Annotated in this window: 44 protein-coding genes (1 of these 44 running past the window's edge); 34 read left to right on the top strand and 10 right to left on the bottom strand. The window is 48.6% G+C overall.

Annotated features, from left to right (window positions below; genetic code table 11):
- The 5 genes from G493_RS0116290 to G493_RS0116270 form a co-directional block, all read left to right on the top strand.
- On the top strand, positions 1–655 hold the 3' portion of the coding sequence (locus G493_RS0116290) for a transposase (protein WP_028581251.1). Its footprint begins 47 nt before the window's first position; 655 of the gene's 702 nt are visible here — the last part of the coding sequence; its start codon lies off the left edge, out of view; it ends in the stop codon at positions 653–655.
- The gene (locus G493_RS0116285; RefSeq protein ID WP_028581250.1) at positions 637–1,035 is read left to right on the top strand and encodes a hypothetical protein; all 399 of its coding nucleotides are present in this window, start codon (positions 637–639) and stop codon (positions 1,033–1,035) included. The genes G493_RS0116290 and G493_RS0116285 overlap by 19 nt, the downstream gene beginning before the upstream one ends.
- 702 nt (positions 1,036–1,737) lie before the next feature.
- Positions 1,738–3,096 (top strand): TolC family protein, encoded by a 1,359-nt coding sequence (locus G493_RS0116280; RefSeq protein WP_161629839.1) that lies wholly within the window; start codon positions 1,738–1,740, stop codon positions 3,094–3,096.
- Positions 3,097–3,106: 10 nt separating this feature from the next.
- The gene (locus G493_RS0116275) at positions 3,107–4,312 is read left to right on the top strand and encodes an efflux RND transporter periplasmic adaptor subunit (protein WP_028581248.1); all 1,206 of its coding nucleotides are present in this window, start codon (positions 3,107–3,109) and stop codon (positions 4,310–4,312) included.
- 11 nt (positions 4,313–4,323) lie between these two features.
- On the top strand, positions 4,324–7,467 hold the full coding sequence (locus tag G493_RS0116270; protein ID WP_028581247.1) for an efflux RND transporter permease subunit: 3,144 nt from the start codon (positions 4,324–4,326) through the stop codon (positions 7,465–7,467).
- 254 nt (positions 7,468–7,721) lie between these two features.
- On the opposite strand, the gene G493_RS0116265 is transcribed toward G493_RS0116270, so the two are convergent.
- Positions 7,722–8,525, bottom strand: coding sequence for a hypothetical protein (locus G493_RS0116265; protein WP_028581246.1), 804 nt, complete (start codon positions 8,523–8,525; stop codon positions 7,722–7,724).
- 155 nt (positions 8,526–8,680) lie between these two features.
- On the opposite strand from G493_RS0116265, the gene G493_RS0116260 reads away from it, so the two are divergent.
- The 5 genes from G493_RS0116260 (at position 8,681) to G493_RS0116240 (ending at position 15,766) form a co-directional block, all read left to right on the top strand.
- Positions 8,681–9,178 carry a MarR family winged helix-turn-helix transcriptional regulator gene (locus G493_RS0116260; protein ID WP_232363779.1) on the top strand — a complete coding sequence of 166 codons (498 nt, stop codon included), beginning with the start codon at positions 8,681–8,683 and terminating at the stop codon, positions 9,176–9,178.
- Between the two features lie 283 nt (positions 9,179–9,461).
- Positions 9,462–10,586 carry an efflux RND transporter periplasmic adaptor subunit gene (locus G493_RS0116255; RefSeq protein WP_028581244.1) on the top strand — a complete coding sequence of 375 codons (1,125 nt, stop codon included), beginning with the start codon at positions 9,462–9,464 and terminating at the stop codon, positions 10,584–10,586.
- Positions 10,583–13,633, top strand: a complete 3,051-nt coding sequence (locus tag G493_RS0116250) for an efflux RND transporter permease subunit (protein ID WP_028581243.1) — start codon at positions 10,583–10,585, stop codon at positions 13,631–13,633. The genes G493_RS0116255 and G493_RS0116250 overlap by 4 nt, the downstream gene beginning before the upstream one ends.
- Positions 13,630–14,247, top strand: coding sequence for a class I SAM-dependent methyltransferase (locus tag G493_RS29680; protein WP_051309385.1), 618 nt, complete (start codon positions 13,630–13,632; stop codon positions 14,245–14,247). Before G493_RS0116250 ends, G493_RS29680 begins: the two co-directional genes overlap by 4 nt.
- A gap of 139 nt (positions 14,248–14,386) precedes the next feature.
- A complete protein-coding gene (locus tag G493_RS0116240; protein WP_028581242.1) occupies positions 14,387–15,766 on the top strand; it encodes a TolC family protein in 1,380 nt (459 codons plus the stop codon).
- A 482-nt stretch (positions 15,767–16,248) separates the two neighbouring features.
- On the opposite strand, the gene G493_RS0116225 is transcribed toward G493_RS0116240, so the two are convergent.
- Both G493_RS0116225 and G493_RS0116220 read right to left on the bottom strand, forming a co-directional pair.
- Positions 16,249–16,893, bottom strand: a complete 645-nt coding sequence (locus tag G493_RS0116225; RefSeq protein WP_028581241.1) for a LysE family translocator — start codon at positions 16,891–16,893, stop codon at positions 16,249–16,251.
- A 449-nt stretch (positions 16,894–17,342) separates the two neighbouring features.
- Positions 17,343–18,233, bottom strand: coding sequence for a LysR family transcriptional regulator ArgP (locus G493_RS0116220; protein WP_028581240.1), 891 nt, complete (start codon positions 18,231–18,233; stop codon positions 17,343–17,345).
- Between the two features lie 105 nt (positions 18,234–18,338).
- Between G493_RS0116220 and G493_RS0116215 the strand changes: the two genes are divergently transcribed.
- Positions 18,339–18,953, top strand: a complete 615-nt coding sequence (locus G493_RS0116215; protein ID WP_028581239.1) for a LysE/ArgO family amino acid transporter — start codon at positions 18,339–18,341, stop codon at positions 18,951–18,953.
- A 45-nt stretch (positions 18,954–18,998) separates the two neighbouring features.
- Here G493_RS0116215 and G493_RS32365 read toward each other — a convergent pair whose 3' ends face one another.
- The 4 genes from G493_RS32365 to G493_RS0116190 all read right to left on the bottom strand — a co-directional run bounded on the left by G493_RS32365 (position 18,999) and on the right by G493_RS0116190 (position 25,406).
- A complete protein-coding gene (locus G493_RS32365) occupies positions 18,999–19,853 on the bottom strand; it encodes a class I SAM-dependent methyltransferase (protein ID WP_051309384.1) in 855 nt (284 codons plus the stop codon).
- A 315-nt stretch (positions 19,854–20,168) separates the two neighbouring features.
- Positions 20,169–22,289: a phosphate acetyltransferase gene (gene pta, locus G493_RS0116200; RefSeq protein ID WP_028581238.1), complete on the bottom strand. Its 2,121-nt coding sequence runs from the start codon at positions 22,287–22,289 to the stop codon at positions 20,169–20,171.
- 427 nt (positions 22,290–22,716) lie between these two features.
- Positions 22,717–24,858, bottom strand: a complete 2,142-nt coding sequence (ldhH, locus tag G493_RS0116195) for an L-lactate dehydrogenase (quinone) large subunit LdhH (RefSeq protein ID WP_028581237.1) — start codon at positions 24,856–24,858, stop codon at positions 22,717–22,719.
- Positions 24,858–25,406 (bottom strand): LutC/YkgG family protein, encoded by a 549-nt coding sequence (locus G493_RS0116190; protein ID WP_028581236.1) that lies wholly within the window; start codon positions 25,404–25,406, stop codon positions 24,858–24,860. Before G493_RS0116190 ends, ldhH begins: the two co-directional genes overlap by 1 nt.
- A gap of 519 nt (positions 25,407–25,925) precedes the next feature.
- On the opposite strand from G493_RS0116190, the gene G493_RS0116185 reads away from it, so the two are divergent.
- From G493_RS0116185 to G493_RS29655, 17 genes are all read left to right on the top strand, one after another.
- Complete coding sequence (locus tag G493_RS0116185) at positions 25,926–27,620, top strand: L-lactate permease (protein WP_028581235.1); 1,695 nt, start codon at positions 25,926–25,928, stop codon at positions 27,618–27,620.
- Between the two features lie 283 nt (positions 27,621–27,903).
- A complete protein-coding gene (locus G493_RS0116175) occupies positions 27,904–28,623 on the top strand; it encodes a FadR/GntR family transcriptional regulator (RefSeq protein WP_028581234.1) in 720 nt (239 codons plus the stop codon).
- Between the two features lie 361 nt (positions 28,624–28,984).
- Positions 28,985–30,379 (top strand): FAD-binding oxidoreductase, encoded by a 1,395-nt coding sequence (locus G493_RS0116170; RefSeq protein WP_028581233.1) that lies wholly within the window; start codon positions 28,985–28,987, stop codon positions 30,377–30,379.
- 2 nt (positions 30,380–30,381) lie between these two features.
- A complete protein-coding gene (locus tag G493_RS0116165) occupies positions 30,382–31,719 on the top strand; it encodes a (Fe-S)-binding protein (RefSeq protein WP_051309382.1) in 1,338 nt (445 codons plus the stop codon).
- A 402-nt stretch (positions 31,720–32,121) separates the two neighbouring features.
- Positions 32,122–32,586, top strand: a complete 465-nt coding sequence (locus G493_RS0116160; protein WP_028581231.1) for an NfeD family protein — start codon at positions 32,122–32,124, stop codon at positions 32,584–32,586.
- The gene (locus G493_RS0116155; protein WP_028581230.1) at positions 32,586–33,533 is read left to right on the top strand and encodes an SPFH domain-containing protein; all 948 of its coding nucleotides are present in this window, start codon (positions 32,586–32,588) and stop codon (positions 33,531–33,533) included. Before G493_RS0116160 ends, G493_RS0116155 begins: the two co-directional genes overlap by 1 nt.
- Before the next feature lie 575 nt (positions 33,534–34,108).
- Positions 34,109–34,996, top strand: coding sequence for a Tll0287-like domain-containing protein (locus G493_RS0116145; protein ID WP_028581229.1), 888 nt, complete (start codon positions 34,109–34,111; stop codon positions 34,994–34,996).
- A gap of 152 nt (positions 34,997–35,148) precedes the next feature.
- Positions 35,149–36,297, top strand: coding sequence for an efflux RND transporter periplasmic adaptor subunit (locus G493_RS0116140; protein WP_028581228.1), 1,149 nt, complete (start codon positions 35,149–35,151; stop codon positions 36,295–36,297).
- A gap of 11 nt (positions 36,298–36,308) precedes the next feature.
- Positions 36,309–36,986, top strand: coding sequence for an ABC transporter ATP-binding protein (locus G493_RS0116135; protein WP_028581227.1), 678 nt, complete (start codon positions 36,309–36,311; stop codon positions 36,984–36,986).
- Positions 36,983–38,191, top strand: coding sequence for an ABC transporter permease (locus G493_RS0116130; protein ID WP_028581226.1), 1,209 nt, complete (start codon positions 36,983–36,985; stop codon positions 38,189–38,191). Before G493_RS0116135 ends, G493_RS0116130 begins: the two co-directional genes overlap by 4 nt.
- 9 nt (positions 38,192–38,200) lie before the next feature.
- Positions 38,201–39,400: an ABC transporter permease gene (locus G493_RS0116125; RefSeq protein ID WP_028581225.1), complete on the top strand. Its 1,200-nt coding sequence runs from the start codon at positions 38,201–38,203 to the stop codon at positions 39,398–39,400.
- 412 nt (positions 39,401–39,812) lie between these two features.
- Complete coding sequence (locus G493_RS29670; protein ID WP_035274818.1) at positions 39,813–42,197, top strand: tetratricopeptide repeat protein; 2,385 nt, start codon at positions 39,813–39,815, stop codon at positions 42,195–42,197.
- Entirely contained in the window at positions 42,194–42,517 is a 324-nt protein-coding gene (locus G493_RS0116105) for a DnaJ domain-containing protein (RefSeq protein ID WP_028581222.1), read from the top strand. Before G493_RS29670 ends, G493_RS0116105 begins: the two co-directional genes overlap by 4 nt.
- 15 nt (positions 42,518–42,532) lie before the next feature.
- Entirely contained in the window at positions 42,533–43,189 is a 657-nt protein-coding gene (gene grpE, locus G493_RS32360; protein WP_028581221.1) for a nucleotide exchange factor GrpE, read from the top strand.
- Positions 43,186–44,952: an Hsp70 family protein gene (locus tag G493_RS0116095; RefSeq protein WP_028581220.1), complete on the top strand. Its 1,767-nt coding sequence runs from the start codon at positions 43,186–43,188 to the stop codon at positions 44,950–44,952. Before grpE ends, G493_RS0116095 begins: the two co-directional genes overlap by 4 nt.
- 4 nt (positions 44,953–44,956) lie before the next feature.
- Positions 44,957–45,220 (top strand): hypothetical protein, encoded by a 264-nt coding sequence (locus G493_RS29660; RefSeq protein ID WP_028581219.1) that lies wholly within the window; start codon positions 44,957–44,959, stop codon positions 45,218–45,220.
- A gap of 116 nt (positions 45,221–45,336) precedes the next feature.
- Positions 45,337–46,290: a ketopantoate reductase family protein gene (locus G493_RS29655; protein ID WP_051309380.1), complete on the top strand. Its 954-nt coding sequence runs from the start codon at positions 45,337–45,339 to the stop codon at positions 46,288–46,290.
- Positions 46,291–46,292: 2 nt separating this feature from the next.
- On the opposite strand, the gene ilvY is transcribed toward G493_RS29655, so the two are convergent.
- Entirely contained in the window at positions 46,293–47,174 is an 882-nt protein-coding gene (gene ilvY / locus G493_RS0116080; protein WP_028581218.1) for an HTH-type transcriptional activator IlvY, read from the bottom strand.
- A gap of 182 nt (positions 47,175–47,356) precedes the next feature.
- Between ilvY and ilvC the strand changes: the two genes are divergently transcribed.
- From ilvC to G493_RS0116055, 4 genes are all read left to right on the top strand, one after another.
- Positions 47,357–48,829: a ketol-acid reductoisomerase gene (gene ilvC / locus G493_RS0116070; protein ID WP_028581217.1), complete on the top strand. Its 1,473-nt coding sequence runs from the start codon at positions 47,357–47,359 to the stop codon at positions 48,827–48,829.
- A 591-nt stretch (positions 48,830–49,420) separates the two neighbouring features.
- Positions 49,421–49,885, top strand: coding sequence for a ribonuclease HI (gene rnhA, locus G493_RS0116065; RefSeq protein WP_028581216.1), 465 nt, complete (start codon positions 49,421–49,423; stop codon positions 49,883–49,885).
- Positions 49,886–50,323: 438 nt separating this feature from the next.
- A complete protein-coding gene (locus G493_RS0116060) occupies positions 50,324–51,730 on the top strand; it encodes a mechanosensitive ion channel family protein (RefSeq protein WP_232363778.1) in 1,407 nt (468 codons plus the stop codon).
- Between the two features lie 214 nt (positions 51,731–51,944).
- Positions 51,945–52,388, top strand: coding sequence for a VOC family protein (locus G493_RS0116055; protein WP_028581214.1), 444 nt, complete (start codon positions 51,945–51,947; stop codon positions 52,386–52,388).
- Positions 52,389–52,665: 277 nt separating this feature from the next.
- Here the strand turns inward: G493_RS0116055 and G493_RS0116050 are convergent, their stop codons facing one another.
- Positions 52,666–53,016, bottom strand: a complete 351-nt coding sequence (locus tag G493_RS0116050; protein WP_028581213.1) for a zinc ribbon domain-containing protein YjdM — start codon at positions 53,014–53,016, stop codon at positions 52,666–52,668.
- A 194-nt stretch (positions 53,017–53,210) separates the two neighbouring features.
- The gene (locus tag G493_RS0116045; protein ID WP_205623701.1) at positions 53,211–53,624 is read right to left on the bottom strand and encodes a MarR family winged helix-turn-helix transcriptional regulator; all 414 of its coding nucleotides are present in this window, start codon (positions 53,622–53,624) and stop codon (positions 53,211–53,213) included.
- A 191-nt stretch (positions 53,625–53,815) separates the two neighbouring features.
- On the opposite strand from G493_RS0116045, the gene G493_RS0116040 reads away from it, so the two are divergent.
- A complete protein-coding gene (locus G493_RS0116040; RefSeq protein WP_028581211.1) occupies positions 53,816–55,663 on the top strand; it encodes a heavy metal translocating P-type ATPase in 1,848 nt (615 codons plus the stop codon).
- 591 nt (positions 55,664–56,254) lie between these two features.
- A partial coding sequence (locus G493_RS29650) for an RHS repeat protein (RefSeq protein ID WP_035274811.1) occupies positions 56,255–57,671 on the top strand: 1,417 nt, incomplete at its 3' end.

Here is a 57,671-nt window from a genome sequence, read left to right as displayed (position 1 = left end):
TATTCAGCGAGGCAACAATCGTCAGGTATGTTTTGCGTCAGAGGAAGATTATGTTGCCTATATCGGTTGGTTGGCTGAATATGCCAAGAAATATCATGTGGAAATCCACGCCTGGGTATTGATGACGAATCATGTTCATCTTCTTTGCACACCCCTCAAGGAGGGCGCGTTAAGTTTCATGATGCAATCCTTAGGCAGGAGTTATGTGCGTTATTTCAACAAGGAATATGAACGAACGGGTACCCTGTGGGAAGGACGATATAAGTCTTGTCTTGTGCAGTCGGAGCTCTATCTCTTGGAAGTATACAGGTATATAGAACTTAATCCTGTACGTGCGGAGATGGTGACTGATCCTGGTGAATATGTCTGGTCAAGTTATAGGACGAATGCACTGGGTGTTTCCTCAAATCTATGTACGCCACATGCTGAATATCTTTCTCTTGGTAAAACTGCCAATAAGAGAAAGAAAGCTTATCTTGATTTATTTAGAAACCACCTTGGAGAGGATTTGATTGGGGACATCCGTTTAATGACGAACAAGGGGTTAGCTCTTGGAAATAGTCGATTTAAAGGTGAGATAGAGGTGTTGACAGGCAGGCGCGTGGTTGCGAAAAAGAGAGGGAGGCCGGCAAAATCATGCAAAGAGAATATCTAATTTTACTCGGACCCCAATTTTCCCCTGTAATGAGTAGTGAACCACCTGTTTGGCTACCAATGCTTTTAGGAATTGTATCAGGAACCATGGTTTCATATCTTCTTTATAAACTCATTCCAGGATTCTTGAAAAGAGATGATAAGTCAGAAATATCTCTATTAAGATATTATCTTACAGGTATAGTAATCGCGTATTTCTTATTGGTTCCAGTTTGTGGAGCTGCTGCTTATTTAGCCGTGAAATATTTGGGTAATATCAATCATCATGAAGCTTCAGTATTTATTTTTTTAATGGCTATTTGGTTTCCTTTGTGGTGGTTTTGTCCTGTCGGCCTGAGTATTGGCTGGATATTCTACAAGCAAAAGATAATGAAAGTATAAAGATAGAAAGATACAATAAGAAGTAGATCACTGATCGTCTTTCTTGCACCCCTTTCTTGGTAACTGAATACAGGTACCCCTCGAAGTCTCCCGCTGGCCGTTTATCTTTTTGCACGATAGCGGTTTCCCACATAGATAGCCTACCGGAGTCTTCGCTTGCCTGCGAAAAACCGAGCTTGCCCAAATCTGAAGCACCTGTTACCAGTTACACTTTTTCTAGTTGATTCCAGATCGGGTGCAGCCGATCTCCCATGAAGTATACAATTCACGCAGCTTTTGGTAGTTCCAACGTATCACAGTTCGTGTTGCTCTATCCGTCTACATTTGCTTACACTTCGGTACAAAACCTCAATAGGATTTATCCCTGTCCTTCATTATTCTTCCAGGCATTACTTGATTTTTATTGAAAAAAAGGAAAGAAACATGAAGTCAATGACATTGCTGCCAATCTCTCATGGAATTTTTTTAATCTGTTAAAGCTGTACGACACAGACTGAGGAAAAGAATGAGGAGCAAAAACAAAGCGGTTTTTTGGGTGAGTTCATTCTTTAACAGCGATACTCCTCCTCAGAGGTGCTGGAGTGGGATACAGTTTCTAACACTTTTTTTATAGCGATAACGCAAATGGTTTTTCAACGCATATCATTCACATACCTTGGCTTATGCCTATTTCTCACTTTTTGTCTGTCAGGTTGCGGCCTGGTGGGCAAGCAGCCTTCCGCCACCCTGCCGGAAAATCTTCCCTCCTTCTGGCAGGAAAAGGCAGAGGTTGCAGATCTGCCCATTACCACCGGTCTCCTTGATCTGATAGGCAGGGACGAATCTCTTTGTCAGCTTGTACGTGAAGCACTGGAAAACAATCCTGATCTCAAGGCAACTGCCCTGCGCCTGCAGGCCGAAGGGTACCTGCTCAGTGAACCACGCTCCCAAATGCTTCCCAAGATTGATGCGGGCTTCGCTGTGCGGCGGAACAATCAGGAAAGCAACTACGAGACGTATGAAACAGAGACTGCAACCACGTACAAGCCAAGTGCAAGTATCAGCTGGGAACTTGATCTCTGGGGACGTCTGGCTGATCAATACCAGGGCGCGAAAAGTGCATATGCAGCAAAAGAACAGGATTATCTGCAGGCCCGCGATGCATTGGCCGCACGGGTTATTCAGGGCTGGGTCAAGCAGCTTGCTGCCAGGCGTGCAGTAGCCATTGAAGAGGAGCGCTTGCAGGTTCTGACGAGGATTGAAGAGATACTCATTCAGCGCTACCGGGATGGAATCGGCACCCTTGATGACTACTCAACCGCTGCCAGCCGGACACAGATTGCCAAGGCAGATTTGAGCCTGCAGCGAACGGAATTGATACAGTCGGTCCGTGCCCTGGAAATAGTACTGGGAAGATATCCCGAAGGGAAGCTGAGCTCTGATCTTGACTGGCCCGAGCTTTCGCTGCCGCAAGTGAACGCGCCAACCTCTGTCCTTGCCCAGCGACCGGATATCCGGGCTGGACTGGCAAGGGTTGATGCGGCTCGAAACCAGGCAAGGGGTGCGGACAAGGCCAGGCTGCCATCGACAACCCTGTCCGGAGAGGTGTTCCGCTCAGGTTCGACACTATCTGATATCGGTAGCGCCACGACGTACTGGGGACTATTGGGATCATTGTTTCAGCCCATATTTGAGGGTGGAAAACTGCGCGATGAGGCGCGTGCCCAACACAGCGAGGCCGATGCCACGGTGCAGGATTTGCGGGTTATTGTTCTCCGTGCACTTTCGGAAGTCGAAAACACCTTGACCCTTGAGCGTGAACTGGCTGTCCAGGCCGCAGCACTTAAAATTGCCGAAGAGGAATCGAAAAAAAGCAGCCTCTATTTTACCGATCGCTACCGTCAGGGATTGGACAACATTCAGAGCCTGCTCATAGCCAGAGAACAGGAGATATCCACCAGAATCCGCCTCAACCAGGCCCAGGCAGATCGCCTGAGTAACCGTATTGATCTGGCGATTGCCCTGGGAGTGCCGGTGACAGCGCCAGAGAAAGAACAGCAGCCAACAGCATTACACAACTAATCAGAAAGCAATGAAAAAAACACTCTTTCAAAAAACAGCAGGCAAGTGGATTATTTTTATCCTGACCGTGCTTGTCTGCGTATCGCTTGCCGCTCTCTTTTTGCAGTCAAAACCAAAGGAACAGGCTGAACATACCGATAATAATACAAAAGATTCAGCTTTGTCCGGCATGCCGGTATCCATTGTTTCGATCCACCCATCATCCTACCCGGCTTTGATCACCGCCCTTGGGGAGGTAAAGCCTCTGTGGCAGTCCGCCATCAAGGCAAAGGTGGACGGCGCTGTGCTCAATGTTTCAGACCGTCTGCAACCCGGCAATCTGGTGAAAAAGGACGAACTGCTCCTGGAAATCGACAGCACCTCCTTTGATGCGAGACTCAGTGAAACAGAGAGCCAGGAAGCTGAAGCAAAGCTTGCCCTGCTCAAAGAGGAACGTGAATCCCGTGAAGCCCAGGCAAACTGGCATCGATCCGGTATCAAGGGCGCGCCGGCTGATCTTGCCCTGCGAAAACCTCAGCTCGATGCTGCCCGTGCGGCAGTACAAGCTGCTCAGGACGCGGTGACCAATGCGAGAAAGCAGCGCTCATATACCAAAATTCGTGCCCCCTTTGACGGCATTATTATGGAGCGTCATGTCAATCCCGGAGAAACGCTTTTTGCAGGTGATGCGGTATTTACGCTGTTTTCAGTGCAGACAGCGGAAATTTGGGTTCATGTGGCCAATGAGCAATGGCAGCTTCTCGGTGCAAACAAAGCTCAGGTGCAGGTCCGTGTCGTTTCTCCTGAGACCGGTGCCTCCTGGCAGGCGCGCCTGGTGCGGGATGCCCAGCGGCTCAATCCGCAGTCCCGACTGCGAACCCTGTATCTGCAGGTGGATAATCCACTTGAACAAACACCGCCACTTTTAACCGGAACCTTTGTCCGGGCCGAAATCACCGGCCTGGACATCCCGAACCTGCTTTGCATACCGGAAACAGCGCTCACCAGGCAGGGGTTTGTCTGGTTTGTGCAGGCTGATAACCGCCTGCATTCCATACAGGCGCAGCCGGTTTTTTATGGCGAAGGAGTGGTCTATATACGAAATCCCGGCGAGAGCGAAACATACTCGGTGGCGGTCTCGCCCAATGCCAGTTTCACCAATGGGTTATCAGTGCAGCCGCAACCCCATGAAAAGAAAAATGCTGAGCAAGCCTCCACAACCTCAGCAGCCAATTAACATACAATATAATGGATACCTTATCTGCCTGGTTTACCAGAAATCCGGTTGCCGCCAATTTGCTTATGCTGCTTATCGTGGTTGCCGGAGTGTTTACACTGTATACCATCCGTATTGAAGGCTTTCCTTCGGTTCCGACCAATACGATTTCCATACAAACCATGTACCCCAATGCCAGTGCCCAACAGGTGGACGAAGGCATTACCCGCAAAATTGAAAAGGCCCTGGAAGGAATGCCAGGGATCAAAAAAATATCTTCGGTCTCTGAGCGGGGCCACTCACAGGTCAGGGTCAAGAAAAACAGCAAGACGAATATTGACCGTTTTCAAAATGATATCCAATCACGGGTGGACAGCATTTTTAATCTGCCTGGACGCTCGGAGCGCCCGATTATAACACGGGAAGAATTTAATCTTATGGCCCTGATTGTCCAGGTCTATGGCGATGTGGATGATATCACCCTGCAAAAGGTCTCAAGGGAAATCAAGGAAGATTTGCTCGCTGATCCCAAGATAAGCAAGCTGGTTATGTTCGGGCAAAATTCCTATGAAATCCGTATTGAAGTAGACACTGACAAACTCCGCGCCTATGGCATGACTTTGACTGAGGTCGCCGAGGCCATCAACAAGGCATCCTTTGATTATGTCACCGGCAGCATTGAGAGTAAAAGCGGTAAGATTGTTATCCGGGCGGATCACAAGGCGGATTCCTATGAAGAATTCGCAAGTATTGGCCTGCGAACCTTGAGCGATGGTTCAAGGCTTCTGGTGAAAGATGTCGCCAAAGTCATCGACGGCTTTGATACTGAACCATTTTTTGCCCGTTTTCAGGGGAAACCCTCGGTGGGGATTCTCGTTTACAGCGGTGAAAAGGCAGACCTGATCGCAATAAACAAGGCTGCACTGAAAGCCATTGAGCGCATTCGCCCCCGTTTGCCCAAAGGTATCTCCATTGATACCTGGGCAGAACAGGCACCCTATATGAAGGCGCGTCTGTCATTGCTCGCTTCCAACGCCTGGCAGGGACTTATGATCGTGTTTCTGCTTCTGGCCCTTTTTCTCAACGTCAAGCTGGCCTTCTGGGTCGCCATGGGTATTCCCATTTCCCTTTCCTGTGCCTTCATGCTCATGGGCGAACGCTTTCTGGGATATTCACTTAACGATATCACCACCTTTGGCATGATCATTGTTCTTGGCATTCTGGTGGATGATGCCATTGTGGTTGGCGAGAGTGTGTTTGAAAGCCGCAGGGAAAACGGCGATGCCGTGGAAGGAACAATCGAAGGAGTGCGGCGGGTGTCCACGGCCACAGTGTTTGGCTGTTTTACAACGGTTGCAGCTTTTTACCCGCTTCTTTTGATTGATAACGAGATCGGGAAAATTTTTGCCAGCTTTGCGGTGGTGGTCATCATCTCGGTTATCTCCTCCATGATGGAGAGTAAACTTATCCTGCCAGCACATCTGGTGTCGATCAGTATGGGGAAATCAAAACAGATTGCCCGGTATCATCCGGCCAGAATCTGGCGCAAGGTTCAGTTCTTTGCCGGGGCACTCATGAACTTTGTGCGTGATCGTATCTATCAGCCCTTGCTTCATTTTACCCTGAATCAGCGTTATGCGGCCCTGGTCATTTTGCTGACCGTTGCCGTCTGCGGCATCAGCCTGATTTTCAACGGTAAAATCAAAACCGCCTTTTTTCCTGAGGTTCCCGGCCAGATTATTACCGTGAAGCTGAAAACCAGAAGCGGTTCTCCATCAGAGCTGACCGTGCATAACATTACGCTTATTGAACAGGCTGCGGAAGAGCTGAACCGCGAACTTATGGATACGCTGCAAACCGAAAAACCACCCATCATGCATATCATGACCGGGGTTGAAGGAGAAAACAGCGCCGAAATATATGCAGAGCTTCAACCTGAAGAACATCGGCAGATCGACACTATGGAAACCCTGCATCGATGGCGGAAAAAGGTTGGTACACTTGAAGGCGTGGAAACCCTGACCTTTAGCGGTTCCTTTGAATCCGGCGGTGGTTTTGTTGTTGAGCTTGCCGCCACGGAAGAGGCTATCTTGAAAGAGGCGGTCAGGCAGTTTACCGATGAATTAGGGCAACTGGATGGGATTCATGATCTTCGTGATGATCTCAGGCAGGGGAGTCCGCAGCTGCGACTGCGCCTGAAGCCCGAAGCGAGACATCTGGGTCTGACTCCCGCGGACCTTGCAGCCCAAGTTAGTGACGCCTTTGGCGGCTTGGAAATCCAGCGTGTGCCGCGTGGAACCGAAGAGGTCAAGGTGATTGTAAAAAATCGGGAAGATCACCGCCGCTATCTTCAGGATTTGATGCGTGCCCGTATCCAGACCAGTGAAGGCGACTGGGTGCCTCTGTCGCTTGTAGCCGACATCCAGTCCGGTTACGCACCAACCGCAATCAGCAGGCAAAATGGTCAGCGGGTGGTGCAGGTCGAGGCTGAGCTGGATAAAAAAGTAATCACTTCCGGTGATGCCATCAAAGTGATTCAAGAAAGAATCATCCCGAAATTACAGCAACAGTTTCCCCAGGTGACTACTAATCTGGCAGGCGAGCAGGAAGAGATGAATGAGATGAAGGGCGGCTTGATCCGTGCCCTGATTATGATCCTGCTGCTCATTTACACCTTGCTTGCCGTACCATTGAAATCCTATGTCCAGCCCTTTGTTATCATGTCGGTCATTCCCTTTGGCTTTGTCGGGGCGGTGATTGGGCACTGGATCATGGATTTTCCGTTGAGTGTGCTCTCCTTTTTCGGGATGCTGGCGGTCACTGGTGTGGTGGTCAACGACAGCCTGGTTCTGCTGACCCGCTACAATGAGCTGCGGTCTGGCAGTCCTACCTGTTTTGACGCCCTGATGAATGCAGGAAAAAGCCGGTTCAGAGCCATTATCCTTACCACCCTGACCACGGTTTGTGGCCTGCTTCCACTGCTGTCCGAAACATCCGAGCAGGCACAGTACCTCATCCCGGCTGCCATATCCCTTGCTTGGGGCGAACTTTTTGCCACACCGGTCACCCTGTTCATTGTGCCGGTACTGATCCATATGGGACATGACTGGAAGAGACTTGTACGGAAATTCAAGGCTCTATTTACCAGAAATACAGGATCACAATCAGTTCATTAAAAAAGAGATAGTCATGACAATGTAACTGATCACGGGGTTGACACTGCTGATATTTCAATTGGGTATGAGCCGTAACTGGTTGCAGGTGCCTCAGATTTGAGCAAGCGCGATTTTGAGCAGGTAGGCATAGACTCCATACGCCTGTCTTCTATGCGTGAAATTCAGAACGTTCAAAGAGGTATGCGACCAGAGGGAGACTCCCTGGAGTGTCTGTGATCAGTTACAAGAACTGTATACCCTTCCTGGCAAATACGTCAGGAAACTCCATATTCCGCCAGGGTTGCTTTCCAGCTGGTGAAGAAATCTTTGGTTTGATTATATCGCTCCAGATCCATGTGTCGTTTTGATGCCTCGAGATTGTCGAGCATTTTTTGGGCTTGATCCTGCCAGCTGAACGAAGCTGCAGCATAGGGATTTTGCCATTCCGGATCTTTCGGGCTGTAGAATCCAATAGCTTCCCCGGCTGAGTTGGTTTTGATGTTGGTTGTCAGGAACTCACTCATAAAGTAAAAATCCATTATCATCAGCTCCTTTTCATCCATTCCTTCGGTCATTTCATCCCAGGCCGCCTTTACCTCATCAGATGCATTTGGGGGTGGCATGCGAAAGGTAATACCTATACCAATCTCAACCATACCGTTATTATCAACATCCAGCTGGTTGTCTTTTGAAAGCAGCAGGTTTATGGCTCCCTCGTCACTTAAAGAATCAATATCTATTGTATCTGCCAGACAGTGGGCCACCTGAAGAGCTTCCAGCTGATCTTTCGACAGGCTCCGTAGAAAATCCTTTGCCTCGGCCGGAGATATTCCCGTGTTTTCTGCTTCTATGAAGATGGAATTAACCATGGAAATCTGTTCGGTTGTTGCACCTCTTTGCTTTATCATTTGGCGCATTTCACTGCCTATGGCATCTATCGCGTCGTCTTTTTGCCCCTGGGTATTTACAGCGGTCTGCAAACAGTCGGCAAATGTAAAGGGGGTACCAGTATTGTCAGTGCTTTGAACTGAAGATGTGGACGACGTCTTGGGGAAGAACGTGCTGGATATCAGAGTCATGATCTACCTGCCTTCATAGGGGGGAAGTTGAGGAGCGTTTATGCTGAAAATACAAGGTACTCATATTTTGTATCGGTTTTTACTGGAACTGGTTTTAGGTTAATTTCAGATGTGTTTGCTAATGTGTTGTTTTTTTATTTTGATGAAGGAAAACATTGCTAAAATGGTTAAGCTGGTTTACTGTTGCGATTATGAATCTGGAATTGAAAAAAAAGATCGTGCATAATCTCATGCAGGTCGCAAAGAAATATGCAGAGGTGGAAACCTTTGCCATTGAAGTGACTGAGGGGGTCAGCGTCTCAACCCGTGAAGCCCATGCCATTGAAAGTATCGGGGATAACCAGTGTGTTAATGTGACTGAAATTGCCGGTTATTTTGGTGTGACCAAGAGCGCAGCGTCACAGCTTGTTTCCAAGCTCACCAAACAGGGGTTTGTAGTCAAGAAGCAGGCCAGTCACAGCAATAAGGAGTTGCAGCTTTCGCTCACCCCTCTGGGGTGGCAGGCATTTGAAGCCCATGCCCGGATGCATGGACAGGATCAGAAACACATTTTGGAAACCATGGATAGTGTAGGGCTTGATGAACTTGTACGGTTAAATGAGTTGTTGCATAATCTAAACAATATTCTGGATAAGCGGCTGACCGATAAATAACTATAGAGAGAATCATTGGGGGCTGAATTGAATGGTACCGGCATCAGCTTTTTTAGTGTGATCATTTGTTTTGTTGGTGTTCGCCTCCAACTAAAAAAAGCAGGCGGTTTACGACTTGGTTTGCGCAGATACCGCTGAACTTTGTGAAGCCCAAAAAAGCCTTTTGAACTAGCTCCATTTTATTTTGTCCCCAGTTGTATAACAGATAATCAGGTATTTTTTTGCCATAAAGGTTAACCTGCTTAACTAAATATCAATAAGCAAATTACAAGGAGCAAAAACCATGAAAAGAATACTGTCATCAATGGGAGTACTGGCTCTTTTATTATTATTTGTTGCTTTTCTTGTTAATTTTGGCAGCAAATGGTTACCAAAGACTTTCTCTGTACAGGATAAGGCTGATGAAAAAATTGTCAGGCCTGTTCCAACGGCACAAGCCATACCCTATTTTCCTGATCAAACCTTCCGTTTTCCTGGCAAGGTAAAGGCGGCGCACAGAGCGGAATTATCCTTTCAGGTTGCCGGACAAATTGAACAGCTGAACCTCCTCGAGGGGCAACATGTGAAAAAAGGGGAGGTGCTGTCTCAGCTGGACCAGAAAAGTCTGATTTATGCAGTGAAGGCGGCAAAAGCACGTTTCCATGCCTCCAAACAGGATTATGAACGGGCCTCACAACTGTTTCAAGAGAAAGTGATCAGCAAGGCCCAGTTTGACAGCGCAAAATCTACACACGAGGTTGCCAGGGCAGAGCTTGACATACAGGAAAAAGCGCTTGCCGATACCCGGCTCATTGCCCCTTTTGATGGCCTGGTGGCCAAGCGCTATGTGGAGACAAAAGAACACATTGCCAAGGGAAAACCGGTGCTGCTGCTTCAGGATATTTCAGGGATTGAAGTTGAAGTACAACTCCCTGAACAACTTGTAGCAAGGGGTGGAGCCGATATCCTGGATCAACTGCAGGTACGTTTTGATGCCTGCCCGGATCAAGCCTTTGCCGCCAGGGCAATGGAACTCGGTATGGAGTCCAGCCAGGATACGCGCACCTATGCCCTGGTCATAAAACTTCCTGCTCCGGCTGATATGAAAATTCTTCCCGGCATGACGGCGACCGTAACCGGATTGATCAGGGACTCCGCGAACCGGACTACAGCAGGGAATGCAGTGTTGGTTCCCGTGGAAGCCGTGGCCTTCACTCCTGATTCCAGAGCCTTTGTATGGATCGTTGATCCAGATACGCAAAAAGCTGAAAAAAGAATCGTCCAAGTCGGTATCATGCACGGTGACAATATTGAGGTGAAGAAAGGTGTCAGAGCAAAAGAGCTGGTTGCAGTAGCCGGTTTGAACAGCCTGAACGAAGGGCAGCGGGTTCGCCCCATGAAAGAAGGTAAAAAAGGACTGGAAGGATGAAAAATCTCGGTATATACGCAGTCCGCTTCAAGGTAGTCACCATAGTGTTTAGTGTGCTTATTGTCTTTGGCGGAATTTTTAGTTTTTTACATATCGGTCGGTTGGAGGATCCGGAGTTCACCATCAAGGAGGCTGTAATATACACCCAATATCCTGGGGCATCAGCCAAGCAGGTGGAGCTGGAAATTACCGAACCCATTGAAACAGCCATCCAGCAGTTGAAACAGCTCAAGGAGGTTCGTTCCATCTCAAGATCAGGTGTCTCCATAATCTTTGCAGAAACTAAAGAAATCTATGACAAAGACAGTCTGCCACAGGTTTGGGATGAGTTGCGCCGAAAGGTAGGTGCAGTTGCCGGTCAGCTTCCTCCCGGCTGCATGAAGCCGGTTGTTAATGATGACTTCGGTGATGTATACGGGATTATTTTTGCTATAACAGGCGATGGGTATAACAAAATCCAGCTCAAGGCTTATGCGGAAGACCTGCGTCGTGAGCTACTCTCCTGCACCGATGTTGGTCGCATTGACTTTTGGGGCCTGCCCCAGGAAGCCATTTTCATTGAAATTGACCGGGCAAAATTGACACAGCTCGGTTTACATCCGAACAGTATTTTTGACATTCTGCGGGCACAAAACAGTGTCAGCCCGGCTGGTGCCGTGCAGGTGGGATCACAGTATATCCCTTTTCGTATCACTGGTGATTATTCTTCCATGGAAGATATAGGCAATCAGCTCATCAATGGAGCTGAAGGCCGTATGATTCGGCTGAAAGAGGTGGCGAAAATAAGGCACGACACCATCACGCCAGCAGCAGAACTTATGCGCTTTGGCGGTCGGGAAGCCATTGGTATCGGGATATCAACGGTTTCAGGCGGCAATGTTATTGCCATGGGCCATGCCATTGAAAAACGTCTGGATGAGCTGCAACCAGAAACGCCCCTCGGCATAAACGTGCATACCATAACCAGCCAGTCCAGAATTGTGGAAAAATCGGTTTCCGGTTTTGTCAACAACTTGATCAGCGCAGTAGCCATTGTCATACTGCTGCTGGTCATTTTCATGGGGTGGCGAGAGGGCTTGATCATTGGCTTTGTTTTGATTCTGACCATTCTTGCCACCCTGATGATTATGAAATCGCAGGGGATTACCCTGCAGCGGATATCCCTGGGCGCACTGATCATTGCCCTTGGCATGCTGGTGGACAACGCCATTGTTATCACCGAGGGGATTATTGTCAGGCTTCGGCAGGGGATCAAGCGGGAAGCTGCAGCAGATCAGGCCGTCAGGGAAACCATGTGGCCGCTTCTTGGGGCTACCATTATTGCCATTCTGGCCTTTGCCGCCATTTCCCTTTCAAAAGATATGACTGGCGAATGGCTCGCCAGCCTGTTTCAGGTAATTTGCTTATCTTTGGGGCTCAGCTGGATTTTTGCCATCACAACCGTACCCTGTCTGTGTGTAATGTTGCTGCCTGCTAGTCAGGAAACAGAGAAGAAATCCCACTCAGGACGCTTTGTAACTTGGTACAAGGCCGTTGTCGGTAAGGGGATGGACCATCGTTGGCTCACTCTTGCCGGAGTAATGGGGCTTCTGATGGTGGCCATGTGGGGATTTGGGCATGTGAAACAGGATTTTATGCCTGATACCAACCGGCCACAGTTTACGGTGGATATCTGGATGCCTGAGGGAACGCATATTGACAGTACAGCAAAACAACTCGAACTGGTTGAGGAGTATGTGGCGACCCTTGATGGTGTGGAGAAAATTTCCAGCTTCATCGGCAGGGGGCCGCTCCGGTTTCTGCTAACTTTTTCGCCGGAAATGCCTGACAGTGCCTATGCACAGCTGCTTGTGGATGTGGATGATTATCGCCGGGTTACACAGTTGAAAGAAACAATACAAACCTGGCTGGATAGTGAAATGCCCCAGGTCATCGGTAGCGTGGATGCCTTTAAGCTAGGGCCTGGTGGCGGGGCTGTGGTAGCCCGATTGAGCGGGCCCGAAACCGTAACTCTGCGCAGTTTGGCTGAACAGGTCATGGACATGATGGCAGAAAACCCCAACAGCCGCAGTATCCGTACTGACTGGGGCGATCAGATCAAGGTCAGTTCCGTTGCCTTTGCCGACCTACGCGCCCAGGGACTTGGCATCAGCCGTCCGGAAATCGCCTCAGCCATTACCATGAATTATACAGGTTCTGTAGTTGGGCAGTATCGTTATCAGGATGATCTGCTCCCCATTATCCTGCAGCCACCGAAAAAACAGCGCGACCGCATTGATTCCCTTGATGATGTGCAGGTGTTCAGCCAGACCAACAAAAAATGGGTGCCGTTGCAGCAGGTAACCGATGGGGCCAAAACCATGGCGGAAGACAATGTCATCCACCGCCTCAACCAGAAACGAACCCTGCGCGTGTTCTGTAAGCAGCGTCAGGGGACAACAGATGCCCTGTTTCGCGAGTTATACCCGTATATTGAGAAAAACCTGAAGCTTCCGCCTGGATATACCCTGGAATGGGGCGGCGAACATGAAGACCAGATTGAGGCCAATACCAAGCTGATGTCCAATTTCCCCATTGCATTTGCCGGAATGTTTCTGGTTACAGTACTGCTCTTTAACAGTCTGCGCTATCCACTCATTATTTTTATGGGACTGCCACTGGTTGTTGTTGGCGTGGCTCCGGGCATGCTCGTTACCGACAAGGCTTTCGGCTTTATGGCCATGCTTGGTTTTCTGAGTCTGTTTGGCATGCTCATCAAAAATGAGATAGTGCTGCTGGATCAGATAAAACTGGAACTTGCTGCCGGCAAGGAACCATTTACGGCAGTGCTGGATTCTTCAGTCAGTCGCATCCGACCGGTCACCATGGCGACTTTTACTACTGTTTTGGGCATGATCCCTCTTCTTGGTGACGCTTTTTTCAGCCCCATGGCAGCGACCATCATGGGAGGCCTTAGTTTTGCCACGGTGCTCACCCTGTTTGTGGTTCCGGTTTTTTTCAGCATCCTTTTTGCAGTTCGTCGTCCCCAAGAAGGAGAAATACAATGAGTCTTATAAGTGATACCGGTATTCAGCCCCCGCCATGTAAGAGACAACACAAGGGCAGTGGGCCGACAAGTTATCAGATACAGGATGCCGAACAGGTATTTGCAGCGCTTGAGCTGCAACCGGATGAGGTGGTCGTGGATATTGGCTGCGGACGAGGCGATTACAGCTTTCGGGCAGCGGAAGTGGTTGGTGCCAGGGGGAGGGTTTATGCGCTCGATTATTGGAGCACCTATACCGACAGCCTGAAGGAACGGGCAAGTGAACAGGGGCTGGTAAATCTGTTCCCCCTGACCGCAGACATCAGAAAACAACTGCCGTTGTCCGATAATGAAGCTTCAATCTGCCTGTTGTTTACTGTACTTCACGCCACAACCCTCAATATTCTGGATCTTGGTCTTGGCAAGGAGCTCAGGCGGATTGTTTGTCCCGGCGGACGGGTTGCGGTTCTCGAACTGAAAAAAGAAGAAACACTTTTTGGGCCACCCCTGAAACAGCGCTTGTCTGCAGAGCAGGTTACTGAAGCTTTTTTGAGTTGGAAGTTTTCATTGATGAGTATCACAGACCTTGGCTATACCAATCTCGTTGTCTTTCAAAAGCAAATAGAAAAATGGTAACTGATCACAGACATCTTTGCACGATCGCGGTTTCTCGCATAGATAGCTTACCGGAGTCTTCGCTTACCTGCGAAAAACCGTGCTTGCACAAATTTGAAGCACCTGCGACCAGTTACGAAAAATGTTCTTAGGTAAATCAATGAAAAGCGTAAAGCACAATATCATGCCAATACTGGCTGTATGCATAGTTTTATTTCAAGTAATTACGCTCAAGGCGGCCCCAGCCGCGGCGAATAAACCGGAAGTTCTGTCTATGGATATTCCCTATGGACAGTTAACCTTAATCCACGCCCAGCAGATTGCCCTTGAGGCATCACCTGTGGTTGAGGAAATGCTTGCCCGAATCGAAGAGGCCCAGGCAATTGCCAGACAAAAACAAGCTGATTGGTGGCCGACCATGTCTGTCCATGCCGGTCAGGATTGGCAGAACTGGTCCACGCGTCCTGACTGGAAGCCGGAGAAGCGGATGGATGAGAGTTCCAACCATTTCAATGCCGGGATACAGGTCAACTGGCTGCTTTTTGACGGCTTTAGCAGGCGCGCTTCCATCCTTGCGGCAAAAGCGAGAGTTTTGTCTGCTCAGGAGCTGAGTAATGAAGCCCGTCGTCTGCTTGCCGAGTCCGTTGCCGGTACGTATTACCAGGCGCAACTGGCTGCCGAGGCCATGCAGATTGCCCGTCAAAATGCGCTCTTTAATCGTAACCTTGAACATGATGCTGAAAAACGCTTCCTGGCCGGAGATATTCCGGAAGCCGAATATCTGAATTTTTCTGTCAAATCCCTCCAGGCGGAAAATCATTTTTTAAAGGCCAGGCAGGAGTTATCTGCGGTCTGTATCATGCTTGCCAAACTGCTCGCCCTGCCGGGATCAGAACTTCCCAAGGACATGTATCCGGAAGTTGGCAAGCCCATACAGACATTGGCACAATTACCGGAACTTGCCGATGAGTTGAACTATGCCCTGCAGCACAGGCCGGATTTGCAGGCATTAGCCGCTCAAAGTGAGGCGTTGACCCAGGATAAACACAATATTCGTGGCAGCTACTATCCCAAAATTACAGCCCATAGCAGTTATGATTATGATAAATACAACAATTATGGCTCCATTGACCAGGACGAGCATGGCAGTACCGTGGGGCTCAGACTGAGCTGGGATATTTTCAGCGGCGGAAAGCGATCTGCCAGGATACAGGCAGCAGATGCCGGGCTGTTGCAGCTGCAAAAACAAAAACAGCAAAAAATACTGGAGATAAAGGCTGCACTACAGGAGGCGCTGGTCAAGGCTGAGTCTTCACGTGCGGTCTATCAGCGTGAATGCTACACCCTGATGCTTGTTCAAAAAATTCGCGATCATGTTGAACGCTCTTACAGGGCTGGGGCAACAACCCTGACACGGCTCAACGAAGCCCAGAGCGATCTGGTTTCGGTTTCTGCTGCAGTGGCCATCAGCCGAATCAACTATCTGCAGCAGCTGGAGAGCCTGCGAGCTGCAAGTGGCCGGATACTGGAAGAGGTGTGAAATGCAATGTGGTGAACGAAGAACGGAATCTGTGGCTGAACGTCAATTTTGTCACCAGGAGTGCAATGCGTTTCCCCATCATTTTTTTCTGGTAAAAAATAAATCCAGGCTAATTCCCCAGTTATGCTGGGGAGAATGGCTAAAGCTATGCTGTTGTATGTAAAAATGCGACTTCTGGGGGGAGCTGGCACGAAACCGAGATCGTGGCCGATCCAAGAAGGAGCACCTGATGAAAAAGACGTTAGACCAACAGTTTTGGAATGCAAATGCCATATCGTATGGATACCTAAGAATGGGAGAAAATGAGCCTACGGAACCTAAAAATAGGGATCTGGAAAATACTGCGAAAACTCTGTGAATATAAGCAAACAGAGATTGTAGGGTCTGTGCGGATCATGGCCGCCTGTGCCTGTAGATATCTCCCAAGTCTGCGATTTCCTCAATAGTTGGATATATGAAAATTTATTTTTCCGCGATCCTCATCAGAAATTCGGATTGACGGCATCATCCATGGCCAGGCGGATGCCGAGGGCAATGAAAAGGGCTCCGGCAAAACGTTTACTCAATCTGGTGTATCGGCCTTGTTTTTTGAATAAAGACGCAACGCTGACAGCAGACCAGGCCCAGCAGAAATTTACCAGGATGCCATTGACTGTAAAGATGATGCCAAGCACGAGAAATGCAAGTGGTTTCGTGTGCGAAAACGGATCCACAAACTGGGGAAGAAAGGCGAGAAAAAAAAGGGCGACTTTGGGATTAAGGGCATTGTTGAGAAATCCAAGGGAAAAAACTTTCCAGGCCGCATTATTAGGCTGCGCCACATGTTTTTTGATGTCGTCTGGACTGGAGCGCAGCATGGAGAACCCTAGCCAGAAGAGGTATGCCGCCCCGATAAGTTTGACCAGTGTGAATGCGGTGGCCGAGGTGGCAAGAATGGCAGACAGCCCAAGGGAGGCGCAACTCACATGGACCAGGCATCCCGCGCTGATACCAAATACGGCCAGGAATCCTGATTTCCAGCCAAGAGCTGCGCTGCGGCTTACGATAAAGGCCACATCCTGGCCGGGAATGATATTGAGCAAGAGGCCGGAGATGATGAACAGGCCGATATCGTGAATGCCGAACATATGCAGTTCCTATGGTTTTGCCGGTTTGCGGGTCGGCATGGATGCAAACGCGTATACGAAAGGATATGAATAGCTTTTCCAGCAGGGGTAACCCAAGGGGGAAAATCTACTGAAGAAAGGCTGATCGGTTTTCATTTTACCCCGTCGTCATGCCTTACGAAACCTTTTTATGTAACTCACTCGTGTTTGAGTTGAGGGTCGCGGAATAAATAAAGTATCCAATCTTGCTTGTCTCTCAATTCGGTAACGTCGATATCCTATGCAATTTTTGGATATGTATTATTTTCCGCAACCCATACATGATCGGCATGGTTCAATGGCTATGTGATGTTTACTTGTCTTGCCAGAATATCAAGTAAATGTCTGTGGTGAAGTTTTTTCACATAACGAAAAACTTGTGTACATTGTCCATGTACAGTCAGGCCTCAATCTGACAACCTGGCTGCGGGTTACTTCTTCAGCAGGGCTTTGCTCGTGGTGAGAAGATGCCGGGTGAGCTTTACCAGTAACTCTGATTTGAGATTCCAGCAGTGCCAGTAGAGTTTCACCGGCAACGCCATTCCAGGTGACAGATCTATTAGCTTGTCAGCAGCGAGAAGCGTTTCAATCTGTTTATCCGGCAACATACCATAGGCGAGCCCCTTCAGGACGAAATCGGCAAATTTTTCCACCGAAGGAACATAGTGCGCAGGGAATGCAACAGGCGTCTCTTTACAACATTTTTTGAGATACTTGTGATGTAGGGCATCGTATTTATCAAAAATTACAGCCGGAGCATGGTGCGCTTCTTTGAGGGTAAATCCATGGGGAAACCATTGGCGTGCAAAATCCGGTGCAGCCACCAGGCGATAGTCCATACACCCGAGATATTCACTTCGGCACCCTTGAACAGGCTGCTCCTGGGTACTGATGCAAGCCATGACTTCCCCGTCTTTCAATAGCTGGTGCGTTTGCTCCTGGTCGTTGACACGAATGTCCAGCAATACCCGCTCCTGCTTTAAAAAAGGATACATGGCATCTACAAACCAGAGCGAAAGACTGTCGGCGTTAACGCCCACTGCCACTGAAGAAAATTCGGTGCCGCCCGTCTGCTGCATTTCTCCTTTCAGATCGTCTTCAAGCTGTTTGACCTTGAGATAGTGCTTGAGAAATGCCTGCCCGGCAGTTGTCGTTTGCGGTGGGCTTGTTCGTGTTATCAACACCTGGCCGGTGATTTCCTCCAGTAATTTTACACGTTGGGATACCGCGGACTGGGTGATGTGCAAGGCGTGAGCAGCTTTATCAAAACCTTCTTCTCGGACCACCATGGCCAGGGCTTCTACAAGTTTATAATCAAGCATACTATGTCTATTAGGGTGGCTAATCTGTAATTAAAATAATTAATTTTACTTTTTACCCCCTCTATTCTATTTTTCCGACAAGAAAATTTTCATAGAGGAAAAAGTATGTTTACGCCATTTTTACAAGGGTTTGCGACCGGAGGTAGTTTAATTGTGGCAATTGGTGCCCAGAATGCCTTTGTTCTGTCGCAGGGAGTCAAAAAGAACCACCATTTGCTGATAGCAGGCATTTGTATTATCTGTGATGCAATTTTTATCTCTGCCGGAGTCATGGGGCTTGGAACCAGCATCGCCCGTAGCCAATGGCTATCGCAACTGGCAACGTGGGGCGGTGCCGGATTCCTGTTCCTGTATGGTTTGCGATCTCTTCGTTCAGCGCTGAAAGGAGGAACTCTCAACACAGAGGATACTGTAAAACTTTCGGTAATAACCGCTATCACCACTACCCTGGCTGTTACGCTCCTTAACCCTCATTTTTACCTTGATACGGTTGTCCTTTTAGGCAGTGTGAGCAGCAAATTATATGGACAGGGGCGTATAGCCTTTTGCGCTGGTGCTGTTTTTGCCTCAATGGTATGGTTCGTCAGTCTGAGTCTGGGGGGCCAGTTACTGGCACCTGTTTTCAGTAAACCACGGGCCTGGAGGTTTTTTGACAGCATCATTTGCATTATCATGTGGGCGATAGCCATATCGTTGTGCGTGCACTCATGCACACTGTGAGCTACAGGCTATGCCTGGCCAGGGTCTTTTTCTACGTTTCGTTCCTCATTTGCCTGTGCGTTCTTGTTTGACAGCAAGGCAGAAACTTATATCATCTGAACTGTAGAACTGGCAGTTGGGAAGAATGTTTTCATGGAAATCACAGCCGGTGAAGCCATGTTTTTCAACCAACTCCCGTATGTGATGGTGCTTGAATGCATGGGTCCAAAAGCGGTAAATACTCGTTTCCCCATTATCTTCGACAACGATATGTTGGCTGAGACACACATTTTGTTCCGGGTAAAACTGCTTTTCCTGCAAGAGGAGATAGGGCCCTTTTTTCCAGAAATCCCCGTTACAGATTTCCCACTCGCGATTTCCCTCTTCGGCGATGGGGAAGGAGTCGTTAAGAAAGTCGAAACAGAAGACTCCCCCAGGTTTAAGGGCTCTGTAGATATTGGCAAGCACCTTTTCCCGGGCTTTAGGCACCAATACACCGAAGTCGGTGAATATCATGAGAATGAGGTCAAAGGCATCCCTGTCCTTCAAATCCAAATAATCCATGGTTCGATAGGTTATGCCAAGCCCTTTCTTTTGCGCCGACTCTTGTGCATACCCGATGGAATGAGCTGAGATGTCCACACCGGTGACGTTATAACCCTGTTCAGCAAGATATTCAGTATATAGTCCCGGACCGCAGCCAAGATCAAGTATTGCCGAACCCGCTTTGAGAACAATTTTTTCCAGCCATTGCAGGGTGGAGATGATCGTAGACGGTTTTCTGCTGGCAAGGTCGATATCGGGATTAAGATGAACAGCCAGGAGTTGTTTGGAGATGTATTCATCATCCCACATGGTGGATGTTCCGGGGGCATAAACCGACGGGCGAGAGGCGAATGTAATATAATCGTTGAGTTTCATGAAAACCTCATTTGTTAGTAGAATGACGCAAATATACTGTTTGTGCAGAACGCACACGATACGTTGAGGTTCGTGGGGTAAAAATTGCACGTTCCTCAATTGAGGGCTGCTGTTTGCAGCTATGGGGTTAGCAGGTTTTCATGCCGCGTATTTTTACACACGGTTTCCCGGGAAGTCAAGCCAATCTGGTATCAGCCTGCCTGTCTGAAGTCTGCCGGGCAGGAGATGGCTGGCAGTAGCAGGTGGTATGAGGGAGAAGGGAAGGGGAAACAGGACGGATTGTCGTCAACCCGTCCTGTTGTAATACTCTGGAAACTACTTCAGGCCTTTTGCATTCTGGGCCTGTATTGCTGTCAGGGCAACGGTGTCAACGATATCCTGAACCGTACATCCTCTGGACAAATCATTAACCGGTTTATTCAGGCCCTGGAGAACCGGACCCATGGCCACGGCCCGCGCAGCCCTCTGTACGGCTTTGTAGGTGTTATTGCCTGTGTTGAGATCCGGGAAGATGAAAACGGTAGCATTGCCTGCCACTTCTGAACCTGGCATTTTAAAGCTGGCAACCTCTTTATCAAAAGCAGCATCATATTGCAGGGGGCCTTCAATGGGAAAATCGAGTCCTCTTTCCTGCATCAGCTGTTTGGCTATGGCTGTGGCCTCCACAACCTTTTCAACATCCTGGCCGGATCCGGATTTGCCTGTGGAATAACTGAGCATGGCAATGCGCGGTTCGATGTTGTAGATTTGCGCGGTTTCTGCAGAGCTGAGGGCAATCTCCGCCAGTTGCTGGGCATTTGGGTTAGGTACAACGGCGCAATCTCCGAAGGCCAGTACTTTAGACTGGAGACACATGATGAAGATGGAGGAAACAACGGATACCCCAGGTTTTGTTTTCACAAACTCAAAAGCGGGACGGATGGTTGCCGCAGTGGTGGTGATGGAACCGGAAACCATGCCGTCAGCCATGCCCTTGTGTACCATCATGGTGCCGAAATATGTGGGGTCGCACATGCGGTCACGGGCCACGTCCATGACAATACCGCGTTGTTTGCGGAGTTCGAAATAGGTTTCCACAAACTCGTCATAATAGCTTGATACACCAGGATCAATGATGTTGGCAGCATCAATATTGAGTCCGAGCTTGGTCGCCTTGGCCAGAATATCTTCCTCTTTTCCCAGCAGGGTGATCTCGGCAATTCCACGGCGCAGAATAATATCAGTTGCAGAGAGAATACGTTCCCCTGTTCCTTCTGGAAGTACGATATGCTGTTTTTTTCTGGCCGCTTTTTCGATCAGGGAGAATTCAAACATTCGGGGGGTCATTTTCATGGATTTCTGAGCCACTACCCGTTTTGTCAGCTCAGGGACATCCACGTGGTTGGAGAACCAGCCAAGGGCTGTCGCTATGCGTTTGGAATCGGTTGGCTCCAGACGACCGTACATTTCATTAACTTTCTGGACAGTGTCATAGGTGTGCGTTGGAACAGTGAGTACAGGAAGGGGAATACCGGTCCAACCCTGAATAAGTAGCTGCACATTTTCGCTGACTTTCAGGCCACCGGTGATCAATATACCTGAAATGTTGGGGAAAGCTGATGAAACCCGGCTGGCAAGACTTGAAATGATGATATCCGAACGGTCGCCAGGGGTGATAACAAGGCTCCCTTCTTTGATATAATCAAGGAAATTGCTGATCTGCATGGCTGCGACCACATAGTTGTCTACCTGGTTCAAGGCTCCCAGTTCGCCGATAAGCACCTCTGCTTCCAGATAGCGCCGCACGTCATCCATGGTCGGGTTGTTCAGGGTCTTGTTTTCAGGGATGGCATACATCGGGAAAGGACGTGTCATCTGTTCGCGACATTCTTTACTGCTTTGCATGTCGCTTTCAAAATTCTCAGGTGCGCGGTTTATCACGCAAGCTGTAATATCCACTCCCTTTTCTTCCAGTGCATCCAGGGTCAGGGTCACATTGGTGCAGACCTCATCGGTGTTTTTGTCTCTCCCTGAGGATACCAGCAGAATAGGGGCACCCAGGTTTGCTGCAATATCAGCGTTCAGATCGAACTCAAATCCCGCGTCTTTGCCACGGAAATCCGTACCCTCGCAGAGAACGAAATCGTAGCTGCTCTCCAGCTGTTTGTATTTTTTAAGAATGTTTTCAAAGAGGATCTCTTCCTGGCCGGAAGTGATGAGCTGCCTGGCTTCGCTGAGGGTGTAGGCGTGGGCTGTCTCGTAAGAGACATCAAGGTTGAAGTATTTCAGAATCAGGTAAAGGTCGGGATCGACCTCGCCGACCTCGGTGTCGTTGATGATTGGACGGAAAAAGGCGATATGTCCTATTTCCTTGAGGATCATTTGCATAACCCCCAGGACAATTACCGATTTTCCGCTTCGTTCTTCAGTAGCCGTGATATAAAGATTTTTAGACATGGGACCAACGTAATACGATGTAATAATGGGTTAATAAGTAAATATGTATGAACGATATATAGTATCTGCTCGAACAGTCTGGCTACAGACAGGCATTGGCATACTGAAGTCTCCACCATCCGATATGCAGTATTCGGGTGACAGCTCCACACTGCTCATGAAGTGTTGAAATAGGGTTTGCTCGGTTTCATTGTGGAGGCAGGGCTGCACTTCATGAGAACTTCATTATCACTCGGGGTGAATATGTGTCATGGTGTTGATGAACATGCTGTTTAGCCTCGAACATGCCAATAGTTTGGATGGAGGCAGAGTGTCTTCTGATTCATGATTTCGGTGTTATGAGAAAGAAGGTACAAAACAGCTCCCAAGGGGGGGGTGGGGGATGGGAACTGTTCTGTACGCTTCAAGTTATATACCGCTTACCTCATTAATCATCCTTGAGTCGTTTGGCAATGAGTTCCGCTGTATGACAAACAGCTATATCGCTGCCGTCCTGATCCATGCCTCCACGGATCTGCATAACACAGCCCGGACAGTCCATGGCAACAAGAGGTGCACCGGTATTTTTGATGTTTGTCAATTTACGGGTGAGGATTGAGCCGGAAATTTCCGGAAGTTTGAGAGAATAGGATCCTCCCATACCACAGCAGGTATCACACTCAAACATCTCCTCCATTTCATACCCGGCTTTGGTCAGCAGCTCACGTGGCGGCTGATCTGCCTTGAGGGTACGTTTCAAATGACAGGAATCATGGTAGGTAATTTTACCGAGTTGCTGCCCCTCTTTCAGTGTGAGCCGTCCTTCATCCACCAGCTTCTTCACCAGGGTTGAAAAGTCGATGGTTTTTGCGGCAAGTTCCTTGGCCCGTGGCACATTTTCTGTCTTGCCTATGGACTCAAAGGTCTGGATAAACTCATGATCCAGGGCCACTGTGCAGGTCGGACAGGCAGAGATGACATAGGTTGCATCGCTTTGTTCAAGCAATGCCTCGATGTTGTCCTCTGCATTTTTAGCAGCAACTTCATAGGCGCCGTTATATCTTGCAGGAGCTCCACAGCAGGTCTGTTTTTCAGGGAAAACCACCTCGATGCCCGCTTTATTGAGGATCTCAACAATGGCGGTACCCATTTCCGGATAGGCAAAATCAATCAGGCAGCCGGCATAGAAAACAGCTTTTTCCGGCAGGCTGGGTTGTTTGATCTTTTGAAATACATCCCTGAAAGGTTTTGGTGCAATGGCTGGCAGGCTTCTGCCATCGGTCAGATCTGCAAGGAAAAGGGGCAGATGACGGATGAATTTTCCTTTGGTAAAAGGTTTGCCTGCAACGGAAGCGGCTCTGAGCATGCTGTGGAAGAGACGCCGGTTATTCACCACCGCAAAGATGGATTTCTGCAGCATGGGAATGCCTTGTTCCTTAACCAGTCTGCGGCGGATTTCCATGATCAGGCCTGGAATGTCGATTTTTCCTGGGCAGACGTCTTTGCAGGCACCGCACTGGATGCATAGGCCCTGGATATCTTCAGAGCTTTTCATCTCGTCATACCAGGCTGTCAGGATGGTGCCGATACCGCCGGTATACACCTTGCCGAATACGTGACCACCCACCAGACGGAAAATCGGGCACACATTGAGGCAGGATGCACAACGAATACATTGCATCGCCTCTTTGAAGACCGGATCGCTTGCCATCTCTGTGCGTCGGTTATCCATCAGGACAATGTGCAGGTTTTTCATGCTGCCCTCTTCATTGGGTGTCTGCCCGCTGATCATGGTGACATAACTGGTCAACAGCTGGGCAGTGGCGCTTCTTGGCAGTGCTCTGAGAATGGGAACAATATCTGAAAAGCTTTCAACCAGCTTTTCGATACCTACAACAGCGATATGAATCTTGGGCAGAGAAGTAACCAGTCTGGCGTTTCCTTCATTGGTCACAATGACTATGGAGCCTGTTTCTGCAACGGCAATGTTGGCTCCGGAAATGCCCATGTCTGCCTGGAGAAATTTTTCACGCAGCTGCTCTCTGGCTACTTTGACCAGTCGTGGAATATCTGAAGTCAGCCGCTCGTCTATTTCTTTACTGAACAGATCAGAGACTTCTTCCTTGGTGAGATGAATGGCCGGCATAACCATATGTGAAGGTGTCTGGCCTGCCAGCTGGATGATCCATTCGCCCAGGTCTGTTTCTCCAACGTCAATTCCTTCTTTTTCCAGGAAAGGATTGAGGTGGATCTCCTCTGTGGCCATGGATTTGGACTTGACCACGGTTTTAACGTTATTTTCTTTGGCAACCTGGAGAATGTAGTCTCTTACTGCAGCGGGATCTTTGGTCTGAAAAACCTTGGCTCCATTAGCTTCTGCGTTTTTCTTAAAGGTTGCACACAGCTCATCAACATGAGCTGCCGCATATCCCTTGCGCTCGGCAATGGTGCTGCGCAATGCTTCAAAGTCTATTCCTTCATAGGCTTTGGCTCTGTTAACCTTGTATGCCTCGGAGAATTTTCCCAAAGCTCCAGTCAGGTTTTTGTTGTGAATTGCCTTGTCTATGGATTGTTTGAATTCCTGCTGCATCAGTTATCTCCTCCAAGCTCATCAACACATACGATAACAAGTCGCTCAGGACCATGAACACCAATAGTCAATACTCTTTCGATATCAGCTGTTCGGCTGGGACCTGTAATCATGGAGATGTAACCGGTATTCTTGGGATTGACGCAGGACAGCCATGAGGCCATGTCAGGAAGCACTGCCGAAGAAGGCAGCAGGGCGATATGGATTGAAGGCAGGGTGGAAACCAACCTTTTGTCTATAGCTGAGGCATCCTGAACCAGGGTACCCGTGTCTGCCAGGGCCCAGTCGACCTGGCTGATACCAACACGGGCCTGATTGGCACGTTCCCGGTTGATGTCAAAATATAATCCGTTGACATCAGACACTTTCCCTTTGTCAGCCTGTTCCAGAAAAGGACATTGAGCCCAGACCGCATACTGGTTTGGTGTGTCTGATACGTTTTCCTGTTTCATGAATTCCAGGATGAAATCCATTGCCTCTGTCTGTGTTTGAAATCGGTGAACTTCAGCGCTGACCCCTTCAGCCTTGGTTCGAAATTGATCGTACATTGACCCTCCTTGCCACCTGTATTGAATGGCAGGCAGAAAGTTGTCAGTCTGCAGCGCTGCCAGTTAACGAGATGGTACATAGTAATACAACTGTAAATGAATTTGTAAAGCCAAATTCAATGTAACCATATTTTATTCTATCGCTGCTTGTCAACATGCTTTTTGCGGGTTTATGTAAAAAAACATTGACAAGTTGCTGAGAGTATAATAACTGGTATTACCAATTTGATCAAATTGGTTTACTGAGTTGCTTCTAGAAGGACTAAAGATTGTACCTGGTGTGTCGTAACAAACAGTTTGTCACAATGAGTGAGTCGTAAGTGGTTCTGCAGACGTTGTTTGTGCCTGTGTCAGGAGCAGGTGTGATGCAACGTGAGAACGCTGCAGGGCAGCCTGATCGCTTTACTGTCGGCGTTGTGCCGAGGTGATGGCTGTTTAAAAACAAAGTTCTTGCCGCTACAACAGCGGGTTCGCAGTTGTAGATAAGCAGACATCCTCATGGAGGAAGGAGATTACAAGATGCCTCTTGAACTATTAGCTGCGGTTGCGCTGTTGCCAATTATGCTGGCGTTGGTGCTTATGGTCGGTTTACGTTGGCCAGCTACGCGTGCAATGCCTTTGGCCTGGTTGGTTACAGCCGTTGCAGGCGTGTATGTTTGGAAAATGGACATTGGTTTTGTCGCGGCTTCCACCCTGAGTGGGTTTGGTGGAGCCGTTAACGTGTTAATCATTGTTTTTGGCGCAATTTTGATTCTGCATACCCTGCGTGACAGTGGTGGTATGGAAACCATTAATCACGGCTTCTACGGCATCAGCCGTGACCGTCGTGTGCAGGTTATCATCATTGCTACCGTGTTTGCCGCATTCCTCGAGGGTGCTGCAGGATTCGGTACCCCTGCAGCCATTGCCGCACCATTGCTCCTCAGTCTGGGCTTTCCAGCGCTTGCAGCTGCAATGGTCTGCTTAATCCTCAACTCCTTCCCGGTAACCTTTGGTGCTGTTGGTACACCGGTCTGGTTTGGGTTGAAAAACCTGAAAACACCTGTTGAAGCTGCCATTGCAGCCGGACAGGCTGGTGATATCACCACCTTTGCCGAATTTCTAAAAGCTGTGGGACAGTGGTCCACTTTGTTGCACCTGCCCATGATCTTCCTGTTGCCTCTGTTCGTGAACATGATGTTGACCCGTTTCTTCGGTCAGAACAAATCCTGGACCGAAGGGCTTGGCGCATGGAAGTTCTCTCTTTTTGCTTCTACCTGTTTTGCTATTCCCTATACTGCAGTGGCATTTCTTATCGGTGAGGAGTTCCCAAGCCTGATCGGTGGCCTTGTCGGTACTGCGCTGGTGATTGCAGCAGCGAAGAAAGGCTTTCTCCTTCCCAAGACCACCTGGGACTTTGGTCCACAATCCACCTGGGAGGAAGACTGGACCGGCGAGATCGCCACTGATGAAAAAGCTGAGTTCAAAGCGCATATGAGTCAGTTCCGTGCATGGACTCCATATATCCTTATCGGGCTTATCCTGGTACTGACCAGGGTGAATTTCCTGCCTTTGAAAGCTATGCTCAACGACATTAAATTCACCATCCCGCATATTCTTGGCTATGAATCTGTCAACTTCTCCATGAAGCCGCTCTATCTGCCGGGAACCATTCCTTTCATGCTGGTTGCTATTCTTACTATCTTCATTCATGGCATGAAGCCTGCTAAGGTTAAGGAGGCATGGAAAGATTCCATCATCCGTATGAAAAATCCTGCCATTGCTCTGTTCTTCGCGGTTGCCATGGTTGAAATCTTTAAACAGTCTGCACACAACGGCATCAATATGCCTTCAATGCCTCTGTCCATGGCTGAAACAGCTGGTGCCCTTGCTGGTCATACCTGGCCGATGTTTGCATCTTTTGTTGGTGCGCTCGGTTCTTTTATTACCGGTTCCAATACCGTATCTGACCTGCTGTTTGCAGAGTTTCAGTATGCAACTGCAACCAACCTGAGTATTTCTCATCAGATTGTTGTTGCTCTGCAGGCTGTTGGTGGAGCCATGGGGAACATGGTGTGTATCCATAACATCGTTGCAGCTTCAGCTACCGTTGGCCTTGCCGGTATGGAGGGTATGCTGATTCGCCGTAACTCGTTGCCGTTACTGGTTTACGGTTTGATTGCCGGTGCAATAGGCTGTGTGTTTATCTATGTGCTGTATCCAGGAGTGTATTGAGTTACAGCGTGTTGCTTGAGGTAGTAAGCGTGATGACAAAGGAAGAGGTCTGTAAGTCTACCTGAGATCGTGCCGGATACCTTTACCAAGAGCCTCCCGAGGAGTTTCCCTGGGAGGCTCTTTTTATGTCAGCTATTCTGAAAATGGTAGGTTGGATCTTGCTGCCAGGAGAGATGACAGGCAGAGAAGCCTTTGCTGCACAATGACATTTGGTTGCATTTACCCCTTCCTTGAGGTAAAAGTAGAGATTCAACAGTCACATATAACGCGTGTAACAGAGCCAATGAGATTCAAACCTATAAAACCTAAAAAAGTATCGACCCAGATTGCTGAGCAAATTCGGGAATCGATTCTCAACGGTGATTTCACCCCTGGCGATAAATTGCCCCCTGAAAGAGAGCTTGCTGAAATGTTTGGTGTTTCAAGGCCTTCTGTTCGTGAGGCCTTGAATATTTTATCCTCCGCAGGATTGGTAATGTCCTATCAGGGTGGGGGGACGGTGGTTCAGTCGCTGGTTGATTCAGAACATGGTAACTCTTTAAGCGAACTTATCCGTGATCAGAAAGATCGTGCCCTCGAAGTGGTTGAGGTACGCAAGTGTATGGAGACCTGGACAGCCTATTATGCCGCCCAGCGAGCTTTGCCTGATGATGTCAGGCGCATGGAAGATATTATCAGAAAAATGGAGGAGAACCTGCAGGAAGGGAAGCCTCTTGAGGATCTTGATGCCAATCTGCACATTCTGATAGCGCAGGCGACCCATAATATTATCTGGCTCCATCTCATGCAAAGCCTGTTTGATGCCATGAAAGAGTTTCAGCGTGGAGTCTGGCGTGCTGTATATCTTACAGGAGACGACCACCAGCTTCTTTTTCGCCATCACTCCAAAATTGTTGCTGCAATACGTGCCAAAGATCCAGAAGTCGCCCGCGATGAGATGATGAAGCACCTGACTTTTGCAGAGCAGCGAAGCGCAGCCTATGTTGCTGAATTGCCCAAGTAGACGTTTTCCCCTTTCCTGAAGTACTTCTTTTTTAGGCGTATGAGAACTGCAACAGGCTGATGTTCGTAGCGTGTTGCGGTTCTCATGCGCTTCCCGCTAAACATATGTTGTTGTTTTTGGGAATCATTCTCAAGCCCTCTCTGTTTTTTTCTTTACTTCTCTTTTAATCCCCATTGCCCTGTTCTGTCAGAAATAGCCTAAAATAGGGAAAATCTGTTTTTTTCCGCTCTTTTTTATTTGACATACTTTTTTCTAAGTAGTAATTGGTATGACAAGATGACCGAGACAGTTGGGCAGGAAGCGGAGAGGCAATCTGCACAACATCGCAAAGTGGAAAGAACATGCCCCATAGGAGTATCTAATGCTTGACCAGAAGATTATTGAGCAACTTGAGGCCTTGGCCGGAAAAGAAAATGTTTTAACCAGCAAGGCTGATATGGTGGCCTATAGCTACGATGCAACTGCAGATATGCCAAACCAGACACCGGACGTGGTTGTGCTTCCAACCAGCAGTGAAATGGTTCAGCAGATTGTTAACCTTGCAAGGGAAAATAAAATTTCCATATATCCCCGCGGCGCAGGTACCAACCTGAGCGGTGGAACCATCCCTCTTAAAAAAGGCATTGTGCTCTCTTTTCAGAAAATGAACCAGATTCTGGAAATAGATGCTGCAAATCTTACCGCAAGAGTTCAACCCGGAGTGGTCATTAATGCGCTGAACAGCGCAGTGGCTGAGCATGGTCTTATCTATCCTCCTGATCCTGGTACGGTTGCCACTGCAACCATGGGTGGTTCTGCTGCTGAGAATTCCGGTGGGCTTCGTGGCCTGAAATACGGCGTAACCAAAAACTATATTATGGGTATGGAAGTCGTGCTGGCCAATGGCGATAAAGTTCGTTTTGGCGGCAAGACCGTTAAGAATGTAACGGCCTATGATTTCTCCAATCTTTTTGTCGGTTCCGAAGGAACCCTTGGTATCATTACCGAACTGACTGCAAAATTGATTCCCGCCCCTAAATACCGTCGTACCATGATGGGAATTTTTAAAACCATTGCCGATGCTGGAAACGCAGTTGCAGGAATCATCGCCGCACAGGTTATCCCTGCGACCCTGGAAATCATGGACCAGATGACCATCAAAACCGTTGAAGATTTTGCTAAAATCGGTTTGCCGACTGATGCCAAGGCTCTGCTGCTGATCGAAGTGGATGGTAATTCCGAGGATGTGGTGGTGAACGAGGCTGAGGCTGTCATGAAGGTCGTTACCGAGAACAATGGTGACCTGCAGGCGGCAAACACCGATCAGGAGCGCGACCAGCTGTGGACAGCACGCCGAAACGCACTGCCCGCCCTTGCTTCTTTGAACAATACCGTTGTTCTTGAAGACGCCACTGTACCGAGAAGCCACATCACTGACATGCTGGTTGCCTGTGAAGAGATTGGCAAAAAATATGATCTTACCCTCGGAACTTTCGGCCATGCCGGAGATGGCAATCTGCATCCCACCATTCTCTGCGACAAGTATGATGAGGACGAAATCAGCCGTGTACACAAGGCCGTAGATGAGATTTTCAAGGCTGCCCTGAACTATGGCGGCACCCTTTCCGGTGAGCATGGCATCGGTATCGCCAAAATGAAATATCTGGAAGATGAGCTGGGCAAAAGCGGTACGAACCTGATGCGCAACATCAAGTTGTCTCTGGATCCTGAGAATGTTCTCAACCCCGGCAAAATGGTTCCCATGCAGGAGGTGTAATCATGGCTACCACAAGCGCCGGTGATACAACCGGTAAAACCTACCATGACGAGTTGGCGATAGTTCGCGAAGAACTCGATAAATGCATGAAATGCGGCAACTGTATGGCCGTGTGTCCTGTGTATGGTGCGGAAAAGGTCGAGACGTCTGTTACCCGTTCGAAAATCGCCGTGGCACAGGCTGTCCTTGATGGCAAACTGGAGCTGGATGATCCCCAGGTTTATCAGATGATGTTTAATTGCCTGGTCTGTAAATCCTGTATGACAGCATGTCCGACCAAGGTAAATTTTGATCGTATCATGCTTGCTTTTCGAGCTGCCCTGGTGAGAAAAAATGGGCTCCCCTGGTTGAAGAAGATGATCTTCTCCACCCTGAAACATCCCAAACTTTTTGATGCCGGTATGCGTATTGGCGCTGCCATGCAGCCCCTGGCGTTTAAAGGAGAGGATGGTGGTGCATCCATTACACCCCGGTCTCCTTTTGCAAAATTTGGAGCAGGCATAGGAATGGATGGCGAACGTAAGATGCCAAGCCTCAATGTCAAAACTTTACGTGAACGAGTGCCGGAAGTCGTTCGTGCGGCAGCTCCCAAAATGAAGGTGGCTTTTTTTACCGGTGACTCTCTGAACTACATTTATCCCGATGCTGGAATGGATGTAATTGAAGTGCTGACCGCCAACAGTATTGATGTGCACATTCCCAAGGAGCAGAACTGTTGCGGTGTTCCTGTATTGGTCCATGGTGATGTGGAAACCGTACGTGCCCTTGCCAAGAAAAACATTGATGCCTTTGAAAAGACGGGTTGTGATTATCTTATCACTGCCTGTGGATCATGTGGTGGTGCCTGGCAGCATGATTACACCGAAATCCTGGCAAATGATCCTGTGTATGCCACAAAAGCGGCTCACTGGGCAACAAGGACCTATGACATCTCCACCTTTCTGACCAAGGTGATTACGCTCAGAGAACCTAAGGGTAAGTTGGACAAGGTTGTAACCTATCACGACTCCTGCCATTTGAAGAAATCCATGAAGGTTTCTGCCGAGCCTCGCGAGATTATCAAATCCATTCCAGGTATAACCCTGAAGGAGATGAAGGCTCCTGATACCTGCTGTGGCAGCGGTGGTTCCTATGTACTCTCGCACTATGATACCTCTTCGGCAATAGGCAGGAAAAAAGCTGAGGATGTTACGGCAACCGGGGCTGACACCGTTTCCGTAGGGTGTCCGGCCTGCATGATGCAGCTGTTTGACAATGCCAATCGATATGGCAAAAATGAGGACGTTGTCCATTTTGTTTCTCTCCTGGCAGAGTCATATCGCCGGGAAAAAAGTGCCTGATACAGGCACTGTCTCATACACACTCCCATATCGCTGATTCCCCCTTGTCAGCGAGACCCTCAAACGGGGCAGACGTACACTGCCCCGTTTTTTTTTATTGTGCTGCAAAGATAAATACGTCCCGCCTGTTTCCATTCTGGTAAGCATGACATTCATGTGCTACCCTTAAATGAGGTAACTGCTCACAGTGGACCTGATATTTACGCGATCAGCCTGGCTTACGTATGGCTTAATACGCTGCGCCGGCCTGCTTGTGCAAACCTCAGGCACCCTGTAATCAGTTACAAATACTGGGGAGTTCTAAACGTAACCGTCTTCCCCATGAGTAGTTAGTGGCTGTCCTTAACATGTTGCACTGAAGTCTTTCATTATCATGTGATTTACCTCGCAAGGAGTATGTTCATGCCTGATATCTCATTGTCGCCGATTCTTATCTGGTTTCTGGTAGGCATTTTCTTTTACCTGACAGAACTGGCCCTGCCAGGGTTTATAGTCTTTTTCTTTGGCGTCGGAGCCTGGTGTACCTCGCTATGCGTCTGGCTCTTTGATATGAGTCTGTCGATGCAGTTACTGATTTTTATTAGCTCTTCCCTTGTTGCTCTCCTTGCGTTGCGCTCTTATCTTCGAAACGCTTTCCTTGGGGCAACCAGGGACCTGGATGATAGTGTAATAATGGGTGGTGCCAAGAGTACAGGCATAGTAACCGAACAAATTATTCCCCCTGCTCAGGGTAAGGTTAAATATGGTGGTTCATTTTGGAAGGCCACGGCAGATATCCAGATTGAGGAAGGGAGGGTAGTTGAAATTGTTGAACAGAAGGATCTGACGCTTAAAGTAAAACCTGCTGCTGCACAAGGAGAAGAATAATGGAAATGCTCATTGGTGTGATATTTTTAGTTGGCCTTATTTTTGTCATTTTAATTAAAACCGCTGTGGTGGTGCCCCAGCGGAATGAGTTTGTTGTTGAACGGCTTGGCAAGTACAGAACAACACTTGATGCGGGATTTCATATATTGATCCCCTTTCTTGATAAGGTTGCCTACAAGCGAAGCCTGAAAGAAGAACCTATAGATATCGGTGCCCAAACCTGTATCACAGCCGACAACGTTACCCTGGAAGTGGACGGTGTTCTGTATCTGCAGGTGGTTAATTCACGTCAGTCAGCCTATGGAATTATGGATTATCATTTTGCTGCAGCCCAGTTGGCCCAGACCAGTCTCCGTTCCGCCATCGGTAAAATCAATCTGGATAATACCTTTGAGGCCAGGGAAACCCTGAATCAGCAGGTGGTTGATGCCCTGGACGAGGCTGCCCAGAACTGGGGTGTGAAAGTCCTGCGTTACGAGATCAAAGACATTGAGCCACCCCGCACAGTTCTGGAAGCCATGGAAAAACAGATGAAGGCCGAACGAGAGAAACGTGCAGAGATTGCCAAGTCTGAAGGTCAGCGCCAATCCATGATCAACCGGGCCGATGGTGAGAAGGCAGAGGCCATTGCGCTTTCTGAAGGTGAGAAAATGAAACGCATCAATGAGGCCGATGGCCGTGCCCAGGAAATCCTCAAGGTTGCAGAGGCCACAGCAGAAGGCATTCGCAAGGTCGCTGAAGCACTCAGTCTGCCAGGAGGGCATGATGCTGCAAATCTCGAGGTGGCTAAAAAGTATCTTGATGAGTTTGGTAAGCTTGCCAAAGAAAATAATACCATGATTCTCCCCGGCAACCTGACAGATGTCTCGGCCATGGTCGCCACTGCCATGTCCACCCTGGAACACAGTAAAAAGGGCGGCTACCCAGTCCCTCCGTCTGTCGGCTGAGTTTCCCGCAGCTCTCAGTATGTCTCAATAATGCTGTCTCCTTTTAGGGTTACGGGAAAATAAATTACCCAATCTTGCTTGTCTCTCAACTCGGTAACGTCGTAGCGTCAATGGCTCAATACGGCCAGTATGGAACCATTGACGCTATGACGTTACCAAACCGATATCCTACGCAATTTTTGGATATGTATTATTTTCTGCGACCCTGATTTTCCGGCCATGGGTGCTTTTTGTTGATTGTATTTCCGTGGCCGGACCTTTTTTTAGTATGAGCAACAGTCCTGTTATTTGGTTATCGGAACTACGCTCAGAAATGCCATCTTTCATTGCCTCAATCTCTTTCTCGTAAAAGAATCCCCACTACGGAAATAATGATATTTCTTGTTATTTCAACCTGTGTCTCTCTATAATACAAAATGAACGGGGAACAGTAAGGATATGTTTGAGTTTCTGATACTTGTTATAACTTGTGATGCCGTGCAACTACTCACTGGCGAGCTTGGCCTGGACGATGATATATGAATTTTTTACTCCAGGCAGATGTCCTACAGTTAATCTTTTGCTAGAGGTGCTGAATGAGTATACGGGTTAGATTTCTATTTCTCATCGGAGTGCTCAGTGTGATGTCCATACTGATTATTGGTATTTTCAGCTACCAGTTCAGTATGGATAAGGCCTTGACCGATGCCAGGGAAAAAGGGGAGCTGGTGTTTAATTTTTTGGAAGCGTCCCGTGCGCATTTCAGAAATGAACAGAAGCCAAATATTGAGAAACTTCTCAATACATCTACCCTGCAGGAAGAGCTTCCAGCGCATCTGGTTTCAGGATTTGCTTTGACCCGGGGGGTGTGGGACAAGTTTCTGGAAAGGAACACCGATTATATTTTTAAACAGGCAACCCTTGATCCCCTGGTGGAAACAAATAAAGCCGATGAAGAAGACCTTAAAATAATTCGTGATTTTCAGGCCAATCCCGGTAAAGTGCAACTTTCAGGAACCACTGTCAGGGAGAACGGGAAATACTACTACCTTGCCGAGCCCATACCTGTTAAAAAGAAATGTCTCACCTGCCACGGTGATCCGCAGGATGCTCCTGCCTGGCAGCGGAAAATCTATGGTACAGAGAATGGTTACAATTGGAAGGAAGGCGATATCGCATCAGCATATATCGTGTATGTGCCTGTGCAGAAGGCGGTAACTCTTGCCCAGAAAAATGCATTGGTTCTTATCGGTATCGGTACCAGCGTTATCCTGGTACTCATGCTCTTGATCTGGGCTACGTTTCAACGCTATGTCATCAATCCTCTTTCCATGTTGGAAGAACGGACCGTTCAAATCAGCCTGGGTAAAAATTTAGATTCGCCCATAGGTATTCAAAGCAAAGATGAAATCGGTGCGCTGGCAAGTGCCGTGGACAGGCTACGCATCAGTGTTGAAAAAATGCTTTCCAGGTTAAAAAAATAAAATAATACACAGCAGGACAAGAGGTGTATTGCGTGCCGATTGATCATGAATGTCCCGTGTCCGTTTCCAACTGAGTACGGGGCGCGGCAAAGAAGAATTTTCCAACGATTGCCCAGGACATCGGTTCATTCCTGTATGAGGTTTCTGCTGACGTGAACAAGCGCATCATCATCTTTATACTTCTGGGGCTCCTGCTCGTTGTGATAGGATATCGTTTTCTTACCAGAGAACCTGATCCTGTTCAGGTGCTCGTCCAGGCAGCCCAGGCAGGGGCCATTGAGGCAACTGTTTCCAATACCCGTGCCGGTACCATCAAGGCCAGGCACCGTGCCAAACTGGCTCCGGCCATTGGTGGCCAGATAGAATCCCTACATGTGCGCAAGGCGGATTCCGTCAAAGCCGGCCAGGTGCTGTTGACTATCTGGAATAAGGACATTGAGGCAGATCTCAAGCTTGCCCGTGCCCAGGTAAACGTGGCCAAATCAACCTCCCATGAGCGCTGCCTTATGGCTGCGTACAGTAAACGGCAGGCTCAGCGTTTAACAGAATTGCGTGCCAAAAAGACTACCTCCGAATCAGCCTATGACCAGGCACTTTCAAATGCCGAAGCCCAGGCTGCAGCCTGTTCTGCAGCCAAAGATCAGATACTGGTCAGTATGGCCCGTGTGGCCTCTGCAGAGGCTTTGCTGGAACGTACCATACTCAAAGCTCCCTTTGACGGTATGGTGGCTGAAGTCAATGGCGAGGTGGGAGAGTATATCACCCCTTCCCCTCCAGGTATAGCAACGTTGCCTGCCATAGATCTTGTCAACACGGAAAAACTGTACGTTGCAGCTCCCATTGATGAAATTGATGCTGCCCAGATTCAACCTGGCCTGGCAACAAGAATCCATATTGATGCATATCCGGATACGGTTTTTCCCGGAACTGTACGCAGTATCGCTCCGTATGTCCTGGAACTTGCCAAACAGGCTCGAACAGTGGATGTGGAGGTTGACTTTGCCGGCCAGGCAAAGGAGAAAAATCTCCTGGTAGGGTACAGCGCTGACGTCGAAATAGTGGTTGATTCCAGAGAACAGGTTATCCGTATTCCCACCGAGGCCGTTATTCAGAGTCAATATGTGTACATTCTTGACAGGGAAAGCGGTACTCTCCGTAAGCAGGAGGTGGCCACAGGCCTGGCAAACTGGAAAGAAACGGAAATTCGTTCAGGGGTGTCAGCCGGAGAGCTGGTTGTGACTTCCGTGGATAGAGAAGGGCTTGCCGATGGCGTACGCGCAGAAATCGAGGAAAGCGATTAATGCAGCATGCCATGATACAGTTGCAGGATATCTGTCGGACTTTTGTCGTGGGTGACCAGGAAGTGCGGGCGATGGATCATGTTTCCCTCACTGTTCGGCAGGGAGAGTACCTTTCGATCATGGGGCCTTCAGGATCTGGGAAATCCACCCTGCTCAATATCATGGGACTGCTGGATACTCCCGACAGCGGCACCTATCTCCTGGAAGGTAAAGACGTGACCAGGCTCCAGGATAAAGAACTCGCCTCTATCCGTAACAGAAAGATAGGGTTCATTTTTCAGTTTTTTCATCTTATTCCAAGGCTAACAGCCAGGCAGAATATTGAGTTGCCCCTGCTTCTGGCAGGTGTGGGGAAGTCGGAAAGACAGAAACGCTCCTCGTCTCTACTGGAGCGTTTTGGTCTGGCCACCCGCAGCCATCATCGTCCAGAGGAACTTTCCGGCGGGCAACGACAGCGGGTTGCCATTGCCCGCGCGGTTGTCACCCGTCCGGCAGTACTCCTTGCCGATGAACCCACAGGGAACCTTGACAGGGAATCCGGCAACGAAATTGTGGAGCTCATGGAGGAGTTGAACAGGGACGGGTTGACTCTGGTGGTTGTCACCCATGACCAAAACATTGGAACCCGTGCCCGACGGACTATTGAGGTGGTGGATGGACGTATCTCCCTGGATAAGGTTGTTCCGTGACCTTGTTTAATTCTATGGCATATGGACTGCACAGCCTTCGCAGCGGCAGTGTGAGGACATTGTTGATGCTGCTTGCCATGTCCATAGGGGTTGCCGCTGTCGTCCTGCTGACCGGTATCGGCAATGGTGCCCGAGGTTATATAGTCAATGAATTTTCATCTCTTGGAACAAACCTGATCATTGTTATTCCCGGGCGTGCGGAAACCGCATCCGGTACTCTCTCAACCCTTGCGGGAAGAACGCCGAGGGATTTAACCCTTGATGACGCCAAGGCATTGACCCGTAACAGCAGGGTAACGAGGGTGGCTCCTCTCAATATCGGTGAGATGAGCGCTGCCAGGGGGCGCAGGGAAAGGCAGGTTCCTGTTTTGGGGTCAACTGCATCGTTTCTGAAGATACATCATCTGCAAATGTCCCGGGGAACATTTCTGCCCGAGGGAGATGCCACTCTGGCCAGGCCGGTATGCGTGATTGGCAACAAAATCAGCCGCGAATTGTTTGCTGATCAATCACCCCTTGGTGAACAGATTCGTTTGGCCGGATACCGCTGCAGAGTTATCGGTGTGCTTGAAGGGCAGGGCAGGTCCCTGGGAATGGATACCGACGAATTGGTCGTGGTACCGGTTGCCTTTGCCCAGATGCTGCTGAACACAGAAAGTCTGTTCCGTATCCTGGTGGAGGTCCAGCATTCCGAGGCTATCGATAAGGTGAAAACTTTTATTGGGGATACCATCAGGCAACGTCACTATGGCGAAAAAGATGTGACCATTATTACCCAGGATTCGGTGCTTGCGACCTTTGACACGATTTTCCAGGTCATGACCGTGACCGTTGCCGGTATTGCCTCAATTTCCCTGGCTGTTGCCGGTATACTGATTATGAATGTCATGCTTATGTCTGTATCCCAGCGCACCGCAGAAATAGGTCTATGCAAGGCTTTGGGAGCAGCCAGGGGGCAGATCATGCTGCTGATAGTAAGCGAGGCGCTTCTCCTTTCAGCCTTTGGCGGGTGTCTCGGCCTGGCCCTCGGCTTGGCGGGAGCCCGTATCGCATCCTGGCTTTATCCTGCCCTGGATGCCACACCTCCGTTCTGGGCAATTGGTGCTGCATTGGGAACAGCACTGCTGACCGGTCTGATCTTCTCCCTGATGCCTGCACGCCGTGCAGCCGGTCTTGATCCTATCCTGGCACTTTCCAGGAGGTAGAGGGGAGAGATGGAATTTGTTGAATACCTGCGTTTTATCACCGGATCGCTCGGTCATAAGAAGTTACATTCATTTCTCACCGGGCTTGGCATTGCCATTGGCATTTCCGTTGTTATTCTTCTTACTTCTCTGGGGGAAGGCCTGCATCGTTTTGTCCTCTCTGAATTTACCCAGTTCGGCACCAACCTGATAGCTATCAATCCCGGCAAAGTGATGACCATGGGGACCCCTTTGGGGGTGTTGGGCTCAGAACGTCTCCTCACTATAGAAGATGGCGAGGCCCTGCGAAGTATTCCAGGAATACGTGCAGTGGTTCCTATGTTGCAGGGAAATGCTGAATTAAAGGCCAATGGCAGAACACGGCGATTAACAGTGTACGGTGTCGGATCAGAAATGGACACTGCTTTTCAGATGCACGTGCGCAGTGGAAGATTTCTTCCTGATGATGATCCCAGGGCCGCAAGGCCCTATGTGGTACTGGGCCATAAAACCAGGCAGGAACTGTTTCCCCATCGAAATCCTCTGGGCGAGCGCATTCAGGTTGGCGATTTTTCAGGCAGGGTGATCGGGATTATGGAGCCAAAGGGTCAGATTCTAGGGTATGACATGGACGATACGGTCTATATTCCTGCTTCCCGCGGACTGGATCTGTTCAACAACGATGGCTTGATGGAGATAGATATTCTTTACCGGGAAGGAGCAAGGGTAGAGGAGATCGTCGCTGCTGTGAAAAGAATCCTGGTAAACCGCCATGGTCAGGAAGACTTTACCATTACCACCCAGCAACAGATGCTGGATGTCCTTGGCTCGGTATTGGGTATGCTGACAGTGGCAGTGGGCGCTCTGGGCGGGATTTCCCTGCTGGTCGGTAGTGTCGGCATCTTTACAGTTATGACCATTGCCGTTCGGGAACGGGTTGCAGAAATTGGCCTGTTGCGGGCTCTTGGTGCCGGGCGTCGGCAGATACTGCTGCTGTTCCTTACAGAAGGCGTACTTCTTGCCGTTATCGGCGGCGGTGCCGGGTTGCTGGTAGCCCTTGTGCTGGTACTGCTGATAAAAATATACGTTCCGCTCATGCCCGTCCACACTCCCTGGAATTTTGTTGTGCTCGCAGAGCTACTTTCCATGGGGATTGGCATCCTCTCCGGCCTGTTTCCAGCCATGCAGGCCGCCCGCTTTGATCCTGTTCAGGCATTGCGTTCCGAATAGAGAACAGGTATGGTGTCTGGTTCAAGACGTTCTTTATCCCGCATTTCTCATGACCTTTTTGAATAACTGTGTAACCATGTTGAATGGAAAGTTTTTTCTCAACATGCCTGAAAAGCAGAGTATTTTTCAGGGGGAATTCAAAAAAATCACTCCGGCGGGCGAGCAAATTTTACAGCATCTGCTTTGTTACCGTACACCTGCCGGAGTTCGCTACGGCTATATGTCCGGTGTTTAGCATTTACTGTTAAATATGCTTGTGAGAAATCCGGGCCGGGAATTCCTTTTTGCCTGTTTGGCAATGGGGTTTTTGTTTACGTGTACAACATGATATACATTTACTGTGGCAAACAGGCAGTGGGGATGAAATTGTTGTTGCTTGCTGCCCCTCCATTTTGTCTCAGCGGTTATTTCCATGGCGAAAAAGAGAAAGAAAAACGTACGTTCAAAACGTAGTGATTCACTGCAAGGGCTATCCACGCCGGAGCTGTTGAATCGTGGAAAACAGTTTTTTGAGCAGTCTAAGTTTCGGGAGGCCATAAACTGTTGCAAGCAGGTCATCAAAAACGATGATCTGGAGGACTCCGCAGAACTTTTCCTTTTGCTGGAACAGTCATATATCGGGAGGATCGATGAACTCAGTGAAAAGGAGATGCTTAAAGAGGCCTTTGTCATTCTGGAAAATATGGTTCGTTTTTTTCCAGAAAAATCGGGCGATATCATACGCCTGAATTTACTTGTCCGAAGCGGAGAGTATGCCCAGGCTGTCGCATTGTTCTCAGATTGCCAGGATCGTTTGTCTGTGGAACAGATACAGCGAATGCACGTGTTACAGGGAGCGTTGCTGCTAACCAATGAGCTTTCACTGGAACAGATAGATGCTGATTGCGCGGTAGCCAGAGACTACCCCCTGGCACAGGAAGCTGTCTGTTTGTTTACAGCAGAGAAGCATAGTGCTCTGCAGCAAATATTGGGTAAAATTTCTTTTCGTTCACCTTTTAAAGATCTCAGGCTACTGTTGGCAGGGGTATCCCAGCTTGCTGTCGATGCAGAGAAGGGGCAGTCGTTGCTTCGGAAAATTGCCCGGGACTCCCCCTATTTCGGTTTTGCAACAAGCTACTTGGGCCTGGAGATGTCTTCACGGGAAATCATAGCCTCGGTGCGCCCATTACCCAGAGACGCGCGCCAGGAGTTTTTTCTTCAGCGGAATGTAGATCTCAAAACCTGCCAAGCTCTGGCAAGCTTGCTCGATTCTGATGATGATCCGGAGCAGCTTTACAGGTTTGTTAAGAAGAATAAACACTTGTTCAGCCGTGAAAAGTATACGCTACTCGAAAAAAACCTTCTTATATATTGCGGAGAATCGGGTGCCCGAAAACTGGAAGCCTGCAAGTACCCTTTGGCAGAAAAATATCGTCTGCTGGCATTGACGGTAGAGCAGGATGGGGCAGGTTTTTATGCCCAGGATTTTTGGGAGGAATATCTTGCAATCAGGGAAAAAGCAGGTGGTTTTCCCGCCAAGGAAAAGGCGATGATTTATCGGCATATGGCAGCTACTATCCCTCCAGAAGTAGATCATTTTGAACCGCAAAGAAAATATTCTTTACTCAAACTGTCGCTGGAATACGATCCTTCCCATGCTGAAACCTGGCTGGCAGTGGCCCGTTCAGCAAAACAGCGTAACTCTGTTAAAGCCTATTACGATCATCTCAATGAAGCTGTCCACAATCTGCCGGACAATGTAGATATTCTGCTTGCCTCCATGAAAGCTGCTGCAGAACGAAAAGCCTTTAAAAAGGCATCCAGGATTGCTCAACAGGTTCTTGCAATTGATCCCATTAATATCAAGGCATTGGATTTTGTGGTGGAATCCCATCTGGAGCATGCCCGCAAACTGGTAAAACAGACAAAATGGCAATTGGCTGAAAAAGAGTTGCATGCTGCGGGAACCCGGGTGAAATCACTACGTTTTCGGGGGCGTAATCGAATAGGGCTCGGCATGGTCCGCCTGCTGCAAAAAGATGATCAGGGACTGGAGGATATACGTCTTGGAAAAGAAGAAAACGGCAGTATGCTGCTTGGTGCGTTGCTGACATCCCTTGAAGCCAGATTGTATCAACTGCCATCCTCCGTGCAGAACCGTTTTGATCGTGAACTGAAAAAGGTAGCAGCAGACCTGAATCCCCCGAAAAAGAGAGAATGTCTGCGTATTATTTCCTGGTTATCTTCTTTCCCTGAAAATCAGCAAAGCTCTCTCCATGAAATTTGCGGTCAGTTGGGGCGTTATTTTTCCAGAATAATCGACCTGGAATGGAATGCTGACGAAGGGCTTTCCCTGTGCCGTACACTGGAAAGCCTGGGGCTGGATACTGCATTGGGCAAATGTGCGCGTCGCCTTGAAAAAAGATTTCCTGGGCGATTGGAATTCAAGGTATGGCGTCTGGTCGGGGATTTTATCAAAAGTAAGCGGCCTCCAGGGCTGGAGGGAAACTTACAGCTTGAAGACTTGTTTGATATATTGGTTGAGACTGGTCAACATGAGTTCATAGATCATATTATCGATGTACTGCAAGAGCGCAGTATTGATTATTACAATATGGATATAGGCATTGAAAGGGAGAACCTTGCCGGGTTTGATATGGAAGATTTTCTGGAAGAGGTGTTCAAACCCCGGAAACCGGTGCCAGAGAAGAAACCCAGGCAGAACGCCAAACCCAAATCTGGGCAAAAGCAGGAGAGCACCTCCGGTCTTCCCCCCCTGACCGGACGCCAACTCAATCTTTTTGGGGATGAAATATGAAGACTCCTTATGAACTGCTTGATATTTCTGAGCAGAGTAACGATGAGCAGGTGAGGCAGGCGTATCTGGGCATGGTTCGTCGATATCCCCCGGAACAGCATCCTGAAATGTTTCAGAAAATATTCGACGCCTATGAATTGATCGGTACTGAAGAAAAACGGTTGAGCTATGCCTTGTTTCATCGGCAGTTACCCACAGTTGCAGACGTGTTTGAACTGCTGGTAGACAAACGGGCCGCACCAGTCAGCTCTTCACCTGAAGAATTCGCTGCTGCGTTGCAGAGCGGGGTAGGTACTTTTTGTCGTAAATTTACACTTTAATAGCCATTGACGAATATGGATAATTTCCAAAAAACAGCATTACAGGAACAATTCAGTACCTACCTGGATATGGTGGATATGCCGGGTTCTTCTGATGAAGGCGTTGATCTGATGAGCCTTTTTCGTGAGCTGTCCGGACTGAAAAATGAAGTTCGCCTCGAGTCGCGTCAGTTAAAAGGTGCGCTGGATGATTTCCGCCAGGCGTTTACCGCACTGGACCATGGCCAGCAGGAACTGATCGCATCGTTAGAGAAAAGCGATGCTTCGGTACCGGAGGATATTTCTCCTGAAAATTCTGCACAGGTGCAGGGGATGATAGATCTGTACGATCGGGTTCGATCAGGATTACAGCAGGCTCCGCCGGTGGAGACCTGGCTTGAGAAACTGCTGGGCGTCGGACGTCGCTACCGCAAATGGGAGCAGGGGCATCGTGAGGGACAGTCCATGCTGCTCAAGCGCATCGAACAACTGTTGGAGCAGGAGAATGTTTCCGCCATGGATGTGGTGCACCAGCCCTTTGATCCATATCGGATGAAGGCTGTGGGCTCGCTCTCAGAGAAAAAGGAAGAGGATGGAATAGTGCTCGAAGAGCAGCGAACAGGGTTTTTGATTGGGAATCGAATACTTCGAGTAGCAGAAGTGATTGTTAATAAAAAAGGAACATCAGCATGACAACAGCAATACTCGGTATTGATCTGGGAACCACAAATTCAGAAGTTGCTTTCTACGAAGACGGGAAGGTCACGGTCATTGAAGGGCCGGACGGAAAATTGTTTCCATCCTATGTCGGGCTCGATGACCAGCAGAACCTGCTGGTCGGCGGTGCTGCCAGGAATCAGTATGTACTGTACCCTGAACGCACCATTAAATCCATCAAGCGGCTCATGGGCAGCAGCGATCCTGTGGAGATGGGAGACAGCCGCTATATGCCCCAGGAGATCTCGGCAATGATTCTCAGGCATCTGAAACAGGCGGCAGAAGAATGTCTGGGGCACAGCATAGAACGTGCGGTGATCACTGTTCCCGCATTTTTTTCAGATCAGCAGCGCCGGGCAACCAGGGAGGCCGGTGAAATAGCCGGTCTTGAAGTTGTGAAGATGATCAATGAGCCCACCGCCGCCACCCTGGTGTATGAGTCCAATCATGTCGGCAGCAAAAGGGTGTTGGTGTATGATCTTGGTGGCGGAACCTTTGATGTCTCTGTGGTGCAACTTCAGGATGGGGTTATCGAAGTGGTTGCCAGTCATGGCAATAATCAACTGGGTGGAGATGATTTTGATACCCTGGTGGAAGAATGGATACTTGAGCAGCTGCAGGAGGATGGTATCCAGGATGTGTCCAGACAGGCACAGGCGAGGATCAAACGGGCGTCGGAAGAAGCGAAAAAGGTGCTTTCCGTTCATCCATTTGCCCAGATTGAAGAAGAGTATTTGCTGGAGCATGACGGCGGACCTTACAATCTCAACCTGGAACTTGAGCGAACTGCCTTTGAAGAGATGATCACGCCGTTGATTGACGAGACCCTGGATAGCGTGCATGTGGTGCTCAAGGATGCGGGGCTCACCGCTTCAGATATTGATGAGGTACTGTTGGTTGGCGGATCTACAAATATTCCCCGGATCCAGAAAGTACTGGAGGAGGTTTTCAGCCAGCCTCCGCGCCGTGAGGTTGATCCGGATCTCTGTGTTGCCTCCGGAGCAGCCCTGCAGGCTGCCATGCTCAGTGGTGAGCAGGTGCAGTCCATTCTGGTCGATGTGACGCCATACACCTTTGGCACCAGTGCCATAGGTGATATTGACGGCGAGTATTGCACGGATGTGTTTGTTCCCCTGATTACCAAAAATTCCCCGGTTCCGATAACCCGCAGCGAAGTCTTCTACACCGTTACAGATAACCAGAAAGATGTGGAAGTAAAGGTGTACCAGGGTGAAGCAAGTCATGCCCTGGATAATCTGGAAGTCGGCAGCTTCCATATACAGGGGCTGTCACAACGCCCGGCAGGCAGTGAGATTATTGCCACCTTTTCTCTGAATACCGATGGAATTCTCCAGGTCCAGGCAATGGAAAAGGCAACCGGTATGGCTAAATCGATTACCATTGATAATGTTTTGTCCCGTGATTCCGAGGAAAGTCTTGCAGCAGCCAGAAACCGGATTAACAGGCTTTTTGGTGCAGATTCAGCTGATATCGAAGAGGAGCCGGAGGAAGATGTTGGCGAGGACAATGGTACCGGGTCTGAACCTGGAATATCAGCGGAGGTCCTTTCCTTGATTGAGAAGGCGCGCAACCTCATGGACACGGTGTCTGAGGACGACCGTGAAGATCTGGTTGACCTGGTGGAACAATTGACCACAGCCAGTAAGGAAAACGATACTGCCCGGGTGGAAGAGGCCCTGGAAGAGCTTACGGAAATTATTTTTTTCCTGGAGTCCTAGAAGTATGGAACGTTGTCCCCACTGTAGAGCGCGTATCAAGGACAAGCCTATATGCCCCCGCTGTGGAGCCGATTTGTCCTTTCTGCTCATTGTTGAAGCACAGGCCGAGGAATATACTCAAAAGACGATGCAGCATCTGTTGGCCGGGGACCTGCAGCGTGCGCAGGAGTGTGTTGCAGCAGCCGTTTTCCTCCATGCCACGGAATTTAACAGGGTACTCATGGGCTTTGTTCACACCGTAATCTCGAAACAATGCGAGGATTGCTGATGTTTGCGCGATCAGGCTGGCTTAGGTGTGACCAATATGCTATCCCGGTACTTTTTTATAAACGACTGAGGTGAGCACTATCTGCTCACGTAACATAACGGCTGTTGAGAGAAACAATGCGATTTGTAATTTTTGGAGCAGGAGCTTTGGGGCAGGCCCTTGGTTGCCTGCTCAGTCAGGATGGGCATTCAGTTGACCTGCTGTTACGACAACGTTTTATTCCGGCAATTGAAGCACAGGGGCTCAAGGTTGATGGCGTACTTGGAGAATTTTCTGCCAAACCAGGTACCTTGGGATTGTACGACAGTGTGGAAAAGTTACCTGGCCACTATGATTATGCCCTCATAACCACTAAATCCTATGACACCGATCTTGCCATAAAAAGTCTGATGCCCTTGCAGGAACGTATCGACTGTTTTGTTTCGCTGCAGAATGGTTGTGGGAATGTTGAAAAACTTGCAGCAGCATTTTCACCGGAAAAAGTCCTCGGGGGCAGGGTGATCACAGGTTTTGAAATAATCGCACCGGGAACGGTAAGGATCACTGTCACTGCAGATGCCGTCCATCTCGGAGACAGTATCCCTGGGCACGTATCGCAGAGTGCACTGCAACTGGCTGACATCATCCGCCAGGCAGGTCACCCGGCAGTGGCTGTGGAAGATGTCCATCAATCCCTGTATGCCAAGCTGCTCTATAATTGCGCCCTCAACCCTCTGGGAGCTGTGCTTGGTGTTCATTATGGCCTGTTGGGGGAACAGGAAGAGACACGCAACCTGATTGACGCTGTTCTTGAGGAAAGCTTTGCCGTGGTTGCCGCGCTGGGCGGATCGCTCCCCTGGAACAGCGTGGAAGAATACAAGAAACTCTTCTACGAAACCCTTCTTCCCGTTACCTACAATCACAGGCCTTCCATGTTGCAGGACCTGGAAAACGGGAAACAGACTGAAGTTGACAGCCTGGTAGGATATGTAACTAAAAAGGGGGCTGAACTGGGGGTGGCGACTCCAACCTGCGATATGCTTACTGCCCTTATTCGTTTTCGCCAGAAAATGGTGACCGCTCAGTCGTGAGCTTATCCCTGCTGGTGGAGAACAGTTTCCCAGAAGGCCTTTATCAGCGGTGTTTCCAGTCGTCTGCTGATGGTGCAGACGCCTATGGAAAAGGGAGAGAGCTCCGGTGCGCTCTCAATGACCTGGACCTGGTGTCTCATCAGGCTTTTTTCAAGAACCAGCAAGGGGATAACGCCCACACCGCAGCCAAGGCTGACCATGGTGAGCAGCGCCTCGTTTCCAGCCACCTGGGCATAGATATTGGGCCGGATGGCGTTGGTCCTGAACCAGCGGTCCATACGTTCCCTGCTCAACCCCTGCTCAGCCAGAATGATCGGGGTATTGCTCCAGTCGATCTGCCCCTTCTCAATGCGGAGTATGTCCGGATATTCAACAGGCGCGATAAAAACCAGTGGTGTTTCCGTTACCTTGATGGTGGCAATGGAGGCTGGCAGTTTTTCTGGCAATGCAGCAATGGTAATATCCGCTTCGTTGGCCAGGAGTTTGGGCAGGGCCATGGCCGCATCACCTGTCTGGAGCAGGAGTTGGATGCCGGGGTGTTGACTGCGAAACGTGTTGAGAATGGCGGGAAGAATGCTGTTTGCCGCCGTGACCGAGCAATACAGCGAAATACTACCGTTTAAATCTTCAGTGGCAGCCAGCTGGTCCTGAAAGGTGAGCCACAGCCTTCGGCTTTCTTCTGCATATTTTTGAAACAAGATGCCCGCAGGGGTCAGGGATACAGAGCGGTTATTACGGTGAAAGAGAGGTTTACCGACCTCCTCTTCCAGACGTTGTATGGCTCTGGTGAGGGTGGAAGGCGTCATGTTGTAAACGCTGGACGTCCGGCCAAAATGCAGAGATTCTGTCAGGTGCAGAAAGATGTCTAGAATTCTGATATCCATGGGGGGGGGACTGAAAGAAGAGTTCACTGTTGCAGTACCATGGTACTGCGATAACAGAATGTTGCAAAAAATGCAATGTCTGGTTGCAATCAATTCACTTTTCGCAACGAATAAATCAGGTATACTTGGCAGCAAGTAAGAATTGTTTGTTATATTCATTAAGGAACTACGAGGAGATCATTATGGCGGAAAATTATTTTAATACACTGCCTCTGCGCTTGCAACTGGAGCAATTGGGCAAGTGCCGGTTCATGGATGCGTCTGAGTTTGAAGGTGTTGGCAAACTGCAGGGCAAAAAAATTGTGATTGTCGGTTGTGGTGCCCAGGGCCTGCATCAGGGATTGAATTTGAGAGATTCCGGTCTTGACGTCAGCTATGCGCTGCGGGACAGCGCCATTGAAGAGAAGCGCCAGTCCTGGAAAAATGCCACGGAGAACGGTTTCAATGTCGGCAATTATCAGGAGATGATTCCCACAGCTGATCTGGTTATCAACCTGACCCCGGATAAGCAGCACAGCAACGTGGTTGCTGCGGTTATGCCTCTGATGAAGCAGGGCGCCTGTCTCTCATATTCCCATGGTTTCAATATTGTGGAAGAGGGAATGCAGATTCGTGACGATCTTACCGTGATCATGGTTGCTCCCAAATCTCCTGGAACCGAGGTCCGTGAGGAATACAAGCGAGGCTTTGGCGTGCCAACTTTGATTGCCGTACACCGTGAAAACGATCCTAATAATGAAGGATGGGATCTTGCCAAAGCCTATGCATGTGGGCTTGGCTCGGATCGTGCCGGTGTTCTGGAGTCTTCTTTCATTGCTGAAGTGAAGTCTGATCTCATGGGTGAGCAGACCATTCTCTGCGGTATGCTGCAGGCCGGCTCTCTGCTCTGCTACGATAAAATGATCGCGCAGGGTGTTGAAAGCGGCTATGCCTCCAAGCTGGTGCAGTACGGATGGGAGACCGTTACCGAAGCCCTCAAGCATGGTGGTATCACCAACATGATGGACCGTCTTTCCAATCCTGCTAAGATTAAAGCCTTTTATCTTGCAGAAGAGATTCGCGAGATCCTGACTCCGCTGTTTGAAAAACATATGGACGATATCATGTCCGGACACTTTTCCAAAACCATGATGGAAGATTGGGCGGCCGGAGATGCGAATCTTTTGAAATGGCGCGGCGAGACAGCGGAAACTGCCTTTGAGAAATCTGAATCCACCACAGCGGAAATTTCAGAGCAGGAGTACTTTGATAACGGCATTCTCATGATTGCCATGGTCAAGGCTGGCGTTGAGCTTGCTTTTGATACCATGGTTGCCGCCGGAATCAAGGAAGAGTCTGCATACTATGAGTCCCTGCACGAGGTTCCCCTGATTGCCAATACCATTGCCCGTAAAAAACTCTATGAAATGAATGTTGTTATTTCAGATACAGCAGAGTACGGTAACTATCTTTTCGCCCATAGCGCAGTGCCCATGCTCAAGGAGTTCATGGAAAAAGTGAATACTGATGTCATTGGAAAAGGGCTGGATATAAAAGATAACCACGTGGATAATGTTGAGTTGATTCAGGTCAACGAGGGTATTCGTTATACAGCCGTTGAGATGGTTGGTGAAGAGCTGCGTTCCTATATGGGAGCTATGAAACCAATCTTTTAAGAAAAAAGTAACTGCTTACAACACACCTGATCTTTCCGCGATTAGCCAGGCTTACGTATGACCTATGCACTGCGCCAGCCTGCTTGCGAAAACCTCAGGCACCCTGTAACCACGTTATACATACGGGAAGCTTCCCTGTGAGGGGTTACAGAAAATAAAGAAAAGACGTGTTCGCTCTGGTTGAGCTGCACCATCTGGTGCTATCTGCACAGTCGAGAAGAATACGCAGTAAGAGGCGGTGAGCCCGAATTACCAGTGGTGTCTGGTATTGGGGCCGGAGAAGCATCGCTGGCCAAGGGCGCTGTATGGAAATATACAGCGCCCTTGCTGTTTGTGTGGTAACGCACTCACAGTGCACCTGATCTTTCCGCGATAACCCTGGCTTACGTTTAGCCCCATACGCTGTGCCGCCTGTGTGTTCTCAGCTACTCTTTAATCCGTTACACATACAGGGAGAGTTGGTAAGCTTAGTCACTTCCCCTATGGGGAGTTATTTAGTATGTATAGAAAAGATTGCGAGGTGTTTTTCAAAGAGGACATCTTCTCCGCTCCATTATACAATATTTGATGAGTTCTCATGCAGGTGGATGTATGAAGCAGGTGGAAATTTACACAGATGGCGGATGCCTCGGGAATCCCGGGCCAGGCGGTTATGGCGCCATTCTGACCTTTGGCGAGCACAGAAAAGAACTGTCAGGCGGTTATGCGCTGACAACCAATAATCGCATGGAGCTCATGGCGTGTATCAAGGCGCTGGAGGCGTTGAAGTTCCCCTGTAAGGTGACCATAACCAGCGATTCCAAATATGTGGTCGATTCCATGACTAAAGGCTGGGCTAAAAGGTGGCGGGCAAACAACTGGAAGCGTAACAGCAAGGATAAGGCCGAAAATCCTGATTTGTGGGCCATCCTGCTTGACCTGGCAGAACAGCATACAGTTGATTTTGTCTGGGTTAAAGGGCATGACGGACACACGGAAAATGAACGCTGCGACCAGTTGGCCAAGGAAGCAGCCTCAGCAAATGCTCTTGAAAAAGACGGCGGCTATGATGGCTGATCCAAAAATACTTTGTTTTTCAGGTAGGTCTGGCAAGCGCTGGTATTATACGTGGTTCATGTATATTTGAAGAAGTCATGAGTAAGCAGGGAGAGGCTTGTCCCTCGTCGATCTGCTTTCGAACATCTCAGACACCCTGTAACAAGTTCCAACTACAGAGGCGTTTTATGGTAACTGATCACAGACTCCACCAAGTCTCCCGATGGTCGCTTATCTCTTTGCATAATCGCGGTTTCGCGCATAGATAGCCTGCCGGAGTCTTCGCTTACCTGCGAAAAAACTGCGCTTGTCCAAATTTGAAGCACCTGTGACCAGTTACAACTCAGAACTCATTGGAATACCAGTGTTAACCCCGTGATCAGTTACGTTTCATGTGTATTCGTCTCACTTGTCGTTACCCTTGGTGAAAGATTGCGAAAATTTTCTAAGGAGAAGAACGTGCATTACTGGACTCGGCAGTTTTTTTCTGTTTTTGGCTTGCTGTGTTTTCTATTCTGTTGCGCACCATTCCCAACTTCTGCAGATGAACTCACAGAACTCATAACCGGGAAAGCCGCTGAACCTTCGGTGACCAATGACAAGGTCATTGCCAAAGAGAGCAGCAAAAACGAAGACCGTAAGATTCAGCAACGGCTCACCCTTATTTTTGCCGAGTTAGAATCCCTTCAAGACATAACCCTCTCTGTCAGCCAGGGAGTTGTGACCCTACAGGGGAAAGTCGACACTGCAAGCGCTGAAAGCAAGGCGCTGCAACTGGCAAGTCAGGTTGAAGGCGTGGTGGAAGTGCAGAATCAGTTGGTGGTAACCCGCAGTGTTGAATCCAGGCTTGAAAGTACCTTGGAAAAATTTCGTAAGGTAGGGCTGCAGCTCGCATACAGTCTGCCCCTTTTTTTGCTGGCCCTCCTGGTGTTTGCAGTGATGTGGTTGGCTGGAAAGTGGATTTCAAACCGGAAGTGGCTCACCCATAAATTTGCGCCCAACGCATTTATTGCAAACCTGATTGGCCAGTTTATACATGCTGTGTTCATGTTGTCCGGGTTGGTTCTTGCCTTGAACCTTCTTGATGCCACGGCATTGCTTGGTACCATTCTCGGTGCAGCCGGTTTGGTCGGACTGGCTGTCGGCTTTGCGGTTAAGGATACCGTTGAAAACTATATTGCCAGTATCTTCCTGAGCCTGCGAAATCCTTTTGAGGAGAATGATTTTGTAAACATTGATGGTATGGAGGGAAATGTGGCGCGTCTGACATCCCGGGCAGCGATTCTTATCTCTCCGGACGGTAATCACATCAGAATTCCAAATTCAACAGTATTTAAGGCTGTTATCATAAACTATACCCGGAAACCTGAAAGGCGTTTCCAGTTTCAGGTCGGAATATCTACAGAACAGGATCTGGTACAGGCTCAGTCGTTGGCTCTGCAGACCCTTGTTACCATGGAAGGTGTTCTTGACGAGCCCAAGCCCTTGGTGTTGATTGAAAAACTGGGTGACTCCAATGTGGAACTTCTCATTTATGCCTGGGTAGATCAATCCAAACACAGCTTCGGAATGGTACGAAGCGAGGCAATCCGTCTCGTGAAAAAAGCCTTTGACAGTGCGGGAATATCCATGCCTGAGCCGATTTTCAATCTACACATTTCAGAGAGCGGCAGCATTTCTTCCAAAAAATCTGAACAGCAGAGACCGAAACAAGCTTCAACAATGGCAGATGTCCGGCTTTCCCAGGTACCTGCAACAGACATGCAGGATGTAAGTGCAGACAGAACCGTTGAACAGCAAGTGGCTGAAGAGCAGATTTTGAGTGATGGGGTGAACCTGCTGGATAAAAATGCTCCTCAGGAATAATTGCTCTCCGATTTTACCTCGTGCCAGTCCATACATGGTCCTTTCGCCCGATGGTTGTGTTCAAGTATGCTTGAAGGTAAGCGAAGACTCCGATATTAACTGTGTGCCTGTTGTCAAATTTTGAAGATACCTCGAAGTCTCCCCTGCCCTTGAACGGAACCCCTCACCAGTGGACAGGCACTCTTTTTTTTGGGTATTCAAAAAGGATGATTTCATGAGATTTGCTCATACAAATATCGCAGCCAACGATTGGAAAAAACTCGCAGATTTTTATATCAATGTCTTTGAATGCAGAATCAAGCCACCCATAAGAAATTTAGAGGGAGAATGGCTGAATAATGCAACTGGTTTGCAAAATGCCAAGCTGCAAGGTGTTCATTTAACCCTTCCGGGCCACGGAGATAATCCACCGACCCTGGAGATTTTCACCTATGAAGAAATGGTTGAGTCGCCTGAGAGTATGGCCAACTCCACCGGAATTACTCACATTGCCTTTGAAGTTAATGATGTCAAAGCTATTTTCGACAAGGCATTGGAAAATGGAGCTACGCAATTAGGCTCAATTGTGGAGAGAGAGGTCGAAAACGTCGGGGTTCTGCAATTTGTTTATTTTCGTGATCCTGAAGGGAACATTGTCGAAATCCAATCCTGGAAATAATCATTGTGCCTCGTCGCACAGTGAAACATCCCTGAAAAAGAGTGTTTTTTCAGGGATGTTTATCAAAGGGCATTATTGCAGGCCGTTAAACATGTTTTCAAAAAAGTCATGAGAAGTTCGGGCGTAACTACTCACAGGGGAGACGGAGAATATGAAATCTCCCTGTATTTGTAACTGGCTACAGGGTACCAGAAATTTTCGCAATCAGGCTGGCGCAGCGCATTGGATCATACGCAAGCCAGGCTGATCGCGGAAATATCAGGTGCACTGTGAGCAGTTACGCTTTTTTAACGACTGAGCACTTCAGATACATAGAACCATGGCCTGCAATTTTACAGGAAATGTCATGGCCGTTAACCGGCTCAGTCAGTAATTTGATATTTTTGACTTTGGTGCCTGATTTTATGGTCTCTTTTCCTGCTTTGAGGTTTTTGATTATTGTGACGGAATCTCCATCTTGCAAAGGTGTGCCATTGGCATCAACAAATTGTGCAGGCTCTCCTGAAGAGTCTGCAGCTTCTTGATCTGCCGACCACTCGTGGGAGCATTCCGGACAAATCCAAAGATGTCCATCTGGGTATACGTAGGGTGAATGGCATTTGGGGCAGGTGTTTTTTTCGGCTGACATTATAGGTTACCGGGTTAAGGTTGAAGAAATACTGAGTTTATAATCAGTGAGTGATTGTCCATAAACGGCCTCCTTGCCCGATATCTTTGCTCTCTTCAAGGCTTTATCCTCGGAATATCAGGTATACGCCTGTGCTGAAATTTTGAAGAGGCCTTACTCTCGAACAACGATCCTCATATATGGACAGTGACCAGTTAAAAATTTTCCATGATTTTTTTCACTGCTCCATAAAAATTGGCCTGCTCTTGTTCGGAAAAACCTGCCATCATCTCCCGTGTCAGGTTGATGTGATGGTTATGGTGCATTTTAAACACCTCCTGGCCTTTCTCCGTCAATTCGATCAGATATGATCGCCTGTCCGACTTGTGTGGGACTCGGCGTAAGAGCTCTTTTTCTTCTAGCCGATCGATGCTTACGGTCAACGTTCCCGTCGTCACTCCAAGTTTGTCCGCAAGCTGTTTCATTTTTATGGCACCCTCGTGACCAACGATCTCAATAGTATGATTTTGCGCTGTTGTCAGCCCGCTATCCTTGACGACTCCTTCTTCCCAGGTGGAGAGCTTTTCATAAAATTCGATAATGGTTTTTGATAGTTCTTTCACATCCATCATTGTATCCCGAGCAAAAAGAATTGTTGAAGAGGGTTGTTGAAATTTCTGAATGTATAAACTTGTTGCGGTTGTTATTCAATCATTGATTGCTGTTCAAATATCTTGACAGTCAAGGTAAAAACATGTAGTAAGCTAGTCAAGTATTTTGATTATCAAACTTAATCCTGAGAAATATCAAGAGACATATTATGATAGGCCGCCACGCAAATTTGAGTGTTTACAGAGAATTATTTCGATCAGAAGACTTCATAAAGGTATCCCTTGGGGCGTTACTTATTCCCATTTCTTTTCTCCTGCCCAAGGAGCAGATTGTTCCGTTTTTTAACTTGGGGCTTCTTGATATGGTTCTTCTGGTGTCAATAGGTATAAATGGGTTACCGATAATCTTTGACGCTGTGAAAGGGATAATTCATAGAGAAATCAACGTCGATGAATTGGTGAGTATCGCAGTTATCGCATGTGTACTTAATGGTAATTATCTTGAAGGGGCCGTAGTGAGTGCAATCATGGTTCTCGGAGCTTTGATTGAAGAGGCGGTCAGCGACAGTGCCAGAAATTCAATAAAGCAATTAATTGAGGTTACACCGGGCACAGCTATCCTGGAGCAGAATGGCATCGAGATTGAGGTAGATATACAAGACGTTAACATCAATGATGTTGTGATCCTCAAAGCTGGAGACACCATCGCCGTTGACGGGACAGTCATTGAGGGGGCAACCGCAGTTGATGAGTCATCAATAACAGGAGAGTCTCTACCTGTGTATAAAAAAGCAGGAGAAAAGGTGTTCGCCGGCACCACCTGTACAGATGGATTTATCAAGATTCGAGCTGATCGGGTAGGAAAAGATTCGACCATTGGCCGCATTATTGAAATTGTGGAGAAAGCCGAACAGCAAAAGACCCGGAGCGGTAAGATTGTCGACGCCTATGCCGCGTGGTTTACACCCGCGATTCTATCTGCTGCACTGCTCACGTATATCCTTACTCAAGACATAACCCGTGCGATTACAGTTCTGATTGTCGGTTGTCCCTGCTCATTTCTACTCGCGAGTCCCGTCACTACGGTCGCTGCTATCGGAAGAGCCGCCAAGGCTGGAATAATGGTTAAAGGAGGAAAATATCTTGAGAATATAGCTGACGCAACAGCGTTCTTTTTTGACAAAACCGGGACTATCACTTCCGGAGAACCTGAAATCGTAGCAGTAACCACGGTGGAAGGTGTATCAGAAAACCAGGTGATAGCAATGGCCGCTGCCATAGAAAAAGGTAGTCTGCATCCTCTTGCTGCTGCTGTTGTTAAAAAAGCAGAGACACTACAGTGTGATTACAGTAAAGCGACGGACATACATACTGAGGTAGGGCAGGGAATATCAGGCCGGGTTGAGGGGGCTCTGGTTGAGATTATAACCAGTAGTACGCTTGATGATAATGGCTACACAAACGTTGATGTGCTCGTTGAAGGGAAGAAATACGGTTCGATCAGTTTCATGGATCAGCCTCGTGTTGCAGCCAAATCAACGGTGCAAGCTCTAGCAGGTCTGGGTATTACCCAAATCGCGATCATTTCCGGAGACCAGCATTCCTCGGTTAAAAGTACTGCAGAATCGGTAGGTATCAGCGAATATTATGCATCCCAAAAACCCCTTGAAAAGCTGAAGAAGATAGAGGCATTAGCAGGAGATGGTGTGGTCTATATTGGTGATGGTATCAATGACGCACCAGCACTGAAATCTGCAGATACTGGTATTGCCATGGGTATTAGAGGGGCCGACGTTGCCTTGGAGACTGCTGATATCGTATTGTTGAATGACAGGCTGGAACAACTTCCTTTTCTCATTCGGTTGAGCAGAAAAATGTCCCGGACCATAAAAACAAATATCTGGTTAAGCTTTGGTATAAATTTTATCGCAGTGTTTGCAGGGGGTATGGGGTTGCTTACACCGATATCAGGAGCAGTAACTCATAATATTGGTTCCATCCTTGTCGTCACTCTGGCTGCATCAATTAGGTTTATGCGGGAAGAAGGAAAGAGGTAATAGAGTGGTTAGAGAGAAAAGGGGCGCAGAGTAAAAAATGCTGGCTTGCAGCCGCAGAGTTTAACAAACGAAAAGAGAAAATAAAGACAGAAAAAGAAAATATCACATAAGGAGCAGCTGATGACAGGATTAGCTCGCTTTCACCTGCAGGAGTGCCTGTCCATGGTATTCAGCGAGGCAATAATCTTTAAGAGCTTATTTCCAACATGTAATGCTCAATACTTCCGCTTTCCCGCATCTCATTTGTTGCAATGAACTCTGGTAGGGTGCGCCGTGCGCACCATGAAATTGTAATAAGGGGGGCCTCACCAAAAGAGCCTGGCCAGCTAAATTCCAAGATGCCTCATTTTTTATCGTTGTGCCGCAAGGGGAATTCGGTGATCAGATCCTTTTGTATTGCTAACTCGCTGTAAGCTGTTATTTTTCAGGGGCTTAGTTCTTGGCTTACTGTGAAAAAGCATCCTGTTGTTGCTGTTTCACCTGTACAACCCTGAGTTCCAGGTTTTCCCTGAAAGCTTTAAACCGCAGGGTATGTTTACGCACTGTTTATAGAAATATATTGGCCGCATTCTCTTTCGCTTTCCTTCCTTTATGAAAATATTACCTTCCGTACAGAAATTCCTCGCCCTGATAGCAGCATTTTTCCTTTGCACTTCCATCGCCTATGCAGACCTTGGGCTTAGCTCCAGCGATTTTGGCAGCCAATCCGTAGATGGCAGTCAAGTGGATGGTGTACAGGTGCACTCCCTGGATGACGAGACCAGTGATGCCGGTAATCAGCATGATGGTGCAACTGATGATAGTGGTTCGAGTGGTGATCCTGGAACCAACTCCCCTGTCTGTGAGACACATGATGGCAACGGTAGTTCCGAAGGTTCTTCCTGTAACATGTGTCCGGAAGGTACCGCTGTACCTGATAAGGATTCCACAACCCAGTCCTGCAATAGCAAGCCCTGTAAGAAAACCTATTCCTATGTGAATCTCTTTACCCGGCAGTACCAGGATGATCTGGTGGACATGTCTGTCAAGGTTGCAGGCGGTCATGCCAAAGTTTACCGTCTCTACGTGGATGGTAAATGGCAGTTCGAACACGAATTCAACCGGATTCAGGGTTCATCTGGAGATAACACCCTTAAAAAAGGTAATCTGACCTATCATAAAGAGGCAGGCGGCCTCTATCGATACAGAACCTTTACCCTGCATGCTCTGGATACGGGTTTTCGCTGGCAGAATAAAAAAGGGGAATATGTGCTCTATGATGGGCAGGGACGCATGGTGGAAACCGGGGACCGAAGGGGCGTGCTCACCTATTATACGTACCAGGGCAATCAGTTGTTTACCATTCAGGATCGCAGCCACGCCACGGTGTTCGATTTTACCTATACTGATCAGGGCAAGATCCGTCAGGTTGCGGACCAGAATGGCCGCACTCTACATTACACCTGGGAAAACGATTTGCTCACACGGGTAACCGATGTGCTCGGGCATGCTACACGATACAGTTATAGTCAGCAGGGGCAGTTGACAGCCAAGGTCGATGAAGCAGGACGCATGTTTTTTATCACCTATCATCCCGATGGTGCGGTGAAAAGTGTGCTCTCCCGTATGGAAGGCGGTTATTATTTCAGCTTCAAAACCCATTATGCAAAAGTCACCACAAGTATGGGCAGGATCAGCGAGTTCTGGTTCCTGGACAATGGCGAGACTTCCAAGGTGAAGCGTGACGGCGTTACCATAAGTAGCGAAGAGTATTATCCGGGTGGCCGCACCACCGTTGATGAGCTCAATAATAGGGTAATAAAAACCTATGACAGCAACAATAACCTGCTTAGCCAGGAATTTGCCGATGGGACAAGCATCTCCTACACCTACGATGCGAAAAATAATCTGCTCAGCAGAACCGATGAGCTTGGCGTTACAACCCATTATACGTATAACGACATGGGCCTGCCCACTGTGGTTCGCAAGGCGTATCAAACCATTGACGAGCAACGAACAGAGCTTGCCT

This window comes from Desulfogranum japonicum DSM 18378 (assembly GCF_000429945.1).
GTDB classification, from domain to species: Bacteria; Desulfobacterota; Desulfobulbia; order Desulfobulbales; family Desulfobulbaceae; genus Desulfogranum; species Desulfogranum japonicum.
Note: the sequence above shows the minus strand (reverse complement) of the source record. Positions and strands in the feature narration are given on the sequence as shown.

Bases quoted from the DNA above. Each gene is read 5' to 3' on its own strand.
- G493_RS29670 (WP_035274818.1), top strand. From the start codon at position 39,813: ATGGCGAAAAAGAGAAAGAAAAACGTACGTTCAAAACGTAGTGATTCA.
- G493_RS0116105 (WP_028581222.1), top strand. From the start codon at position 42,194: ATGAAGACTCCTTATGAACTGCTTGATATTTCTGAGCAGAGTAACGAT.
- G493_RS0116185 (WP_028581235.1), top strand. From the start codon at position 25,926: ATGCCTCTTGAACTATTAGCTGCGGTTGCGCTGTTGCCAATTATGCTG.
- G493_RS0116095 (WP_028581220.1), top strand. From the start codon at position 43,186: ATGACAACAGCAATACTCGGTATTGATCTGGGAACCACAAATTCAGAA.
- ilvC (WP_028581217.1), top strand. From the start codon at position 47,357: ATGGCGGAAAATTATTTTAATACACTGCCTCTGCGCTTGCAACTGGAG.
- G493_RS0116175 (WP_028581234.1), top strand. From the start codon at position 27,904: ATGAGATTCAAACCTATAAAACCTAAAAAAGTATCGACCCAGATTGCT.
- G493_RS0116240 (WP_028581242.1), top strand. From the start codon at position 14,387: ATGAAAAGCGTAAAGCACAATATCATGCCAATACTGGCTGTATGCATA.
- G493_RS0116055 (WP_028581214.1), top strand. From the start codon at position 51,945: ATGAGATTTGCTCATACAAATATCGCAGCCAACGATTGGAAAAAACTC.
- G493_RS0116165 (WP_051309382.1), top strand. From the start codon at position 30,382: ATGGCTACCACAAGCGCCGGTGATACAACCGGTAAAACCTACCATGAC.
- G493_RS0116250 (WP_028581243.1), top strand. From the start codon at position 10,583: ATGAAAAATCTCGGTATATACGCAGTCCGCTTCAAGGTAGTCACCATA.
- G493_RS0116040 (WP_028581211.1), top strand. From the start codon at position 53,816: ATGATAGGCCGCCACGCAAATTTGAGTGTTTACAGAGAATTATTTCGA.
- G493_RS0116275 (WP_028581248.1), top strand. From the start codon at position 3,107: ATGAAAAAAACACTCTTTCAAAAAACAGCAGGCAAGTGGATTATTTTT.
- grpE (WP_028581221.1), top strand. From the start codon at position 42,533: ATGGATAATTTCCAAAAAACAGCATTACAGGAACAATTCAGTACCTAC.
- G493_RS0116135 (WP_028581227.1), top strand. From the start codon at position 36,309: ATGATACAGTTGCAGGATATCTGTCGGACTTTTGTCGTGGGTGACCAG.
- G493_RS0116125 (WP_028581225.1), top strand. From the start codon at position 38,201: ATGGAATTTGTTGAATACCTGCGTTTTATCACCGGATCGCTCGGTCAT.
- G493_RS0116050 (WP_028581213.1), bottom strand. From the start codon at position 53,016: ATGTCAGCCGAAAAAAACACCTGCCCCAAATGCCATTCACCCTACGTA.
- G493_RS0116160 (WP_028581231.1), top strand. From the start codon at position 32,122: ATGCCTGATATCTCATTGTCGCCGATTCTTATCTGGTTTCTGGTAGGC.
- G493_RS0116155 (WP_028581230.1), top strand. From the start codon at position 32,586: ATGGAAATGCTCATTGGTGTGATATTTTTAGTTGGCCTTATTTTTGTC.
- G493_RS0116220 (WP_028581240.1), bottom strand. From the start codon at position 18,233: ATGCTTGATTATAAACTTGTAGAAGCCCTGGCCATGGTGGTCCGAGAA.
- G493_RS0116270 (WP_028581247.1), top strand. From the start codon at position 4,324: ATGGATACCTTATCTGCCTGGTTTACCAGAAATCCGGTTGCCGCCAAT.
- G493_RS0116145 (WP_028581229.1), top strand. From the start codon at position 34,109: ATGAGTATACGGGTTAGATTTCTATTTCTCATCGGAGTGCTCAGTGTG.
- G493_RS29655 (WP_051309380.1), top strand. From the start codon at position 45,337: ATGCGATTTGTAATTTTTGGAGCAGGAGCTTTGGGGCAGGCCCTTGGT.
- G493_RS32365 (WP_051309384.1), bottom strand. From the start codon at position 19,853: ATGAAACTCAACGATTATATTACATTCGCCTCTCGCCCGTCGGTTTAT.
- G493_RS0116225 (WP_028581241.1), bottom strand. From the start codon at position 16,893: ATGTTCGGCATTCACGATATCGGCCTGTTCATCATCTCCGGCCTCTTG.
- G493_RS0116045 (WP_205623701.1), bottom strand. From the start codon at position 53,624: ATGGATGTGAAAGAACTATCAAAAACCATTATCGAATTTTATGAAAAG.
- G493_RS29660 (WP_028581219.1), top strand. From the start codon at position 44,957: ATGGAACGTTGTCCCCACTGTAGAGCGCGTATCAAGGACAAGCCTATA.
- G493_RS0116190 (WP_028581236.1), bottom strand. From the start codon at position 25,406: ATGTACGATCAATTTCGAACCAAGGCTGAAGGGGTCAGCGCTGAAGTT.
- ldhH (WP_028581237.1), bottom strand. From the start codon at position 24,858: ATGCAGCAGGAATTCAAACAATCCATAGACAAGGCAATTCACAACAAA.
- G493_RS29680 (WP_051309385.1), top strand. From the start codon at position 13,630: ATGAGTCTTATAAGTGATACCGGTATTCAGCCCCCGCCATGTAAGAGA.
- rnhA (WP_028581216.1), top strand. From the start codon at position 49,421: ATGAAGCAGGTGGAAATTTACACAGATGGCGGATGCCTCGGGAATCCC.
- G493_RS0116170 (WP_028581233.1), top strand. From the start codon at position 28,985: ATGCTTGACCAGAAGATTATTGAGCAACTTGAGGCCTTGGCCGGAAAA.
- G493_RS0116285 (WP_028581250.1), top strand. From the start codon at position 637: ATGCAAAGAGAATATCTAATTTTACTCGGACCCCAATTTTCCCCTGTA.
- ilvY (WP_028581218.1), bottom strand. From the start codon at position 47,174: ATGGATATCAGAATTCTAGACATCTTTCTGCACCTGACAGAATCTCTG.
- G493_RS0116265 (WP_028581246.1), bottom strand. From the start codon at position 8,525: ATGACTCTGATATCCAGCACGTTCTTCCCCAAGACGTCGTCCACATCT.
- pta (WP_028581238.1), bottom strand. From the start codon at position 22,289: ATGTCTAAAAATCTTTATATCACGGCTACTGAAGAACGAAGCGGAAAA.
- G493_RS0116215 (WP_028581239.1), top strand. From the start codon at position 18,339: ATGTTTACGCCATTTTTACAAGGGTTTGCGACCGGAGGTAGTTTAATT.
- G493_RS0116255 (WP_028581244.1), top strand. From the start codon at position 9,462: ATGAAAAGAATACTGTCATCAATGGGAGTACTGGCTCTTTTATTATTA.